The 57,671-nt window shown below is 43.3% G+C and carries 53 protein-coding genes, 2 pseudogenes and 1 riboswitch (1 of these 56 running past the window's edge); of the genes and pseudogenes, 12 read left to right on the top strand and 43 right to left on the bottom strand.

What is annotated here, in order from left to right; translation table 11 throughout:
• From O3644_RS06465 to yycF, 8 genes and pseudogenes are all read right to left on the bottom strand, one after another.
• Nucleotides 1-308, bottom strand: the start of a protein-coding gene (locus tag O3644_RS06465; RefSeq protein WP_015605191.1) for a hypothetical protein. It extends 988 nt beyond the left edge of the window; only the first 308 of its 1,296 coding nucleotides appear in the window; the start codon lies at nucleotides 306-308; its stop codon lies beyond the left edge, outside the window.
• Nucleotides 295-979: pseudogene (locus O3644_RS06460) on the bottom strand (AI-2E family transporter); the annotation flags it as partial. The pseudogene O3644_RS06460 and the gene O3644_RS06465, both read right to left, overlap by 14 nt.
• 366 nt (nucleotides 980-1,345) lie before the next feature.
• The gene (smc, locus tag O3644_RS06455) at nucleotides 1,346-4,882 is read right to left on the bottom strand and encodes a chromosome segregation protein SMC (RefSeq protein ID WP_371595334.1); all 3,537 of its coding nucleotides are present in this window, start codon (nucleotides 4,880-4,882) and stop codon (nucleotides 1,346-1,348) included.
• Nucleotides 4,882-5,571, bottom strand: a complete 690-nt coding sequence (rnc, locus tag O3644_RS06450; protein WP_371595333.1) for a ribonuclease III — start codon at nucleotides 5,569-5,571, stop codon at nucleotides 4,882-4,884. Before rnc ends, smc begins: the two co-directional genes overlap by 1 nt.
• Nucleotides 5,572-5,716: 145 nt before the next feature.
• Nucleotides 5,717-6,076, bottom strand: a complete 360-nt coding sequence (locus O3644_RS06445) for a YbaN family protein (protein WP_247951206.1) — start codon at nucleotides 6,074-6,076, stop codon at nucleotides 5,717-5,719.
• A gap of 312 nt (nucleotides 6,077-6,388) precedes the next feature.
• Entirely contained in the window at nucleotides 6,389-7,189 is an 801-nt protein-coding gene (locus O3644_RS06440) for an MBL fold metallo-hydrolase (RefSeq protein ID WP_371595332.1), read from the bottom strand.
• Entirely contained in the window at nucleotides 7,182-8,546 is a 1,365-nt protein-coding gene (gene vicK / locus O3644_RS06435; RefSeq protein WP_371595331.1) for a cell wall metabolism sensor histidine kinase VicK, read from the bottom strand. The genes O3644_RS06440 and vicK overlap by 8 nt, the downstream gene beginning before the upstream one ends.
• A complete protein-coding gene (gene yycF / locus O3644_RS06430; RefSeq protein WP_005589489.1) occupies nucleotides 8,539-9,240 on the bottom strand; it encodes a response regulator YycF in 702 nt (233 codons plus the stop codon). Before yycF ends, vicK begins: the two co-directional genes overlap by 8 nt.
• 262 nt (nucleotides 9,241-9,502) lie before the next feature.
• On the opposite strand from yycF, the gene O3644_RS06425 reads away from it, so the two are divergent.
• Nucleotides 9,503-10,585, top strand: coding sequence for a M24 family metallopeptidase (locus O3644_RS06425; RefSeq protein WP_371595330.1), 1,083 nt, complete (start codon nucleotides 9,503-9,505; stop codon nucleotides 10,583-10,585).
• A 63-nt stretch (nucleotides 10,586-10,648) separates the two neighbouring features.
• Here the strand turns inward: O3644_RS06425 and O3644_RS06420 are convergent, their stop codons facing one another.
• From O3644_RS06420 to O3644_RS06395, 6 genes are all read right to left on the bottom strand, one after another.
• Entirely contained in the window at nucleotides 10,649-11,146 is a 498-nt protein-coding gene (locus tag O3644_RS06420) for a methylated-DNA--[protein]-cysteine S-methyltransferase (protein WP_048763301.1), read from the bottom strand.
• 35 nt (nucleotides 11,147-11,181) lie between these two features.
• Complete coding sequence (locus O3644_RS06415; RefSeq protein WP_371595329.1) at nucleotides 11,182-12,036, bottom strand: VOC family protein; 855 nt, start codon at nucleotides 12,034-12,036, stop codon at nucleotides 11,182-11,184.
• 228 nt (nucleotides 12,037-12,264) lie between these two features.
• Nucleotides 12,265-12,714 (bottom strand): Rrf2 family transcriptional regulator, encoded by a 450-nt coding sequence (locus O3644_RS06410; protein WP_048763305.1) that lies wholly within the window; start codon nucleotides 12,712-12,714, stop codon nucleotides 12,265-12,267.
• Between the two features lie 55 nt (nucleotides 12,715-12,769).
• Nucleotides 12,770-13,618, bottom strand: coding sequence for a metallophosphoesterase (locus tag O3644_RS06405; RefSeq protein ID WP_048763308.1), 849 nt, complete (start codon nucleotides 13,616-13,618; stop codon nucleotides 12,770-12,772).
• A 94-nt stretch (nucleotides 13,619-13,712) separates the two neighbouring features.
• Nucleotides 13,713-16,436, bottom strand: coding sequence for an FtsX-like permease family protein (locus O3644_RS06400; protein WP_048763310.1), 2,724 nt, complete (start codon nucleotides 16,434-16,436; stop codon nucleotides 13,713-13,715).
• 1 nt (nucleotide 16,437) lies between these two features.
• Nucleotides 16,438-17,139: an ABC transporter ATP-binding protein gene (locus tag O3644_RS06395; protein WP_048763312.1), complete on the bottom strand. Its 702-nt coding sequence runs from the start codon at nucleotides 17,137-17,139 to the stop codon at nucleotides 16,438-16,440.
• Nucleotides 17,140-17,280: 141 nt separating this feature from the next.
• Here O3644_RS06395 and O3644_RS06390 point away from each other — a divergent pair, with 141 nt between their 5' ends.
• A complete protein-coding gene (locus O3644_RS06390) occupies nucleotides 17,281-17,844 on the top strand; it encodes a TetR/AcrR family transcriptional regulator (RefSeq protein WP_048763315.1) in 564 nt (187 codons plus the stop codon).
• Between the two features lie 130 nt (nucleotides 17,845-17,974).
• Here the strand turns inward: O3644_RS06390 and O3644_RS06385 are convergent, their stop codons facing one another.
• Nucleotides 17,975-18,904, bottom strand: a complete 930-nt coding sequence (locus O3644_RS06385; protein WP_048763317.1) for a peptidase U32 family protein — start codon at nucleotides 18,902-18,904, stop codon at nucleotides 17,975-17,977.
• Between the two features lie 129 nt (nucleotides 18,905-19,033).
• Here O3644_RS06385 and O3644_RS06380 point away from each other — a divergent pair, with 129 nt between their 5' ends.
• Nucleotides 19,034-19,324: a DUF3270 family protein gene (locus O3644_RS06380; protein ID WP_048763318.1), complete on the top strand. Its 291-nt coding sequence runs from the start codon at nucleotides 19,034-19,036 to the stop codon at nucleotides 19,322-19,324.
• A 47-nt stretch (nucleotides 19,325-19,371) separates the two neighbouring features.
• Here O3644_RS06380 and O3644_RS06375 read toward each other — a convergent pair whose 3' ends face one another.
• From O3644_RS06375 to O3644_RS06330, 10 genes are all read right to left on the bottom strand, one after another.
• Nucleotides 19,372-20,214, bottom strand: a complete 843-nt coding sequence (locus O3644_RS06375; RefSeq protein WP_371595328.1) for a C39 family peptidase — start codon at nucleotides 20,212-20,214, stop codon at nucleotides 19,372-19,374.
• Between the two features lie 199 nt (nucleotides 20,215-20,413).
• Nucleotides 20,414-20,845, bottom strand: a complete 432-nt coding sequence (locus tag O3644_RS06370; protein WP_005589465.1) for a YtxH domain-containing protein — start codon at nucleotides 20,843-20,845, stop codon at nucleotides 20,414-20,416.
• Between the two features lie 15 nt (nucleotides 20,846-20,860).
• On the bottom strand, nucleotides 20,861-21,256 hold the full coding sequence (locus O3644_RS06365) for a DUF948 domain-containing protein (protein WP_048763322.1): 396 nt from the start codon (nucleotides 21,254-21,256) through the stop codon (nucleotides 20,861-20,863).
• 12 nt (nucleotides 21,257-21,268) lie between these two features.
• Nucleotides 21,269-22,048, bottom strand: a complete 780-nt coding sequence (lgt, locus tag O3644_RS06360; protein WP_048763323.1) for a prolipoprotein diacylglyceryl transferase — start codon at nucleotides 22,046-22,048, stop codon at nucleotides 21,269-21,271.
• Nucleotides 22,041-22,976, bottom strand: a complete 936-nt coding sequence (gene hprK, locus O3644_RS06355) for an HPr(Ser) kinase/phosphatase (RefSeq protein WP_048763325.1) — start codon at nucleotides 22,974-22,976, stop codon at nucleotides 22,041-22,043. The genes lgt and hprK overlap by 8 nt, the downstream gene beginning before the upstream one ends.
• Before the next feature lie 143 nt (nucleotides 22,977-23,119).
• Complete coding sequence (locus O3644_RS06350) at nucleotides 23,120-23,611, bottom strand: NUDIX domain-containing protein (RefSeq protein ID WP_005592248.1); 492 nt, start codon at nucleotides 23,609-23,611, stop codon at nucleotides 23,120-23,122.
• Between the two features lie 47 nt (nucleotides 23,612-23,658).
• The gene (locus O3644_RS06345) at nucleotides 23,659-24,099 is read right to left on the bottom strand and encodes a hypothetical protein (RefSeq protein ID WP_048763327.1); all 441 of its coding nucleotides are present in this window, start codon (nucleotides 24,097-24,099) and stop codon (nucleotides 23,659-23,661) included.
• A gap of 282 nt (nucleotides 24,100-24,381) precedes the next feature.
• A complete protein-coding gene (locus O3644_RS06340) occupies nucleotides 24,382-24,654 on the bottom strand; it encodes a PspC domain-containing protein (RefSeq protein WP_048763377.1) in 273 nt (90 codons plus the stop codon).
• 101 nt (nucleotides 24,655-24,755) lie between these two features.
• Entirely contained in the window at nucleotides 24,756-25,205 is a 450-nt protein-coding gene (locus O3644_RS06335) for a SprT family protein (RefSeq protein WP_048763329.1), read from the bottom strand.
• Nucleotides 25,192-27,324 (bottom strand): Tex family protein, encoded by a 2,133-nt coding sequence (locus O3644_RS06330; RefSeq protein WP_371595327.1) that lies wholly within the window; start codon nucleotides 27,322-27,324, stop codon nucleotides 25,192-25,194. Before O3644_RS06330 ends, O3644_RS06335 begins: the two co-directional genes overlap by 14 nt.
• A gap of 171 nt (nucleotides 27,325-27,495) precedes the next feature.
• Here O3644_RS06330 and O3644_RS06325 point away from each other — a divergent pair, with 171 nt between their 5' ends.
• From O3644_RS06325 to zwf, 5 genes are all read left to right on the top strand, one after another.
• Nucleotides 27,496-27,633, top strand: a complete 138-nt coding sequence (locus O3644_RS06325) for an SPJ_0845 family protein (protein ID WP_015605220.1) — start codon at nucleotides 27,496-27,498, stop codon at nucleotides 27,631-27,633.
• Nucleotides 27,630-28,535: a permease gene (locus O3644_RS06320; protein WP_371595326.1), complete on the top strand. Its 906-nt coding sequence runs from the start codon at nucleotides 27,630-27,632 to the stop codon at nucleotides 28,533-28,535. Before O3644_RS06325 ends, O3644_RS06320 begins: the two co-directional genes overlap by 4 nt.
• Entirely contained in the window at nucleotides 28,532-29,347 is an 816-nt protein-coding gene (locus tag O3644_RS06315; protein WP_048792084.1) for a TIGR03943 family protein, read from the top strand. The genes O3644_RS06320 and O3644_RS06315 overlap by 4 nt, the downstream gene beginning before the upstream one ends.
• Nucleotides 29,348-29,540: 193 nt before the next feature.
• Nucleotides 29,541-30,905 carry an MFS transporter gene (locus tag O3644_RS06310; protein ID WP_371595325.1) on the top strand — a complete coding sequence of 455 codons (1,365 nt, stop codon included), beginning with the start codon at nucleotides 29,541-29,543 and terminating at the stop codon, nucleotides 30,903-30,905.
• 121 nt (nucleotides 30,906-31,026) lie between these two features.
• A complete protein-coding gene (zwf, locus tag O3644_RS06305) occupies nucleotides 31,027-32,490 on the top strand; it encodes a glucose-6-phosphate dehydrogenase (RefSeq protein ID WP_371595324.1) in 1,464 nt (487 codons plus the stop codon).
• A gap of 68 nt (nucleotides 32,491-32,558) precedes the next feature.
• Here zwf and mgtA read toward each other — a convergent pair whose 3' ends face one another.
• The 5 genes from mgtA to O3644_RS06280 form a co-directional block, all read right to left on the bottom strand.
• The gene (gene mgtA / locus O3644_RS06300) at nucleotides 32,559-35,219 is read right to left on the bottom strand and encodes a magnesium-translocating P-type ATPase (protein ID WP_371595323.1); all 2,661 of its coding nucleotides are present in this window, start codon (nucleotides 35,217-35,219) and stop codon (nucleotides 32,559-32,561) included.
• A 157-nt stretch (nucleotides 35,220-35,376) separates the two neighbouring features.
• Nucleotides 35,377-35,988: a glutathione S-transferase family protein gene (locus O3644_RS06295; protein ID WP_371595322.1), complete on the bottom strand. Its 612-nt coding sequence runs from the start codon at nucleotides 35,986-35,988 to the stop codon at nucleotides 35,377-35,379.
• 149 nt (nucleotides 35,989-36,137) lie between these two features.
• A riboswitch (M-box (ykoK) riboswitch) is annotated at nucleotides 36,138-36,293 on the bottom strand.
• A gap of 52 nt (nucleotides 36,294-36,345) precedes the next feature.
• The gene (locus O3644_RS06290; protein ID WP_371595321.1) at nucleotides 36,346-37,512 is read right to left on the bottom strand and encodes a MalY/PatB family protein; all 1,167 of its coding nucleotides are present in this window, start codon (nucleotides 37,510-37,512) and stop codon (nucleotides 36,346-36,348) included.
• A 1-nt stretch (nucleotide 37,513) separates the two neighbouring features.
• A complete protein-coding gene (locus O3644_RS06285; protein ID WP_371595320.1) occupies nucleotides 37,514-38,608 on the bottom strand; it encodes a cystathionine gamma-synthase in 1,095 nt (364 codons plus the stop codon).
• Nucleotides 38,609-38,757: 149 nt separating this feature from the next.
• Nucleotides 38,758-40,386 carry a polysaccharide biosynthesis protein gene (locus tag O3644_RS06280; protein WP_125390342.1) on the bottom strand — a complete coding sequence of 543 codons (1,629 nt, stop codon included), beginning with the start codon at nucleotides 40,384-40,386 and terminating at the stop codon, nucleotides 38,758-38,760.
• Between the two features lie 86 nt (nucleotides 40,387-40,472).
• Here O3644_RS06280 and O3644_RS06275 point away from each other — a divergent pair, with 86 nt between their 5' ends.
• A complete protein-coding gene (locus O3644_RS06275; RefSeq protein ID WP_371595319.1) occupies nucleotides 40,473-41,918 on the top strand; it encodes a UDP-N-acetylmuramoyl-L-alanyl-D-glutamate--L-lysine ligase in 1,446 nt (481 codons plus the stop codon).
• A gap of 27 nt (nucleotides 41,919-41,945) precedes the next feature.
• On the opposite strand, the gene O3644_RS06270 is transcribed toward O3644_RS06275, so the two are convergent.
• The 7 genes from O3644_RS06270 to rplK form a co-directional block, all read right to left on the bottom strand.
• A complete protein-coding gene (locus tag O3644_RS06270; RefSeq protein ID WP_371595317.1) occupies nucleotides 41,946-42,695 on the bottom strand; it encodes a CPBP family intramembrane glutamic endopeptidase in 750 nt (249 codons plus the stop codon).
• 95 nt (nucleotides 42,696-42,790) lie between these two features.
• Nucleotides 42,791-43,444 carry a DUF1803 domain-containing protein gene (locus O3644_RS06265; protein WP_371595316.1) on the bottom strand — a complete coding sequence of 218 codons (654 nt, stop codon included), beginning with the start codon at nucleotides 43,442-43,444 and terminating at the stop codon, nucleotides 42,791-42,793.
• Nucleotides 43,437-43,949, bottom strand: a complete 513-nt coding sequence (locus O3644_RS06260) for a YiiX/YebB-like N1pC/P60 family cysteine hydrolase (RefSeq protein WP_371595315.1) — start codon at nucleotides 43,947-43,949, stop codon at nucleotides 43,437-43,439. The genes O3644_RS06265 and O3644_RS06260 overlap by 8 nt, the downstream gene beginning before the upstream one ends.
• Before the next feature lie 86 nt (nucleotides 43,950-44,035).
• Nucleotides 44,036-44,971, bottom strand: a complete 936-nt coding sequence (locus tag O3644_RS06255) for a manganese-dependent inorganic pyrophosphatase (RefSeq protein WP_048763356.1) — start codon at nucleotides 44,969-44,971, stop codon at nucleotides 44,036-44,038.
• A gap of 310 nt (nucleotides 44,972-45,281) precedes the next feature.
• A complete protein-coding gene (locus O3644_RS06250) occupies nucleotides 45,282-46,730 on the bottom strand; it encodes an APC family permease (RefSeq protein ID WP_048763358.1) in 1,449 nt (482 codons plus the stop codon).
• Between the two features lie 129 nt (nucleotides 46,731-46,859).
• Complete coding sequence (gene rplA / locus O3644_RS06245) at nucleotides 46,860-47,549, bottom strand: 50S ribosomal protein L1 (protein WP_001085675.1); 690 nt, start codon at nucleotides 47,547-47,549, stop codon at nucleotides 46,860-46,862.
• A 97-nt stretch (nucleotides 47,550-47,646) separates the two neighbouring features.
• Entirely contained in the window at nucleotides 47,647-48,072 is a 426-nt protein-coding gene (gene rplK, locus O3644_RS06240; RefSeq protein WP_001085808.1) for a 50S ribosomal protein L11, read from the bottom strand.
• Between the two features lie 149 nt (nucleotides 48,073-48,221).
• Between rplK and O3644_RS06235 the strand changes: the two genes are divergently transcribed.
• On the top strand, nucleotides 48,222-48,569 hold the full coding sequence (locus O3644_RS06235) for a DUF3397 family protein (protein WP_005589256.1): 348 nt from the start codon (nucleotides 48,222-48,224) through the stop codon (nucleotides 48,567-48,569).
• Between the two features lie 106 nt (nucleotides 48,570-48,675).
• Here the strand turns inward: O3644_RS06235 and O3644_RS06230 are convergent, their stop codons facing one another.
• The 3 genes from O3644_RS06230 to O3644_RS06220 form a co-directional block, all read right to left on the bottom strand.
• Nucleotides 48,676-49,062: a VOC family protein gene (locus O3644_RS06230; protein WP_371595314.1), complete on the bottom strand. Its 387-nt coding sequence runs from the start codon at nucleotides 49,060-49,062 to the stop codon at nucleotides 48,676-48,678.
• A gap of 105 nt (nucleotides 49,063-49,167) precedes the next feature.
• Nucleotides 49,168-51,471 (bottom strand): DNA translocase FtsK, encoded by a 2,304-nt coding sequence (locus O3644_RS06225; protein ID WP_048763366.1) that lies wholly within the window; start codon nucleotides 51,469-51,471, stop codon nucleotides 49,168-49,170.
• A gap of 146 nt (nucleotides 51,472-51,617) precedes the next feature.
• Nucleotides 51,618-51,725: a PspC domain-containing protein gene (locus tag O3644_RS06220; RefSeq protein ID WP_371595313.1), complete on the bottom strand. Its 108-nt coding sequence runs from the start codon at nucleotides 51,723-51,725 to the stop codon at nucleotides 51,618-51,620.
• Nucleotides 51,726-52,266: 541 nt separating this feature from the next.
• Here O3644_RS06220 and O3644_RS06215 point away from each other — a divergent pair.
• Together O3644_RS06215 and O3644_RS06210 are read left to right on the top strand one after the other, a co-directional pair.
• Nucleotides 52,267-52,686, top strand: a complete 420-nt coding sequence (locus tag O3644_RS06215) for an NUDIX domain-containing protein (RefSeq protein ID WP_048763368.1) — start codon at nucleotides 52,267-52,269, stop codon at nucleotides 52,684-52,686.
• A gap of 55 nt (nucleotides 52,687-52,741) precedes the next feature.
• Nucleotides 52,742-53,536 (top strand): peptidylprolyl isomerase, encoded by a 795-nt coding sequence (locus tag O3644_RS06210; protein WP_005589251.1) that lies wholly within the window; start codon nucleotides 52,742-52,744, stop codon nucleotides 53,534-53,536.
• Between the two features lie 199 nt (nucleotides 53,537-53,735).
• Here O3644_RS06210 and ldcB read toward each other — a convergent pair whose 3' ends face one another.
• The 3 genes and pseudogenes from ldcB to O3644_RS06195 all read right to left on the bottom strand — a co-directional run bounded on the left by ldcB (nucleotide 53,736) and on the right by O3644_RS06195 (nucleotide 57,401).
• Nucleotides 53,736-54,518, bottom strand: a complete 783-nt coding sequence (gene ldcB / locus O3644_RS06205; protein WP_371595312.1) for an LD-carboxypeptidase LdcB/DacB — start codon at nucleotides 54,516-54,518, stop codon at nucleotides 53,736-53,738.
• Between the two features lie 9 nt (nucleotides 54,519-54,527).
• Entirely contained in the window at nucleotides 54,528-56,252 is a 1,725-nt protein-coding gene (locus O3644_RS06200) for a hypothetical protein (RefSeq protein WP_371595311.1), read from the bottom strand.
• Between the two features lie 18 nt (nucleotides 56,253-56,270).
• Nucleotides 56,271-57,401, bottom strand: a pseudogene (locus O3644_RS06195) (DUF6574 domain-containing protein).
• Between the last annotated feature and the right edge of the window lie 270 nt (nucleotides 57,402-57,671).

The raw sequence follows: 57,671 nt of genomic DNA, 5'->3' as shown, positions 1-57,671 counted from the left end.
TTGAGTCCCATCAAGATGCTTACAATCGCAATCGGCAATGACAGGAAGAATTGATTTCCTGCTAAAAATCCGTAAAGGGAAAATTTCCCTATATTCAGCCATAACGGGTCTTTAGATGCCGCTTTACTAAACCAACGGAATAAGAAATTCCATAGTTCACGGGCCCATAAGAATGTTAAAAACAGACGTAACATCAATTCTGGGAAGCTTGGTCCGAATATAAGGAGCAATATCCCAGCAACAAGGAACGCAATCCCTTCAAAGAGGAGCTTTTTCCCCGTAATCCCTAAGTCGCTAATTTTCTTCATCAATAATACCTCCTACAGCTACCACTGGAGCAGCTTGTTCATGTTTCTCCATCCATTCTTTCACGAGACGGTAAATCACGGCAAAGATTGGTGTGAAGAAAATCATTCCTACTAAACCAAAGAGATTTCCACCGATTAACGTAGTAGCAAGGGTTAGAGCCGTTGGCAACCCTACGGAACTGCCGACAACCCTAGGATAGACGACATTGCCTTCCACTGTTTGAACGACCATAAAGACGACAACCGAAATGAGTGCTTGAATTGGGCTTTCTGTAAAGATGAAGAGCATTACGATTCCGCACGCCATAAACGGCCCGATATTCGGAATGAACGAGAATACTCCGGCCAGCACCCCAACAAGTCCTGCATATGGCAACCCTACAAGAGAGTATGCGGCAAAAATCATAACCCCAACAATTCCCGCCTCGATGATTTGACTCATCAAGAAACGGTCATACGTATCCACGATGACTTCCCCGACATAAGAATGTGCTCAATTTTGTCTTTTAGCAACACCACATTGAGAATGCGAAGCGTTAAACGTGCGAGTATTTCCTTACTTACGAGAATATTAATCATGAAGAAAATCCCCATAATCACAGAGAACACATTTGAGAAGAGCCTATAATATTCGTTGTAAATCCGCCAAGGAATGTAATGACAGACGATATACGCTTTTGTATTATCTATAACCTAGTTTATTTCCATCAACATACCTGTGCCTTCAAATTATTTTTTATTTATTATCCTCATTATACCAAGAATTCTCACAATTTACTATAACTCCTACTTTCTATTGACGAAAGAAATGTTATTATGCAGTTATACTGCCTCAAGATGATTGACTTTCGAAACATGCAATTTAACGTTTAACAAATCAAGGGTGTCTCCATAGAATCAAAGTATTTCTGATACCCATTTCCTTCTATCTATAGACAGTAAAAAGCCTTGAAACAACTTATTCAAAGGCTTTCTTAGTATTCTATTGTATCAATTACCTTATTCCGATTTCTGTTGCTACTAATTTTATACTCATACTATAAACTTTCTAAATCTTTTAACTTGACCGACACAATCTTGGAAACTCCTGACTCCTGCATGGTTACTCCATAGATGGAATCTGCCGCAGACATGGTTCCCTTACGGTGGGTCACAACGATAAACTGGCTTTCTTTGTCAAAGCGATTGAGATAATCCCCAAAGCGCTTGACATTGGCCTCATCCAGAGCTGCCTCAACTTCATCCAAGATAACAAACGGAATGGTCTTGACGCGGATGATGGAGAAGAGAAGGGCTAAGGCTGACAGGGCTTTTTCTCCACCACTCATAAGATTGAGAGATTGGATTTTCTTGCCCGGAGGCTGAACCGAAATCTCTACCCCAGCTGTCAGCAGGTCGCCTTCTGTCAAGATCAGGTCAGCTGAACCGCCGCCAAACATCTGGCTAAAGGTCAGCTTGAAGCTTTCACGAATGGCTTCAAAGGTTGTTTGGAAACGTTCCTTGACTTCGTCATTCATCTCTTCAATGGTTTCCAAGAGAAGATTTTTGGCTGAGAGGACATCGTCCCGCTGACTTTTGAGGAAATTCAGTCGGTTGCTGACTTCTTCAAATTGTTCTACTGCTTCCAGATTGACCGGTCCCAAAGCACGAATAGCCTTTTCTAAGTCTTTGACTTGGGCTTCTGCAGCTGCAAGATTTTCCAAAGAACGCGCTCTTTGATCAGCCTCTTCAAAGCTGATCTGGTAATTATCCGTCAGATTAGTCAGCAGACGACGCAAGGCATCTGAAAATTTCTCTTTTTCAGCCTCTGCCTTGGCCTGACGGCGAATCAGACTTTCGTTTTGCTGACGGGCTTGATCTAAGTTCCCTAGAATATCCTCAGACTGGCCCTCTAAGTCGTCCAGCTCAAATTTGAGTCGGATGAGGCTCTGATCCAAGTCTGTCTTTTTCTCTTGGGCAGTCTTAAGCTGCTCTTCCAAGACGGAAATATCCACCTTCTGGCTGACCGCTTCTTCCTTTTGCTCTATCAAAAGCTGCAAAGTAGCGACTTCCTTGTCCAGAGCAGCCTTCTCCTCTAGCAAACGCGACAAATCATTCTTCTCAAAGCGCTGGCTAGAAGTCAGCTCTGTGCTCTTCAATTTCAGTTCAGACAAATTAGCCGATAGCTGATCGAAACGATCCTGAACAGCGTTTTTATTCGACTTGACCTGCTCAATTTCTGCAGTAATAGCCGTTTTTGCAGCCTCAATAGCTGACAGCTGCTCTTCCATTTTTTTCTTTTCAGCCAGTCCTCCAGTCTCAGACTGACTAGCCAAATCTTGCTCCTGCAATTGTTCCAGCTGGCTGAGTTCTGCAACCCGCTCCGCAATCTGTTCGTAGGCCAGCTTGACTCTTTGCTCCGTCAAGCGGGCTTGCTCACCCTCAGACTTAATAGCTTCCAAGGCTTGCTTGGCCTCTGATAGCTGGGACTGCAAGCTTTCGACTTGCTGCTCCTGAGCTTTCAGCTTCTGGGACTGCTGCTCCATTTCTCCAAGCAGGCTGTCCAGTTCAGGCTTGATAAAGATTGTGTTATTATTGCGATTGGCTCCTCCGGCGTAAGAACCGCCTGTGCGCAGTTCCGTGCCGTCCAGCGTTACAATTCTGACTTGGTAACGAACCTGACGGGCAGCTGCACGCGCATGCTCAATCGTATCGAAGATAGCGGTTGTCCCCAGCAGATTTTGGAAAATATTGTCCAAATCTGGCTCATAAGTAACCAGCTCCGAAGCCAAACCTAAGAAGCCCGGGCTGGCCTCAATTCTGGATTGATTTTGTTCGGGAAGTTGACGGGCCTTAATGGTCGTCAGAGGTAGAAAAGTAGCCCGACCAGATCGATTTTTCTTAAGAAAATCAATAGCTCCGGTCGCTGCTCCCTCATCCTCAACGATAATATGCTGACTGCTTGCCCCCAGCGCAATTTCTAAAGCAGTCTGGTACTGAGAATCAAAGCTCAACTTCTCGCTAACCGCTCCGACAATACCACCTAGACGATCAGCTTCCTGCAGGACACTTTTTACTCCTGCATAAAAATTACTGTGATTTTTAAGGATAGCTTCTAGACTGGCTGCACGGGCTTTTTTATTTTTCAGATCATCCAGCAGGGCAAACAAGCTGGTCTGCTCATTTTGATAAGCAGTCGTCAACTTCTCGACCTGCCCCTGCTGCTCCTGATACTGATCTAGCAAGGCTCTGAGGGCAGCCTGAGCCGCTTCCAATTCCGCCTGTCGAGCCGTTTCCTCTTGCCTACCGACCTTTAAATCAGCCTGTAGTTTGCTAAATTCAGCCTGTTTGCTGGCAGCTTGGCTCCGCTCATTCTCCAGTCGATTTTCTAGCGAGGTCAAGTCGTTGGACAAGTCCGCTTCTTCTTGCATGAGCTTGACGTAACGATCCCGCAGATTTTCAATCAACTGATCTGGGTCATCTGAAAAGTCCGCCAACTCTGCTTCCAACTGGCTCATGGCCTCTTGATTTTCAGTCAACTGGACTGCTAAATCAGCCAGATGAGCTTCCTTGGAGGAAATATCAGCCGTCAACTGCTGACTTTTTTCTCTCAGTCCAGCCAAGCGTTCTTCATTTTCCAAACGGCTGCTAGCCGCCTGACTCGATTCCAACTTGGCTAGGTCTATCTGGCGTTCCAGATCACTGATCAAACGCGTCAACTCCAAAAGACTTGTCTGATCGTCAGACAGTTTTTGATTCACTTCCTGACGTTTGACTTTGATTTCTTGGTTTTCACGTTCCAATTCGTCCCGTTTCGTATAATAGGTCGCCAGCTCCTGCTTGATGCTCTCCAAATCAGCTTCTGCCGCCGTCAAATCACTTTTATTCGCCTTGATTTGAGCCACCAAGACATCCAGATAAAGCTCCTGACGCTCATGATCCAGTTCTAAAAAGCGCTTAGCCGTCTCAGCTTGCTTTTCCAGTGGTTTGACTTGACTATCCAGCTCGTAGATAATGTCTTCCAAGCGATCCAGATTGTCTTGAGTCTGCGCTAGCTTGCTTTCCGTTTCCTTGCGGCGGGTCTTATATTTAAGCACTCCGGCCGCTTCTTCAAAAATAGCCCGACGCTCCTCTGGCTTGCTGTTAAATATTTCCTCGACCTTCCCTTGGGAAATGATAGAGAAAGAATCCCGTCCTAGCCCTGTATCCATGAAAAGGTCATGGACATCGCGCAGACGGACCTTTTTGCCGTCAATCTTGTACTCGCTATCACCACTGCGATAGATATGACGCTCGACACGAATTTCCTTGCCAGCTTGCTTGATAAACTGGTCCTGATTATCCAAAACCACAACGACCGAAGCATAGTTGAGGGGCTTGCGATTCTCCGTCCCTGCAAAGATGACATCAGGCATCTTACCGCCCCGCAGACTCTTAACACTCGACTCACCCAGAGCCCAGCGCAGGCTCTCCGTAATATTGGACTTGCCTGAGCCATTGGGACCAACAACAGCAGTCACCCCTTGGTCAAAAACCACCTTTGTCTTGTCTGCAAATGACTTGAAGCCCTGAATTTCAATTTCCTTTAAAAACATTAGTGACTTTCCTTTTCAAATGCATCCTTGGCAGCTTCCTGCTCAGCCAGTTTCTTAGAACGACCTTGTCCCTGACCCGCTTTTTGACCATTGATCAACACAGCCACAGCAAAGTTCTTAGCATGGGCTGGCCCCGTCTCATCTGTAACCTGATAGACAATCTCCACATCCCCATTAACCTGCAGGAGTTCCTGCAACTTGGTCTTATAGTCAGTCACTTGCTCAAAGTCACCTGCTTCCACCTTGGGAATCATGACTTGATAAATAAAAGCCTTGACAGTCTCCACATCCTTATCCAAAAGAAGGGCACCCAAGAAGGCCTCAAATAAGTCACCCAGAATGGTATCGCGATTGCGACCTCCTGACTTTTCCTCACCGCGACCCAGCTTGATAAACTGATCAAACTGACAGTCCCGTGCAAAGCCAGCCAAACTCTCCTCCCGAACAATCATGGAGCGTAGTTTTGACAAATCTCCTTCTGGTTTTTTGGGGTATTTTTTATATAAATACTCAGAAATAATCAGCTGCAGAACAGCGTCTCCTAAAAATTCCAGGCGTTCATTGTGTGAAATTTTTAAGAGGCGGTGCTCATTGGCATAGCTGGTGTGAGTAAAAGCGGTCTCTAGCAGGCTGCTGTCTTCAAACACCAGTCCAAACTGCTCCAGCAGTGCATCTTTTAATCGTTCCATAATTTCTTTTTCATGCTAGGCCAAGGCAGAGCATGAGTCCAATCCATCCTTTCTAAAATGATGTTCTTTGTGAACTATCTACCATTATACCAAAAAACAAGTGTCAACGCACTTGTTTACTTGTCTTCTTAGCGTAATTCCCGGTCTATTCCTTATCTGGGATGACCTTGAAAAGATAATAGGTAATAAAGATTGTCAGGGCGAACAAGAAGATTTTCACCCAAATTATCGGAGCTAACGCAATAGAAATTCCCATCAAGATATAGATGGACACGATAATCTTTTTCTTGCGCTCTTTGGCAATCGAACCCGTCTCCCGAAAATCTGCGACATAGATTTGATACATTTTGGTGTGATAAAGCCAATTCTCAATCCGCTTGGAGCTACGTGAAAAGCAAGCAATAGACAAAAGTAAAAAAGGAGTCGTAGGAAGAAGGGGCAGAAAAATCCCCAGCACTCCTAGAGCTAAAGATAGGCAGGCAATCACAAAATAAATCAGGCGCATTTGGTTTCCTCACGTACGTTTTCATGGTCATTCTTTGGCTTCCTTTCTAGTATAAAAAACAAGCTAAAAAATATAAAACTAGTTTCCCATAAAAAACAATCCTTGTCAATCCTAAAAAAGAGGCTGGAACAAAAATCCCAGACTCTCAATTGTCTTTGGATTGTCGAGCAAGACGCAGTGGTTGAGTGGGCTCTACTACGCTGATTTCATCAGCTTTTACAGCCCTACTCAACTGTGCGGAGGTGGGACGACGAAATCGAAGTCTAACGAATTACCGATTTCTGTCCCACTCTCTTTCTGAGCGACTGATGATTAGATATTCACCAAAGGCGTCGCTGTATCAGGAGAAGTATCAAAGACCTGGAAATCATGACCCACTGGCAAGTCAGCTTGAGCCAGTTGATTAACCATAGTCATATGAGCCAGCTCCTTGATATTATTTTCCTTGCTCAGATGCCCCAGATAGATGCGCTTGGTGCGATTGCCAAGTGTGCGAATCATGGTTTCCGCACCGTCTTCATTGGATAAGTGCCCCAAGTCAGACAGGATGCGCTGTTTCAGACTCCACGGATAAGCACCACTCCGGAGAATCTCGATATCATGATTGCTCTCAATCAAATAAGCATCTGCATTCTCAATCACTCCGGCCATACGGTCACTGACATAGCCCGTATCCGTCAGCATGACAAAGCTCTTACCATCCTTCATAAAGCGATAAAACTGGGGAGCAGCTGCATCGTGGCTAACCCCAAAACTTTCGACATCCAAATCGCCAAAAGTCTTCATCTTACCCATTTCAAAGATATGCTTCTGACTGGCATCCAGATTGCCCAAGTCCTTTTCCATCGCTCGCCAAGTCGCTTCGTTGGCATAAATATCTAGATTGTATTTACGCGCCAAAACCCCTACACCATGGATGTGATCCTTGTGCTCATGGGTGACTAAAATAGCATCTAAGTCCTCTGGTTTGCGGTCAATTTCGCTTAAAAGGCTCGTAATTTTTTTCCCTGATAGACCAGCATCGACAAGTAGGCGTTTTTGGTTTGTTTCCAGATAAAAGCAATTGCCGCTCGAGCCTGATGCTAGAATACTATATTGAAATCCCTTAGTCATGTTCACTTTCTACATTCTCTTCATTTTCCCAGTCATCTACACGGACAGCATCGTTATCATATGGAAGGACGATAGTAAAGGTAGAGCCCTTTCCGTACTCACTTTTGGCCCAGATAAAGCCATGATGCTGCTTGATAATTTCTTTAGCGATAGCCAGACCCAAGCCCGTTCCTCCCTGAGCTCGACTACGGGCCTTATCCACCCGATAGAAACGATCAAAAATCTTTGGCAGATCCTGCTTGGGAATGCCCAGACCTTCATCTGAAATCGAGAGAATCAACTGAACATCTGTTGTCCTCACAGAAACCGTAATCGTCCCACCATCAGGTGAATACTTGATGGCATTGTTCATGATATTATCAATCACCTGGGTCATCTTATCCGTATCAATCTCTACCCAAATCGGCGTAATTGAATAATCCCTGATAATCTCATATTTTTTAGTCTCATCCTGATTTTTTATCTTATCAAAACGGTTGAGGATATAGGTGATAAAGGCTGTAAAATTGGTCAGCTCAACATCCAGATGACTGGTATTATTATCAATCCGCGATAAGCTAAGCAAGTCCGTCACCATCCGCATCATCCGGTTTGTCTCAGTTAGTGAGACTTTGACAAATTCAGGTGCAACAGGCTCTGACAGAGCGCCATCATCCAATGCTTCCAGATAGGATTTTACACTGGTTAGAGGCGTCCGCAATTCATGGCTAACATTGGAAACGAAAAGCCGACGCTCCCGTTCTTCCTTGTCCTGCTCTGTTGTGTCATGCAGCACTGCTACCAGCCCTGATATAAAACCTGACTCCCGTCTGATCAAGGCAAATCGAACCCGCAGGCTTACATATTCACCATTTTCATCTTGAGAATCAATGGTCAATTCTGGAACCTTGGTAATCAATTCGCGCAGATCGTACTCATCAGCAATATCCAGCAAATCTAAAATACTGGTATTAAGGACATCATCACGTTTGACACCCAATTGCTTGGTTGCCATGTCATTGACGGTAATAATCTGCCCTCGACGGTTGGTCGCAAGCACCCCATCCGTCATATAAGACAAGATACTGGATAGACGCTTGGTCTCTTGCTCCAAATTTTCATGCGTCAGGCGAATCACTTCAGAAAGATCATTGATGGAATTGGTCATATCCGTGATTTCAGGACTGCCCTGCATATCTAAAACTTCTGAATAATCTCCTGCGATCAAGCCCTTGATCTTTTGGTTTAACTGCACCAGCTTTTGAGTATCTCGTCGATTTTCCAGTAGCAAAAGAGCCACGACGATGATAAAGCCGACAACAATCAGTGAAAAGACAAAGTCAGGAGAAAGTACGAATTCTTTTAGCGTTTCAATCATTATTTCTTATGTAATAACCGACACCGCGGCGAGTCAGGATATACTCCGGACGGCTTGGAGTATCTTCGATTTTTTCGCGCAGACGGCGAATAGTCACATCGACTGTCCGCACATCTCCAAAGTAATCATAGCCCCAGACGGTTTCCAGCAAGTGCTCACGCGTCATGACCTGACCAACATGGGTCGCCAAATGATGCAAAAGTTCAAATTCACGATGGGTTAATTCCAATTCTTTCCCGTGTTTTTTCACCACAAAAGCATCTGGAAGAATCTGCAAATCCCCAATAAACAGTTCCTTTGGACTGCTCTCATCCACGTGACTATCTGGGATTAGCTCAGAACGGCGCAACAAGGCCTTGACCCGAGCCAGCAATTCACGATTTGAAAAGGGCTTGGTCACATAGTCATCTGCCCCGATTTCCAGACCGATTACCTTATCGAACTCGCTATCTTTGGCCGAAAGCACAATAATCGGCACATTGCTGGTCTTGCGAATGGTCCGAGCAACATCCAGTCCATCCACTTCTGGCAACATCAAATCCAGAATCAAGATATCCGGCTGCTCTGCTTCAAACATTTCTAGAGCTTCCTTACCATCAAAGGCTGTCAGTACTTCATAGCCTTCCTTAGCCATATTAAACTTTATAATGTCCGAGATTGGCTTCTCGTCATCTACAACTAATATTTTTTTCATTTTTTACCTTCATATCTATACAATTTTTAAGCTTGGACATCTATTATTTTTGTATCTGTCCTACCGCTCCATAAGCACTATTATATCAAATTTTCCTTAAAAAATACTATTTTCGTACACTATATTCCAACATTCTTATAGAAATTTCAATTCAACTCTCTTTCTCCCAAAAATCTCAGTCAAGGATGAGGAATCCTCACTAAAACCCTTGATTTTTTTCACTTTTTCTGCAAAAATAGAGGCATAGAAAGAAGGTTGAACTATGACAAAAATCAATCAAATCATCACTTATCTTGAAAATGAAAAGCAGGATGTGGCTGTAATCTCCGATCCTGTAACCATTCATTACCTGACAGGCTTTTACAGCGATCCACATGAACGCCAAATGTTCCTAATCGTCTACACTGACCATGAGCCACTCCTTTTCGTACCAGCACTAGAGGTTGAGCGTGCTTCCTCTACCGTAGATTTTCATGTTGTGGGCTATGTCGATTCTGAAAACCCTTGGGAAAAGATCAAGGCTTCTCTACCATCTCAAACCTTCAAACAAGTAGCGGTCGAGTTTGACAATCTGATTTTAACCAAGTATCACGGCCTGCGTACTGTTTTTGATGGGGCTGAATTTGTCAATTTGACTCCTTACATTAACCGCTTGCGCCTGATTAAGTCTGCTGATGAAATCCAGAAAATGCTGGTAGCCGGTCAATATGCTGACAAGGCTGTCAATATCGGTTTTAACAATATTTCACTAGAAAATACTGAAACAGACATCATCGCTCAAATCGACTTCGCCATCAAGCGAGAAGGCTACGAAATGAGCTTTGAAACTATGGTGCTGACAGGCAATAACGCAGCCAATCCACACGGCATTCCCGGTGCCAATAAAATCGAAAACAATGCCCTCCTCCTCTTTGACTTGGGCTGCATGGTCAATGGCTACGCCAGCGATATGACACGGACCGTCGCTGTCGGCCAGCCGGACCAGTTCAAAAAAGATATCTACTATCTGACTCTGGAAGCCCAACAAGCTGCTCTTGACTTTATCAAACCAGGCGTCACAGCTCATGAAGTAGACCGCGCTGCCCGTGAGGTCATCGAAAAAGCTGGTTATGGCGAATACTTTAACCACCGCCTTGGCCACGGTATTGGCATGGATGTTCACGAATTTCCATCTATCATGGAGGGCAACGATATGGTCATCGAAGAGGGCATGTGCTTCTCTGTTGAGCCTGGTATTTACATCCCTGGCAAGGTCGGTGTCCGCATCGAGGACTGCGGCTATGTCACTAAGAATGGTTTTGAACTTTTCACCGAGACTAGCAAGGACTTGCTGTATTTTGATTAGAATAACAGAAAAGCACCGAACGGTGCTTTTTTAGTTTATCAATAATTTAAAACAGTTAGCCTCTCAACTTTCCCCCGCCTCTAGTTTCAACAAGAAGGCTTTTTTATCAAGGCCGCCGGCATAACCAGTCAATTTGCCGTCGCTTCCGACAATCCGATGACAGGGAATCAGTAGTGAAATAGGATTATGACCGATGGCGCCACCAACTGCTCTAGCAGAGCCAATTTTTCCATACTCAGCCCGCAATTCCCGCAAAATATCTGAATAGGTAGCCGTCTGACCGTAGGGAATCTTCTGCAGTACTGTCAGAACCTTGCTTCTGAACTCAGTAACTTGGGGTGCCAATGGAATCTCATCTGTCGCAGGATTTTCTCCCTTAAAATAAGCATCCAGCCAAGCAGAGACGCGTCGGCTGACTTCTGTCTCTTCCTCCTGTGCTTGCTCCAAATCATAGCCTGCCCCAAAATATTTCTGATTCTCCAGCCAAAGCCCCAACAAGGCATTTGCGTCTGTCAAGATGAGAATACGGCCAATCGGCGATGTATAATAAGTCTTGTACATATTTTTTCTTTCTTTTAGCTTCTTGATAAGCCTTATTATACCACTCTTGTCTTAACTTTTGCTACAATCCCATCTGGGTCTGTAACTTCCAGCTCCTGAGAGCTAATCCATCGGACTGGCGCCTGCAAGTCCAGAGCATTTTCATAAATAGCTACTAGGTCTTCTTTTCCTTCTACTTGCGCCTCAAAATAGGCTAGTCCCATTTGCTTAGGTTGGCGATGATTCAAGTGAGAACCTCCCCATTCATTAACTGCTAAATGATGATAGTTTCCGGATGCCAGCCAGCTAGCAGAAGGTACAGAAAATTTATCCTCCAAGTCTAGAAGCTTTTGGTAAAAATGACTGGCAGCTCTGCTATTTTTCACAGACAGGTGGACATGGCCCATACGAGTGCCTTCAGCAATACTAAACGGCTGGACTTCCTGACCCAGTTCATAGATTTCTTGAGCCGCAAGCGCTTCCGTCACTCCGATAATGCGGCCATCTTCTCGAATATCCCAATCAGCCTGAGGCTTGTCCCGATAAAGCTCAATGCCATTGCCTTCTGGATCCTCCAGATAAATGGCTTCACTATAACCATGGTCCGCTCCTCCGACCATAGGAACTCTCTTTTCGGATAAATGCTTAAGAATATCCGCCAAAGCTTGACGACTTGGAAGCAAAAGCGCCAGATGGTAAAGACCGTAAGCCGACTTGACGGGCTGTCGGTCACTGGTTGCTAAGAGCCTCACCAGCACTTGTCCGTCCCTACCCAAAGCTACCTGTCCGTCCTGCTCTTCCAAAAGTTCCAGTCCTAAAACGCGCTGATAAAAATCCTTTTGTCTTGCTAAATCGGCCACATAAAGTGCCACCTCTCCTAGATAAATCTTGCTTTCATATTCAAAAGTCATGTTCTTTCTCCTCTCTTAAATTTAAAATTTCAGCAGTGCCCTGCCAAATCTTTTTTTATTTTCCCAAAACAGAAATAGGTTCCTTGATGCGGGTGCCTGCCTTTCCATTTGCTCCGAAGGATTATTCAGACTGTAATTGTTTTTATTACAGCTATTAGTATAGCACATTCTAATGTAATATCAATAATTACATCTCGTAAAATTCTTAACAAAAAAACAACCTGCTCACTAGGAAACAGATTGTTCTTTAATTTCTTTTTCGGTTGCTGCGACGACTTCGTCAAGGCTGGTCTGAGCCAATTCAGCTTCCATGGCTGCTTGAATAGCTGCCAAGCGGTCGTCTAAGACATTGTGAATGTTCTTACCGATAGGACAGTCTGGATTGGGCTTGTCATGAAAGCTAAAGAGCTGGCCGCTCTTGCCAAGACATTCAACCGCACTATAGACGTCCAACAGACTAATATCTTTCAAATCTTTGGCAATCTCTGCTCCGCCAGTCCCACGAGCAACGGTAATCATCCCGGCATTCTTGAGCTGGGACAGGGTCTTGCGAATAATAACTGGATTGACACCGACACTGCCAGCAAGGATATCACTTGTCAGTTTTCGTTTTTTTCCCTCCAAAGCCAGTACAATCAGCATATGAGTAGCAATGGTGAAACGGCTAGAAATCTGCATTTTTTCTCCTCCCTCATCATTTCTCTCACTATTATATCTCAAAAATGGTGTAACTTCAAGAGTTACGACTAGACTTTAAGAAAGCCGCAATCTCATCTGCATAGCCTTCCCGCTCACTGATTTCCCGCAGCAGGTCATGATTGTGAGTATGGTGGATACCATTGACCAAGCTCTCCTCATAAATCTCATAGTAAGGCAAGTGGAGCTCCCGCGCCAATCGCAGTTCCTGCTCTACATCGTAGGCCACCCGCCGTAGGTCGACATCAGCCAGACCCGTCTCATCAATCTCTAAAATGGCATACTGAGCTCGCAAATCCTGACGCAAAGCCGAATCTAGAAAGAATGGCTGACCAATAGAGCCGGGATTGATAATCAACTGCCCCTGAGTCCCGTAGCGGAGAAACTGCTGGTGAATATGACCATAAACAGCGACAGCGCAGTCGTTTCCTTCAAAAAGGCGGTCGAAATTGCTCTGCTCGCCAATATGAATCAGCTCCCGTCCCCAATTCTTATCTGGCAGATGGTGGCTGACCGCAATCTTCAATCCCTCTACTTCTGTCAAGATTTGCAGAGGAAGTTCCTGCATGCGGTCAATCTCTTCAGGACGGATTTCCTCTAGGACAAAATGGCAGAGCCGGGTCAGATAGAGATGGCTGGGACGTGTCAAGTCTAACTTTTGGTGCAAGGCATGCCAGAGGCTGTCTTCCCAATTCCCTCTGACCTGGAGGCTGATGTGCAACTGCTCCATCCTATCTAAGATATTTCTGCGACCGGTTCCTGGCAGGAGCAAGTCTCCCAAAAACCAATAGTCTGTCACTTGCTGGCTTTCCGCATCCGCTAGTACTGCTTCCAAGGCTGTGCTATTCCCATGCACATCGGATAATAAGGCAATTTTTCGTGTCATCGTGTGTCTTTCTCTTTCTTTACAAGGAATATTATATCAAAGTTCAAAAAAACTTCCACCCATCAAGTGAGTGAAAGTTTTAAAATGTTTTTTATCAATCAACGGACTTGAGCGCTTCCAGCATATCCACCCTTCTGAGGCGGTAGTTGACAAAGAAGCCAAGCAAGGTCAGAATAAGAGTCACTGCTGTTAGAGGAAACAGATAGACTGAAGGACTTACTTGAGGGTTTAAGCTGATAATGCTAGGCGCAACCTTCTCAATCAAAAAACGATGCAGGAAGAAACCGCCTAGAAGTCCAACTGCCATCCCAATCACTGAAAGAATAATGGTCTCTCGATAGATATAGAGGGTCACTTCCTTATTATGGAAGCCCAAAACCTTGATGGTGGACAGCTCGCGAATCCGCTCAGCCACATTGATATTGGTCAGGTTGTAGAGAATGACGACAGCTAAAAGAATGGAAATCAGGACCAAAACCAGCATTGTATTGTTAAGAGAATCAGCTAGAACGTTGAACTGCTTCACCATGCTAGCGTTTTGTGAGACACTCTTGACAGACTTGAGGCTCATAAATTCATTGGCCTTGTCCACAATATTTTTGCTAGAAGAGTCCTTGAGTCGCACTAGATAAGCGTTTTTCTCGGGCTTTTTCCCGTAAATCTTCTGGTAGTCAGTTGCCTTCATAAAGGCAAAATGCCCAAAATGATTCTCATTGACTGCTGCGAGCTTGACAGACTTGCCACCCAGCTCTATACTGCCACCGGGGCTAGCTCCAGCTATACGGGCCAATTTATCCGAAACAACTACACCGTCCTTGAGAGTCAGCTTTTGCTGGTTGTCGGGACTTTCCATAGAAATAAAAGGTTCAAAATTTTCTTTGTCTGTAACCATTAAAGTGACTGACTCTGTCTCTTTTTTTCCTTTGTATTTCTCCGTCAAGGTTTCACTGTGGATCTCCTGATAGGCTGCAATCGAGCCATCTGCCAGCATCTTTTTCAGCTTGTCTTGTTCAGCTTGATTCTCCCCAGGATTGGCAGCGACAATCAAATCGTATCGCAGAATCTCCTCAAACTGACGTTTTGGAATACCACCAATAGAAGATTGGAGTCCTAGGCCGGCAAAGAGCAGGGCAACAGAACCCGCCACACCAAAGATGGTCATAAACATCCGCTGCTTATAGCGAAAGATGTTGCGTGCTGTGACCTTCTGAGTAAAGCTAAGACGTCGCCAGATAAAGGACAGTCTTTCCAAGAAAATCTTGGAGCCCTTGACTGGTGGCTTTGGCAAAAGCAAGTGAGCTGCTTCCTCTGTCAGCTCCCGTCTTGCCACCAAATAGGCAGGAAGAACACTGGATAGAAGGGAAAGCCCAAGGGCCAGTAAACTATAGGAAACATAAAAATATGCATGAGGGGCAGAAAGTACCATTCCTCTAGTAATAATAGAAGAAATCACCCCCGACAAGAAATAATGTCCCAGCAGAATCCCTATGAAAGTACCTAGACTCCCCGCCACCAAACCGTAAAGAGCAAACTTGCGAATGATATCGCGGCTATGATAGCCTAGAGCTTTGAAGACGCCTGCATTCGTTCGCTCCTCATCGACAAAGCGAGTCATGGTGGTAAAGGTCACCATAGCTGCCACCAGATAGAGCACCACCGGGAAGATATTGCCAATCGACGCAATACTATTCATGGAGTTTGTATACATATGATAGCCATTACCACCTGGCAGAGACTTGCGGTCATAGCTATGATAGGCCGGCTCTTTCAAACGACTCAGGTCTGCCTTAGCGTCAGCTAGCTTGTCCTTGCTAGCTGATAAGTCTTCCTCTGCCTTTGCTAGCTCTGCTTTTTTCTGATTGAGCTGGGACTCAGCTTCCTGAATCTGCTGCTGGCTCTGGCTGAGCTGTGCAGGAGGGAGGATAGAAGCGGATTGAGCTGCCGCTAGCTGGTTTTTTTGCTGGTCCAGCTGACTCTGAGCTTGCTCTAATTGTTTTTTCCCTTGGGCCAGTTGACTCTCAGCCTGAGCAATCTTATCTTGCCCCTTCTGAATGGTGCTTTTGGCATCTGCCTTTAATCGCTTAAAGCGAGCCGCTCCGTTATCTTCCAGGCTCTTGTCCAAAGCAGTCTGGTGCTGCTCCAAATGCTCCTGATAACTTTCAGAGAAGGGAGCCAGCTTTTCTAAATCATGATAGCGCAGGCGGGCAATACTGTAAACATCTGTATCAAAGGTCTTGGGGCTGACTACAGCATAGGCTGATAAAGCACCGCTTCCACTAGTCGCATTGCCTAGATTTCTATCAGACCAGAGCTCTGCTGAGTTGACAAATCCCACGACCTTATAGGTCTTGTTTTTCAGAACTGACCGATTGCCTGCTTTCTCGGTCAGATGGATCTCCTGACCAAGTTTATATTTTTTAGTCCAAAAGCTAGCTAGGGCAATTTCTTGCTCATTCTTAGGAAGACGGCCAGAGGTCACTTGAAAGTTTGAAATATCCTTGGTATCTGAGAATACTCGGAGGGCCTCCTCGTCCACGGTGACATCTGTCAGATAGCCAAACTCGACATCAGCTCCCTTGATAGCTTCCAGCTCTTTCTGATCCTCCGCATCCAAACCATAGTCCGCCATAACAGCCAAGTCCATGGTTCGCTGCTCTTTCAAGTAATCTGTTGCTGCTCTGCGCATATTGGGTGGAGCGACCTTGAGTCCCACGAGAGCTAAAGAGCCCAGCATCATGAGGATTAAAATAGATAGGAAACGGCCTTTGGAGCTAGTGAAGGAGCGCAGAATATCTTTCCAATAAATCTTTCTCTTCATCTCAATACTCCAATGTACTTATATCCTGTGGCTCTTCATTGACTGTAACACTCTTGACCCTCGCGTCGTGCATGCGGATAACCCGGTCAGCAATGGGAGCCAAGGCAGCATTGTGGGTCACGATAATCACCGTCGCCCCTTGATTGCGGGACATATCCTGTAAGATTTGCAGCACTTGCTTGCCAGTATTGTAGTCCAGAGCTCCTGTCGGCTCATCGCAGAGTAAAATCTTGGGATTTTTTGCCACAGCCCGAGCGATAGACACTCGCTGCTGCTCCCCACCTGACAACTGCGCTGGAAAATTATTGAGGCGATTTTCCATACCAACTGCAGTTAGAACGGCCACTGGATCTTGGGCATCCTTGACAATCTCCGAAGCTAATTCCACATTTTCCTTTGCCGTCAGATTAGGCACCAAATTGTAAAACTGAAAGACGAAGCCCACATCATTGCGACGATAGTCCGTCAGCTGGTGGGAATTGTAGTCAGCAATATTCTGACCGTCTATCAGAATGTCTCCCTCATCATTGGTATCCATCCCTCCGAGGATATTGAGCACTGTTGACTTACCGGCACCAGAAGCACCCAGGATAATGACCAGTTCCCCCTTTTCAATCTCAAAAGAAATATCATTGTTAGCGACAATTTCTGTGTCACCTACCTGATAACGTTTAAAGCTATGTTTCATTTCAATATAAGCCATATCGCTTCTCTCCTTTTCAAACCCCATCTTCTTAAATAGACAAGGTGTTGATTCTAAATCACAGATATTATATAATGAGCTTAGACAAAAAGCAATAATCAAAAATCAACAAAGTGTTGATTTAAGTAAAAAGGAAGAAAAATGGTCCAGAAACGAAAAACTAGCACCAAGGAAGACATCAAAGAAGCCTTGATTCAGCTACTATCTGAGGAAAGGTTTGATAATATCTCCATCAGCAAACTCTGCAAGCGGGCTGGGATTAACCGCGGCACCTTCTACCTCCACTACCAAGATAAGTATCAGATGATTGATAGCCTCAAAAGCGACATCATTTCTCAACTTTATAGTTATAGTCTTTTTGAAGAAGAAGGCGAATATTCCAAACAGTTCATGATAGCCAAATTTCATATACTGCGTGCTAATGAACGTCTGATCAATGCCCTGACTAGAAGCCATTATATTGACTTTCGCGGAGCTATTCGGGAATTCATAACCAGTATCATTCTGAGCGACAAGCAAAAAGCTGCTACCCAGCGTTTTTTAGAGGAGAGCTTTCACATCCCTCAGAAATACGCCTTGGAAATCTTCCTATCCAGTGTCGAGGGGATTATTTCTCTTTGGATAGCCGGCGGAGCTCAGGAAGAGCCTGAAGAAATTACGCAAATGATCTTAACTACCTACAATTATGATTATTGGAAATCATAACCAGCACTCCACTTTTATAGATGAGAACTCAAAAAGGCACAGAGTAATCTGTGCCTTTTCTTAAAGCATTTCTGGTGAGCAAATAGTTTTTTGGTGATGCCCACTTAGATAAAGGCAACAAAATCCTGTCCTATTTCACCATGTCTGGATCGTAATCATAAAATCCTGTATCGAGGAAACGATTCTTCGGATGTAATTTGTGAAGTAGCTCATCTAGCAAGAAAGCTTGGTCATGGCTAAATTCACCTTTTTCAATCAGATCTCTTGCCTGAACAAAGAGCTTAGCAATCTCAACAAAATTCTGACCAGGAGTATAGAGACCTTCCAATTTCCAATGAGTAAATCCATGGTCAACCAATTCTGTCAACTTGGTCATCAAATCCAAGTCATTATTGGCGAAAATGTGAGTCCCATGCTTGTCCTCAAAGATCGAATAATGGCTCTGAGGATCGCTCGGTTCCGCAAGAAAGAGATCCCTCTCTCTTGATTTCGCATCATCGATGTGTGTAAAGTTATAATAATTTTGCAAAAGCGGACGTTTAGAGTGGTGGATAACGCTTGCGCCATAAACTAGGACTTCTGCTGGAATTTCAAGGATTTCCGGCATTTTAAAGAGTTCTGCCGATGGAATTTCCCGCGCCAAAACAGCTTCCGACACCCCAGCATTCTTGCCCCAAAAATTAATCTGGCGACTGCTCGTTACCATAGTCGAAGCATCATAAATCGTTTTCAACTTATAACTATCCCGCTGCAAGACGTAGAATACACCTGCATCCCCAACGGTGATATAGTCCACTTCAATCTCCTGAAGAAAATCCAAATAAGGCTTGATCTGGTCCATCATGTCCTGATGCATCAAAGCATTAACGGCAACGGTCATTTCTTTTCCTGCCTGATGAACTATTTGTGAAATACGATTTAATTCGTCATAAGTGAAGTTATGTGGTAAACGAAGACCGTAGTTTTCCTCACCGACATAAATACGATCTACTCCTGCTTCCAATAAGGCTTGAACTTGTTCTATACTTTCAGCTGTTGCTGTAATAATTATCTTTTTCATATCATTATTATACCAAAAAAATAGGATTTATGATTTCTTAATTCGATTTTATTCGTTTTGTAACTATCTTGTAATATATCTAATCATAGAAACATGATAGAATGATAAGGTACTACTAGGAGAGAGACAATGGCTGTAAGAGATTTTAAACAGTTTGAATCAGTGCCCCTGCATGATTCGACAGAACAAACTAAGGAAATATCCTATCAAGAATACCTGCCTCAAGCAGAATCGGCATCACAATTACGTGAGCTATTTTTCTTTATAAATATCGCTTTATTCTGTATTTTGACAGTCTTTTTTAGCTTTATTTTTTTGTCTGCAAAAATGAGCACCTTTCTATCTTTCTCACTTGCTATTGTCCTAAGTCTTATGATTATTCAAGGATATCGCACTGTTCGGAGAAAGAGACACCGTTAATTCACGAATTAAATCAAACGAGATCAAAAGATCTCGTTTTTCTTTTTTTACCAAGCGTAATTCGGTTCCTGACAAGCACACATAGCTGCCAATAATTCTTCTGGAGTCACCTTTTTCAGCCCTCTATAGACTGGATCCTGAACGGTATAGGATGGATCAATGTAATAAACTGCAAGGACATCACTGCCGTCTGCTGATAATTCATAGCCCGTCCCCACGACATTGTGTTCACCCTTGTGCCCTGGGTAGATGGAGGCATTATCAATCGTATAGTAGAGCGGATAGCCATCATCAATATTCTTGCGCAGGCGCTCCTTAAAAAGCCGCATATCTTCAGAATTCGAGGCACTACTAGTCACTGTCGCAAGATGGTAGCCCGCTTGGCCTGCCGGCACTTCCGCATAACCAAATAAATATTGATTTAAGACACGGATAGCATTGACATTATGGGTGCCAAAAGTCTCATCGGTTCCCATCGCTCGTGCCAATTCTTCCTGACTAGCCTGGACGCCCCTGTAAGCTAGAATCATACTGACAGAGGTCGGTGCGCAAGTATTCCAAGCTCTCTGAACCTGCATAGGAACTTCCAGACGTTTTCTGATTGGAGAAGGCGCTTCTTTACTAGAAGGCTGTGTCTCCTCTTCTCTGACCTTTTCAGTTGTCTGACTGGAGCTTTCAGACTCCGCCAAAGCGGAACTCTGACTAGGGCTGGTTTGATTAGTACTGGCTTGACTACTACTAGCTGCTTTCGAGCTAGCTTGACTCGCGCTCGAAGCTTTAGACGAAGGGTCAGAGCTTTTAGACCGAGGGGATTCTGAAGCTTTCTGCCGAGAACAAGCTAGTAAGCAGCAGCCCAGACCTAGCAAGGCAAGTATTTTTAAATTTTTCATACCAACACCCCCTTTTACATATATAATAGCGCTTTCGCTGCGAAGTGTCAAGACTCAGAGGATAGAACTAAAGAGTAATAAGTGTCACTTCCTAGCCCCCTATGAATACTCATCAGCTACTGCAGGAAATGTCTACTTCATATAAAAATGAGGCTAGGACTCTTTTGTCCCAGCCTCAACTTGTATATCTAGTTTGAACTTACTTATCTTCTAAATCAATGATGATTTCTTCGGAAGGGGCTTTTTCTCCTTCTTCTACCACGATATCAGAAATTTCTTCTTCAAGAATTTCCTCTTCTTTTTCAAACTTTTCTTTGATTTCTTGGAATTTATCCTGTGAATAGTCTACTACTGACTTGGTCGTATCCTTGACAGACTCCAATACCGTTTCTGCTGTAATTTCGCCATTTTCAACCTTTTCCTTGGTTTGGTTGATGGCCTTGACAGCTTGATCTGAAAAATCCTTTACTGATTGGACAACTGCTTCGTGAGTCTTGTCTGGATCTTCACGATAGTCGACAACAAAGTCTTGAACTTTTTCAGTAATTTCTTTACCTTTTTTGCTAGTTAGAAAGTACGCTGCAGCTGCACCAGACACAGCGCCTAATAAAAGTGATGAAATTTTTCCCATAGTAAACCTACTTTCTTATTTTTTGAATAATTTTGTAAACAAACGAAGGGCCGTTAGACCTGCTGTTGTCTTGGCTGTCGTGCTTCCTGCTGCGACTGCTTTTTTTCCTAAAACACGCGCCTGATTGTTTAAATCAGAGACTGATTCGGATAGGTCTGCCACCGCATTGAAAAGCGGATCAATCGTTGCTACTTTGTGGTTGATATCATCTGTCAACACATTGACTTTGGCAATCAAATCATTGGTTTGATGCAGGGTGACATTGACATCAGAAGTCAACACTTTGATCGTATTTTCGGTCTCATCCAGCATTTTTGCAGCCTTATCACCGAGAGTTTTGACAGTGAGGGTCATGTAGATTAGAAAGACAATCAAAGCGACAGCAACTAAAGTATAAGCAATTTCAAGCATAATATTCTCCTCTCATTCTTGATAATAGGGGGCTTGTTTTTTTCTTTGGTAAATCATAATGCCAATGCCGAGTAAAATCAGTGCTGCAGACAGCCACTGAGATACACGCACACCCAAGAACATGAGACTGTCAGTCCGCATCCCCTCGATAATCATCCGGCCAAAGCCGTACCAAATCAGGTAAAAGGCTGCCAATTCTCCCTGACGGAAGAATTTAGACCGGCGGCGTAAAATCAGCAGTAGGGCAAAACCAAGTAAATTCCAAAGGGATTCGTACAAAAAGGTTGGCTGGCGATAAGCACCATCTATGTACATATTGTTGCGGATGAAGGACGGCAGATAATTAAGATTTTTGACCACCGCTCCATAGGCTTCTTGGTTAAAGAAATTGCCCCAACGGCCGATGCTCTGAGCGATCAAGACACTAGGCGCTGCAATATCCAAGAAATCAACAGGATTGATCAGCCTTCTCTGAGAAAAGAAATAGAGGACAAGGGCTCCAGTGATCAAACCACCGTAAATGGCTAAACCACCATTCCAAATCTGAAAAATCTCAATCAGAGAATGCTTGCCATAATAAGACCATTCAAAAATCACATAGTAGAGTCGCGCTCCAAGGATAGCCAAGGGAAAGGCAATCAGAATGAAATCAAGAATATCATCTGGAATCATCTTTTTGCGTGGCGCTTCCTTCATGGCCAAGTAAACGGCTAAAATCAAGCCGCTGACAATGCAAATCGCATACCAACGAATACTAAAGGGACCAACTGTAAAAGCTACTGGATCAAGCATCTTTCACCTCATTCTGGCTAATCAAATTAGTCAGTCGTTCTTCAAAAATCTTGGTGGCATCAAAGCCCATTTCCTTAGCTCGATAGTTCATGGCTGCAGCCTCAATCACCACAGAGATGTTGCGTCCTGTCTTAACGGGGATGCGAATACGAGGAATTCTGACACCAGAAACTTCCAATTCTTCTGCATTATTACCCAGACGGTCAAAGGTCTTATTGGTATCATAATTTTCCAGATAGACGGCAATCTGTACCTGTGAAGAATCCTTAACTGCACTAGCTCCGTAAAGACTCATCACATCGATAATGCCGACACCACGAATTTCTAAGAGATGGCGAAGAATCTCAGCAGGCTCTCCCCAAAGGGTCATTTCATCCTTGGCAAAGATATCAACCCGGTCATCCGCCACTAAACGATGGCCACGCTTGACTAACTCAAGACCAGTTTCACTTTTACCGATACCACTGTCTCCTTGAATCAGCACTCCCATCCCGTAGATGTCCATCAATACGCCATGAACACTGGTTCTGACCGCCAAACGAGAATCAAGGAAACTAGAAATTTCCCCTGATAGACGGCTGGTTGATGTGCGGCTGGTGAGAATCGCGATTTGCTTTTCCTCCGCTGCTCGCTGCATTTCTTCAGGAATCTCCAAATTGCGCGCCACAATGACAACTGGCGTTTCTGGTTGAAACATTTTCAGAAGGACTTGATGACGGTTGTGGGATGTCATCTTCATCAGATAAGACCACTCCTTCATCCCAATCAGCTGAATCCGTTCTGGCGTGTAGTAGTCAAAATAGCCGGTCATTTCAAGGCCCGGCCGCGAAATATCCGATGTCGAAATCTCCTTTTCTAAGAGGTCATCACTGCCGTAAACGATGCGTAAACGGACTTTTTCAATTAAATCTTTGACCTTTACAGACATTCCCTGCTCCCTTCAAATTTATCTTTCTCTATTATAGCAAATTTTTACCCTAAAAGAGTTTTTAAGATTGGAAATTAAGCAGGATTTTTCCCTAGATGCTTGTGAAAACATCTTCCAACCAGCAAAAAGGCCAGTCAAAACAACTAGCCAATCCATCTTTGGAGAATTCTTTTCTGATTTTGAAAACAAGGATGGCTCTCGATAAAGGCTGGTATTTCTCTTAGAGTCAGCCAGATATGAGCATCAGTTTCGCCTACCTGATAGCAAACCTGGCTCTTGTCCCCAGACACCACCGCTTCATAGAAATCAAAGTGGCACTGGTCTTCGACAGAGCACACCTGCTCCAACAGTCTGATACTGTCGGGAACTAGGCCTGTTTCTTCTTCCAATTCACGCAGGGCGGCTGTCTGACTATCCTCTCCTGCTAATACACTACCTCCCGCTCCAAACTCATAGTAGCCAGGATAGAGATTTTTATGAGCTGATCGTCGCATACAGAGAAAATCACCATCCTGATGGCGAACCAAGACATTGACACAAAGATGAAACTGCCCTTCAGGAATCTTTTCTCCTCGAACTAGGAGATGCGGGAGCAGATTTCGATTCAAGTCATAGGCATTCCAAACTTCTGTCATACTTCCTCCTTGGATAAAAAAGTCATTTTCAAGTAGAATTGCAAGATTTAATCTACTTTACCTTCATAAATAGCTTTCTTCTTACAGTTATAGAAATTAATTAAATGAGCCAGCAAATAGACACTTGTATTTGAAACTATCATCCCAAAAATATAAAATAAATTATCAGAAAAGAAGGATATGGTCAAAGGCAAAGAGAAACCTCTACAAAATCCGAGAAAAATGATAGATATAATTGGCTGAAATAAAATAGATACAAGACCGACCAAAAACTCTGAGCTTTGCTCTGGAGATAAGACCTTAAGGAAAAAGAAGAAATTCCATAGACCAAGGGGAAAAACTGCTGTACCAATGATCATAACAATCAAACTCTCATAGCCTCCTACTAATATAGCAGCCGTAAAAACAAGGAACATATGTAGGATCAAACTAATAATTAAATAAAGGAAAAATTTCAAAATATATAACGGTAAAGAAAATTGTTTCATTTAAATCTCTTTCTAATCTTTGAAACGACCAGTTGAATCAGCCTTTCCCACTTTTGGGGTTGTCTATCACTAGGCAAATCACAAGCTTTTGTAACATAAGCTATATAAAAGAAGATAACTACGAATATAGTTTTTCAAAATAATAATAATCAGGGATAGGAACACTTAAAGCAGCAATTTGAATGTTGGTAGCCTAATGGAAAGTGTTTCTTATAATTGTTATCTTTCCTCTACATCTAGCAAAAATTCGGGAATACTCCCCCGAATTTCTCTATTTTATAATTACCAAAACCAGCCGTCATTGTCATTGATTGGCTCGGCATCTTTTATTTTACGAGGGCCTGTTCCATACATTTCTGCTTCCACATCTTCCTTGTAAGGAATCACCACAGCCAGCAAAATATAAATCAAAATGCCTAAGCCAAAATTGAAAACTGTAAAAATGATGAATAAAAAGCGTAACAAACCAAGATCAAAGTTGAATTTATCGGCCAGTCCCGATAAAACCCCTGAAATCACTCGGTTTCTTCTTAATTTATAAAATTTAGTTTTCATGGTGACGACCTCAACTCTCATTCTTTCCTTCATTTTATCATAGAGGGAGAACAAAAAAATCAGCCCCAAGGCTGATTCTACCTCTATCCGTTTTTCATCGCTCAGCCTCTGTTAGGCTCCTCTTTTAGGAATGCCAGTTGGCCTCTACAGCGTCCGCAACGGTATTTTTGAAGATTGACCCTGCGTCTGCGACGGATAAGTGCTCCGCAACGCAGGCATTCATAGATGAGAAAGGCTTGCGAGTTGGACAATGGAGGAGCGTAGCGCAGGCCATCCACCTGCTTGAGTAATTCTTTAAAATCCCTATCTCCATGGCGGTAACCCTTGCGCTGATAATAGAGATGATAGTGGACCAGCTCATGGCGGACAATTTTTCGAAATGTCTCCAGCCCAAAAGTTTCATAGATTTTTGGGTTAAAATCCAGATGGCCATCTTTGGGAAAGAAGCGTCCCCCTGTCGTTCGGAGACGCTTGTTCCAATAGGCTTGGTGGCGAAATTCCCAGCCAAAATCTTCTAGCGACACCTGCTTGACGTAGTTAGTTAGATTCATTTGGCGCTATCAGAGAGAGGTTGACCTTCTCCCGCTCCACATCCAGTTTATCCACCCAGACAGTGACCAGGTCACCAACCGAAAGGACTTGACTAGGATGCTTGATATAGTCTGTGCTCAGCTTGGAGATATGGATAAGACCATCTTCGTGGATACCGATATCCACAAAGGCTCCGAAATCGACGACATTGCGGACGACCCCCTCCAGTTTTTGACCGATGCGCAGGTCCTTGATATCCAAGACATCCTGCCGCAAAACTGGCGCGTCAAAGGAATCACGCAAATCTCGGCCAGGCTTGAGCAGATCGGCAATAATATCTTTGAGGGTTTCTTCTCCCAAGCCCAGCTCCGCCGCCAAACTAGCAACCTGAACAGTCTTTAATTTGGCTTGGGCCGCTTCATCCAAACTGCTGATTTCCAGACGCTTAAAGAGCTCCTCCACCGCCTTATAAGACTCTGGGTGAACGCTTGTATTGTCTAGCAAGTTATTACTTTCGGGAATACGCAGGAAGCCGGCTGCCTGTTCAAAAGCCTTTGCGCCCAGACGTGGCACTTTCTTGATGGCCTCGCGAGACCGAATCAAACCTTCCGTTTCCCGGTACTTGACAATATTTTCTGAGATAGTTTTATTAAGACCAGCTACATGGGCCAGCAGGGCAGGACTGGCGGTGTTGATATTGACTCCGACTTGGTTAACCACGGTATCAACGACAAAGTCCAGACTCTCAGACAGCTTTTTCTGGCTGACATCATGCTGGTACTGACCAACCCCGATAGACTTAGGATCAATCTTAACCAGCTCAGCTAAAGGATCTTGCAGACGGCGGGCAATGGAAATAGCTGAGCGCTTTTCAACCGTCAAATCTGGAAACTCATGACGAGCCAGTTCACTAGCAGAGTAGACAGATGCTCCGCTCTCATTGACGATAACATAGCTGACATTTGGATGAGATTTCAAGACTTCAGCTACAAAGGCTTCGCTTTCTCGGCTGGCCGTTCCGTTTCCGATGGCAATGATTTCCACGCCAAACCGCTCAATCAGCTCTGACAACTCTTTCTTAGAAGCTTCAATCTGAGCTGGCTTTGCTGGTGGAACTGGATAGATGACATGAGTCGTCAGCATCTTGCCTGTCGCATCCACAACAGCCAGCTTGGCTCCTGTCCGAAAGGCTGGGTCAAAGCCCAGTACTACGCGACCTTTGAGAGGAGCAATCAGGAGAAGATGGCGGAGATTATCTGAGAAGAGCTGAATCGCACCATCCTCAGCAGCCTCAGTCAGCTCGGTCCGGATACGACGCTCCATGGCTGGAATGATTTTCTTTTTGACTGCTTGCTGGACAGCTTCGATAATATAAGCATTTTTCACCTTGAAACGAACTTCAAAAAAGCGCAGAATTTTCTCAAGATTGTGCTCAAAACCAACCTTGAGAACATCTAGCTTCTCACCACGGTTAAGGGCCAGTGTTCGGTAGCCCTGCATAGTCGCTACTTTTTCGGAAAAATCATAATAAATCTGGAAGACCTGCTTTTCATCCAAGTCGCCGTCTTTGAGACTGGATACGATAGAAGAATTGGTCTGCATCTCATGGTAGGTCCAAGCCCGCAGCTTGGTGTCTTCGGAAATCGCTTCAGTCAGAATATCCACTGCTCCAGCTAGAGCAGCTTCCGCTGTCGGAAAAGCTTCACTAGTCAGTTTCTCAGCCTCTTCCTTCAGATTAGCCGCATCCTGTAGGATTAAGCGGGCCAAAGGAAAGAGACCTGCTTCACGCGCAATGGTAGCCTTGGTACGGCGCTTCTCCTTGTAAGGCAGATAAAGTTCTTCCACATCAGCCAGCTTTTCAGCAGCCTCAATCTCAGAGCGCAGCGCATCCGTTAGTTTGCCCTGCTCCTCAATCTTAGCTAAGACAGTCGCTTTACGCTCAGCCAAGGCAGTCATGCTCTTATCTAAGTCAATGATTGCCTTAATCTCGACCTCATCCAGATTTCCCGTCATTTCCTTACGGTAACGAGCAATAAAAGGAATCGTATTTCCTTCAGCGGTCAGTTCTAAGACCTGTGATACTTGTTTTTCTTTAAGGCCCAATTTCTGGGCAATTTTTTCAATATTTAAATTTTCCATAACGCTTCTATTATATCATAATATCAAGCTTAAAAATCTATAAAGACTAGTTTAAGCAATCTTTTTCTTGCTTGTATAAGTCTGCTGTCTCTGATCCATCATGGCTGAAAATATCATTTTTTTTCGTTTGGTAGTATAATAGAATTATTATTTTAGAAATGAGGTGGCCCTATGGCTGTGAAATTTACCAAAACAGACGATTTAGACAAGATGTTCGAGGAGTTTGCGACCCTGCCAAAGCTTGAAAAAGTAGAATTTCCAGATGGCAAAAAGAAAAAAGAAGCTGAAGACAAGGCTAAAAAAGCATGAGCTTCTTTTCAAATCTTCCTTCCAGCGTTTTACAGGCTGGAGCTATTTTTCTCTCCATTATCATCGAGGCCCTGCCTTTTGTCTTGATTGGAAGTATTATTTCCGGCTTTATCGAGGTGTATGTCACGCCAGACAGGGTTTATCACTTCCTGCCCAAGAACAAGTGGGCTCGGATTTTCTTTGGAAGCTTGATCGGCATAGTCTTCCCTTCTTGCGAGTGCGGAATTGTTCCCATAATTAACCGCTTCTTGGAAAAGAAAGTGCCCAGCTACACTGCTGTTCCTTTTCTAGTGACAGCACCTGTTATCAATCCTATCGTGCTTTTTGCGACTTACTCAGCCTTTGGTAATTCCTTCCGAATGGCTCTGCTTCGTGCTTTAGGTTCTATAGTCGTGGCTATTCTTTTAGGAATTTTTCTGGGCTTCTTTGCAGACAGCAATATTCAGAAAGAAAATCGCAAGGCTGTTCATGAGCATGACTTTTCACATCTCAGCAAGGGACAAAAGCTTTTTCAGGTCTTTGTTCAGGCCATTGATGAATTTTTCGATACAGGCCGCTATCTGGTCTTTGGCTGTCTCTTCGCCAGCCTAGTCCAGGTCTATGTGCCAACCAGAATCTTGACCTCCATCAGCTCAACACCAGCTGTTGCTATTCTCCTGCTCATGCTGCTGTCCTTCCTGCTCTCACTTTGCAGTGAAGCTGATGCTTTCATCGGAAGCTCCTTGATCGCTAGCTTCGGCTTAGCGCCAGTCTTAGCTTTCTTGGTTATCGGGCCTATGCTAGATGTCAAGAATCTGCTGATGATGAAAAACTACTTTAAGACACGCTTTATCTGGCAATTTATCAGTCTGGTTACTGTTGTCGTCTTTCTTTACTCTTGGCTTGTGGGGGTAGTGCTATGATTCGATTTCTAATCTTAGTCGGCTACTTTGAGATTACCATGTATCTGCAGCTAACGGGCAAGCTCAACCAATATATCAATCTCCACTATTCCTATCTGGCCTATTTATCTATGATTCTGTCCTTTATCTTGGCAGTTGTGCAGCTCATCATCTGGATGAAGAAGATGGAGGTCCACAGTCATTTGACCTCTCGCTGGGCTAAGTTAGGCAGCGTGCTGCTCCTTGTCATTCCGCTTTTTGTGGGAATTTTCTTTCCAACTGTCACCTTGGATTCGACAACAGTTTCGGCTAAAGGATTTCATTTCCCGCTGGCTGAAGGAACTTCTGCAGCCGTCCAGCAGGACGAAGGCACAACCAGCCAATACCTGAAGCCTGATACCAGCACCTACTTTACCAAAGGGGCTTACGAAAAAGAAATGCGGGCAGCCGCCAAGAAATATGTCAAGCAAGATACCATTCAGGTCACCACTGAGAACTACATGGAGGTCATGGAGGTCATCTATGACTATCCCGACGAGTTTGTGGGTAAGACGCTGGAGTTCACCGGGTTTGTCTTCAATGACCCCAGCGACCATAAGAGTCAATTTCTCTTTCGCTTCGGTATTATCCATTGTATCGCTGACTCAGGTGTTTATGGCCTCTTGACAACTGGAAATACCCAGCGTTTCGAGAATAATACCTGGATTCATGCCAAGGGAAAACTTGCCATGCACTACCATAAAAGTCTGGGACAAAGCCTGCCAACTCTAGAAGTTGAAAGCTTTGATAAGGTAGAAAAACCGGACAATCCTTACGTTTATCGAGTCTTTTAAATCCAAACACCTATGAAAGGCAATTTTCATGGGTGTTTCTTTTATATACCATTCTCTACCCTTTACTCAGTTGCTCTGACCGACTTTTCTAAATTAGAAGAGACTTGATGAAGCTCGCTCTCTAATTTTTTCTCTCTTATCTTGGAAAATCATGCTACAATAATACTATCTCATTTGAAAAGGAGTTGTTTTTATGAATCAAGAAAAAGTAAGGAAACGAGATTTGCTTTCTATTCTGGCTGTGGCTTTAGTCGCCTTTGCTGGAATTCTTTCAGAGACTAGTATGAATGTGACCTTTCCCCACCTGAGCAAAGTATTTGGTCTGAGCCTAGGAGTTCTACAATGGATTACGACTGGCTATCTGCTGGCCGTCGCCATCACCATAACTTTAGGCGCAACTCTAGCCCACAATTGGACGGAGCGCCGCATCCTCTTTACCTCACTTTCCATCTTTACCCTTGGTAATCTGATTGCCATGATTGCCCCAGACTTTACTTTCCTTATGCTGGGACGGATCCTTCAGGGGGGAGCGACTGGGATTGCCATTCCACTTATGTTTAATCTCATCGTGGAGCGAATTCCTCGGCAGAAAATCGGCTTTTATATGGGGCTGAGCGGCCTAGTCATCAGCATAGCACCAGCCATTGGCCCGACCTACGGAGGCTTCATGATTGGCTCCTTCGACTGGCACATGATCTACAGCTTTATCATGCCAGTTCCCATTCTCTCTTTTTTACTGGCTTATGTTAACTTGGAAAATTCGGCAGGAAAAAGCAAGCGCCCCTTTGATGTGCTGGGCTTTCTCTCGCTCGCAACGGCTCTTTCCTTTTCTCTGATGACCATTTCCAGTTTGGAAGGTGGGGATAGTGTCAATTGGCTCTATCTAGCTATTTTCCTCCTTTCCTTTGCCGTTTTCATCTGGCGGAGTTTGACTGTTCAAGATCCGTTTCTGGACATCCGTATCTTGAAAGAACCAACGATTTTCTTTGGAATTCTGCCCTTTTTAATCTTCCAATTCTCCAACCTTTCCAGCAATTTTCTCATTCCCAACTTTCTCGTACTGGTCAAGAATGTCTCTACTGCTCAAGCTGGATTTTCTCTACTTCCCGGAACCATGATCGGAGCTTTTATGTCGCCTTTTCTAGGAAAATTGTACGATAGCAAAGGTCCAAAGCTGTCTCTGCTTGGCGGCAATAGCCTAGTCTTTCTGGTCATGATTGTCTTTAGCTTCTTTACAAGCTGGCTCAATCTGCCTTTAATCTTAGGATTTTATATCCTCTTTACTCTAGGGCGCAATATGGCCTTCAACAATACTATGGCTTTATCCGCTTCTCAAGTCAGTAGAGATAAAACGGCGGATGTGACTGCCCTCTTTCAACTAGCGCAAACCTTTGCTGGTGCCTTGGGAACGGCAATTGCAGCCGTCCTGCTCAACCAAGCACCCGATACGACAAGCGGCGTCCACAATGTCTTTAGCCTACTTCTCCTTCTCGCAATAGGAAACTTTATTTTCTACTATTTTCTGTTTCGAGCGATTCATCAGAAGAAAGAAGCCTAAATTTCTATCCCGACTTCCCCTCGGGATATTTTCTTTGGTCAAATCCAGATTTTTCAAATACAATTTTTCTGAAAATTGTGATAAAATAGAGACAATCACATTTAGATAGGTAATAAGTATCATGTCTTCAAAAGTTATTATTACAATTTTCGGTGCCAGCGGAGACTTGGCTCAAAGAAAACTTTATCCCTCCCTCTTTCGACTTTATAAATCTGGCAATCTTTCGCAACATTTTGCCGTTATCGGAACTGCCCGCAGACCTTGGAGTAAGGAATATTTCGAGTCTGTCGTTGTCGAGTCTATCTCAGACCTAGCCGACAGTGCAGAGCAGGCTCAAGAGTTCGCCAGCCACTTTTATTATCAAAGCCATGATGTGCAAGATACCGAGCATTATATCGAATTGCGCAAGCTGCAAAACAAGCTTAACGAGCAATATCAGGCAGAAAATAATAAACTCTTCTTCCTTTCTATGGCGCCACAATTTTTCGGGACCATTGCTAAGCATCTCAAATCTGAGCAGATCGTTGATGGAAAAGGATTTGAACGCCTGATTGTCGAAAAACCTTTTGGGACAGATTTGGCAACTGCCAGCAAGCTCAATGAAGATCTACTGGCAACCTTTGACGAAGAACAGATTTTCCGTATCGACCACTATCTGGGCAAGGAAATGATTCAAAAGATTTTTGCCATCCGCTTTGCTAATCTGCTGTTTGAAAATGTCTGGAACCGCCAATACATTGATAATGTTCAGATTACCTTTGCTGAAAAGTTGGGAGTTGAAGAACGCGGTGGATACTATGATCAATCCGGTGCCCTCCGTGATATGGTGCAAAACCATACCTTGCAGCTCCTCTCCTTATTAGCCATGGATAAGCCAAAAAGCTTTACCAAAGACGATATCCGAGCAGAAAAGGCCAAGGTATTTGAGCGCCTCGTTCAGCCAAGCGAGGAAGATTTGAAACGTTTCTTCATTCGTGGCCAGTACAAGTCTGGCAAAATCAACGGTCGAAAATATATTTCTTACCGTAGCGAACCAAATGTCAATCCTGAGTCTACTACTGAGACCTTTGCCTCTGGTGCTTTCTTCATTGATAGCGACCGCTTCCGTGACGTTCCTTTCTTCTTCCGAACAGGGAAGCGCCTCACCAAAAAAGGCACCCATGTCAATATCGTCTTCAAGCAAATGGACTCCATCTTTGGTGAGCCTCTCAAACCAAATGTCCTAACCATCTTTATCCAGCCAACCGAGGGGATTTCACTCAGCCTCAATGGCAAGGAAGTTGGGGAACTCTTTAATCTAGCTCCTATCTCATTGGATTATCGGACAGATGCCACAGCTTCAGGAGCTTCTCCAGATCCTTATGAAAAACTAATTTTTGATGTCCTTAATAACGACTCAACTAATTTCAGTCATTGGGATGAAGTAAAAGCCAGCTGGGAGCTCATCGATCGCATCGAAGAACTCTGGAGTCAAAATCAAGTGCCACTCCATGAATATCCTGTCGGATCTATGGGACCAGAAGCCTCCTTCGAGTTACTCGCCCAATTTGGAGCAAACTGGCAATGGCAACCTGATAAAGAATAATACATGCAAAAAAGATTGGAAAATTTTCCAATCTTTTTTTAACTTTTAAAACTCTGCTAGCCCTTCTATTATAGCCATTCCTTGTAACGCTTGATATAAAGGCCTTTCACAAGGGTTACGCTAACCATATAAAGCACGATAATCAAGAAAAGGCAAAGGAAATAGGTGACATTCAGCGGAGCTGTCTTCAGAACTGACGCAAAGAGGCTATATGGCAAGGAAGTAACAAAGAGCGCAGCCGCCATGGTCGTCACAATGACAGACAAAGCGGGACGACTTTGCACAAAAGGCAGTTTAGGCGAGCGTAGCATGTAGATGACCATGGTTTGGGTCCACATAGACTCAATAAACCAGCCTGTTTGGAAAAGAGTGATAAAGGTCACTGCCTGTTCAGTACCAGCTTGATAGCTGCCACCTGTGATCATAGGCACGATGATAAAGTAAAGCACCATATAGGTCAAAACATCAAAAACAGATGAGATGGGCCCGATCCAAGCCATAAAACGGGTAATGGAGCTAGCTGACCAAATATGAGGCTTCTTGAGAAATTCACTATCTACATTATCAAATGGCAGAGCGATACAAGACAGGTCATAAACTAGATTGAGGACAATCAAATGAACTGGTGCCATAGGCAGAAAAGGTAAAAAGATGCTGGCGAAGAGAAGAGAAAAGATATTCCCAAAGTTGGAACTGACCGTCATCTTGATATACTTGGTCATGTTGGCATAGACCTTGCGACCTTCTACCAGCCCTTTCTCCAGAACCATGAGATCCTTGTCCAGCAAAATGACATCTGCCGTTTCCTTGGCAATGTCGACAGCCGTATCAACAGAAATACCAACATCTGCTACTTTCATAGAAGGCGCATCATTGATACCATCACCCATGTAGCCAACCTTGTGGCCATTGGCCTTGAGCTGGAGGATGATCCGAGCCTTTTGGTCTGGTGAGAGCTTGGCAAAGACTGTCGTGTTCTCCACTGCCTGACTCAATTCCTCATCAGACATGGCATCTACCTCTACACCCAGCAAGATATTGTCTACATCTAGCCCAACCTTTTCACAGACTGCTTGGGTTACCTTATCATTATCGCCCGTCAAAATCTTAGTGGCAACACCGTATTCAGCCAAAGTTTCAATAGCTGGAGCTGCGGATGACTTAGGTGGATCTAGAAAGGCCAGATAGCCCGTCAAAATCATATCGGACTCATCCTTTACTTCATACTCATAATCTTCTTCTAAGTCTGACTTGTAGCTAACACCAAGTACGCGCAGCCCTTGCTCATTAAGTTGAGCCACTTCCGCAAGGATTTCCTGACGGATCTCCTCAGTCAGTTCTGTAATATGATTTTTGTATTCTACATAGCTAGAGATGGCCAGCATTTCCTCCAAGGCCCCCTTGGTCACCATGCTGATAACATCCTCATCATCCTTGACGATGACGCTCATGCGACGACGCTCAAAGTCAAAGGGCAGTTCATCAATTTTCTTAAAGGTTTGGTCTAAGTTACGAACAATCTCATGCTTTTCGGCTTCTTTCTCCGTCCGGTTGATAATGGCCCGATCCATGAGGTTTTTGAGACCAGTTTGATAGTAGGAATTGAGAAAGGCCCGACGGAGCACTGCCAAGTCCAAATCACCATGAATATCCAGCGGATATTCTAAAACAATCTCGTCCTGGGTCAGTGTGCCCGTCTTATCTGTACAGAGGATATCAATAGCTCCTAGGTCCTGAATAGCGTTCAGCTTCTTAATCACAACCTTTTCCTGAGCCATAATAATAGAACCTTTAGCCAAGCTCGCTGTGATAATCATGGGCAGCATTTCTGGAGTCAGGCCAACCCCAACGCTGAGGGCAAAGACACCTGCTTCCAACCAGTCGCCGTCTGTCAGACCGTTGATAAAGAATACGACTGGCACCATGACCAGCATCAGACGAATCAAGAGCCAGGAAATACTATTCATCTCGCGCTCAAAAGAGGTCGGTTCATCGTAGGTATTAAGCGTCTGCTCAATGGCTCCCATCATGGTCTCATCACCAACCACCAGCACCAGAGCCGTAGCTCTTCCGGAAATAACGTTGGTTCCCATAAAGGCCAATGATTCTGTCTCTAAAAGGCTATCGAAATTTTGACCATCTGCCTTGGTCAAACAGATCTTTTCTACTGCATCACTTTCCCCTGTCAGGCCGGACTGCTGAACAAAGAAATCACGCGAGTCCAGCAACAGTACATCTGCAGGAATCATGTCTCCAGCACTAAGTTTGATGATATCTCCTACAACAAGCTCATCAATGGGCAGTTCCTGCTCTGCTCCTTCACGGATAACCGTAGCCGTATTGACAATCAATCGAGACAGATTGCTAGCAGCGCGGTCGCTCCGCAATTCCTGAATAAAACGAATGCCGCCGGAAATCAGCACCAGAACGACAATAATAATGGAAGTCGTCGGATCTTCCTCACCGGGCTTGGCCAGCCAGACATTTGTCACTAAGGACACCAGGGCAATAACCAATAGGATGACTGTAAAGGGGTTAATGATAGACTCGTAAATCTTCTTGAAAATAGAGTCTTCCTGACCCTTTGTGATGACATTTTCACCATAGAGGTCACGATTTTCTTCGACCTGCTCTTCTGTCAGGCCGCGAAAGGAACTCTTGTAAAATGCCAGAGTTTCTTTTACAGAAAGCTGCAATGCAGCAACTAATCTTTCTTTTACTGTTTTCATTGGTTTCTCCTTTATGTATGATTGATAATTTTCATACACAGGGACCAATCACTTTATAAGGACGGAACGACACAAATCAGCGATTGGCTGTGTATGTGCGGTTCCGGATGATCGTCAATTTGCATCGTACTTCTCCTTTCTTATTTTATAAATGTAGTTAATAATCCCAAGATGCCTGCAAAATATCAAAAGTGGCATTCATCCTCTGGGTCCAATATTGCAAGTCGGGAAAATTTTCTTTCAAAGAAAATCCAATAACTTCTTCACGTAAATTCCACCAATCTACAAGAGCAACTACTTGGATTGTTGCAATATTTAAAGAAAGTCCTTGCTCAGTAGCCAACTTCTCTAATAAGGCCAAACTCCGTACATTTCTCTCTTCAATTTGCTGATGTCTGTCTTTCCACCAATGGTCTTTTTCATGAAAAATTTTTTCCGCAACCATCGGCATTGTGTTTTCCAAAATCCCTTCAGCAACGGACAGTATGTTTAAAACGTGCCACTTCTCCATTCCATTAGGAAAAAGCGGTGTTCCCTGACCTAGCTCGTCTAAATATTGAGAAATTAAATCGCTACCATATAACCATTCTCCATTGGAAGCTTGAAAAGCAGGAATTCTACCCAAAGGATTATCTTGATTATGCGGTGAATTTTTGTCGAAAGCCACCTGAACTTTCTGAATATCCACTTGCTCCTCTAAATGATGGTGTAAAATTGTAGCATAGACTTTACGCGCAAAAGGACTGGTACTAGAATACCATAATTTCATTACTATTCCTCCTTCTTTTTCTTAAGAGGCAGACAATCAACTATTTACTCTCTTGAAATATTTTTAGCAAAAAAGAAGACCCTGCCAATTTCTCAGCAGGGTTGTTTGCATGACAGGTTATTCGCTTCATTGTTTTAAACACAGATAAAACAAGCATTCACCGTTCAAGCTTTAACTCCATAAGGCGATGAAATGAGCTTAGTCTTGACCTTTGCGATCAGGACTGTTGACCAACGAGTAGTGTCTCCACTGCTTTGCGGTAGTCATCCGTATCCTTATGGTAGCCTCACCTACCGATTGACACTATTACTATACTCCTCTTTAGAAAGATTGTCAATAAAGAGAGCTATTTTTATTTTATTTTGGTAAAACTTCCGCAATCCGTCGACAAATCTCTTTGATCATAGTCTTCGGTGCAGCTGTATTGAGACGAGCATGTCCTTTGCCTTCTTGGCCAAAATCACTTCCCCGATTCAGGACAACCTTAGCCTCTTCTCGAAGCAAGTGAAAAAGATGGTCATCTGTCAGCCCATAATCTGAAAAATCCAGCCAAACCAGATAAGTCCCTTGAGGTTTCATGACCCGCAGACGTGGTGCTTCCTTAGCAAAATAATCGACTACAAAATCAATATTTTCCTCTAAGACAGCCTTGAGCTCTGTCAACCAAGCTTTGCCATGACGATAGGCAGCTTCCGTCGCTAAAAATCCAAGACCCGAAATTTCATGCTGGTTATTGGCCAGTTGGCGCTTTTGAAACTTTTGTCGCAAGCTAGGATTCTCAATCACTGCATAGGAATTTTTTGTCCCAGCAATATTAAAGGTCTTAGTCGCACTGGCTAGAATCAGGCTAAAGTCCTTAAAATCAGGTGAAACAGTATTGAAAGACTGGTGTTTATGTCCAAATAGCGTCAAGTCTTGGTGAATCTCATCTGAAACTACGAGAACGCCGTACTTTTGGCAGAGACGACCAATCTTCTCTAAAACGTCCTCTTCCCAAACTCGACCGCCAGGATTATGCGGATTGCAAAGCACGTAAATCTTGACTTCATTGTCTACGATGTCCTGCTCCAACTGTTCAAAGTCAATCTGAAAAAGACCGTCCTGCTCTATCAAAGAATTAGTAATCAACCGACGATTATTGAGCTTGACACTGCGGGCAAAAGGAGGGTATACAGGAGTGTTGATTAGAACAGCATCGCCTTCATCGGTAAAGGCTTGGATAGCCGTCGAAATAGCAGGAACAACTCCCTCGATAAAGACCAAGGCTTCCTTGTCAAATGTGTAGCCATGCTCATCACGCTCCCAAGCTAGAACAGCATTGATCAACTCCTCACTAGCATAGGTATAACCATAGACTAACTGATCAGCGTAATCATACACAGTTTGCTTGATTTCAGGCAGGACTTCAAAATCCATATCCGCAATCCAGGCAGGCAGGACTTGACTGTCTTTCTCCGCCTCTTTCCATTTATAAGTATGCTGGCCAATACGATTGGGTGCTGTTTCAAAGTTATAACTTCCCATATTAGTCCTCCAAGGCCGCGCGCAAATCGTCTACTAAATCTCGACTGTCCTCAATGCCAATCGACAGGCGCAGCAAATCATCGGTCAAGCCATAAGAATGACGCACTTCAACAGGAATGTCTGCATGAGTCTGGGTTGTCGGATAGGTAATCAAACTCTCTACTCCACCTAAACTTTCTGCAAAGGTAAAGACTTTCAAGCTATTTAAAAGATGAGGAATCTTACTTTCATCCACAACTTTAAAGGAAATCATGCCGCCCTTACCTGGATAGAGAACTTCTTTTACCGCAGGAGATGACTTCAGAAATGCAACTACTTCTTGCGCATTCTGAGTAGAGCGCTCCATGCGGAGAGCCAAGGTCTTGAGCCCGCGCAAAAGCATGTAGCTGTCAAAAGGAGACAGGACTGGCCCAGTTGTATTGAGATTATAGAAAAGCTTGTCATAAATAGCAGCGTCATTGGTCATGATGGCCCCAGCCAAGACATCATTGTGCCCGCCCAGATACTTGGTCGCTGAGTGCAGAACAAGATCTGCTCCATCTTCCAGCGGTCTTTGGTAAATCGGACTGTAGAAGGTATTGTCCACAATGACAGCTGCTCCTCGCTCATGAGCCGCTTGGGAAATGCGGGCAATGTCAAACTCTACCATAAGAGGATTGGTCGGTGTCTCGATATAGACAATATCTATATCCTCTGTCAGACTATTCAGAAGTTCTTCTTCTGTATTGGCATAGGTAAAGACAAAGCGCCCTTCTGCTTCAGCCTGAGCAAACCAACGGAAAGAGCCACCATAAAGATCCCGAACAGCCAAAACCTTACTGCCGACTGGAAAGGCACTAAAGGCTAGGACAATAGCCGACATACCAGAGCTAGTCGCTAGGGCATAGTCTGCACTTTCGATAGCAGCTAGAGTCGCTTCCAAGCTAGCCCGTGTAGGATTTTTGGTTCGAGTATAGTCATATCCTGTGGACCGGCCAAACTCTGGATGCTGGTAGGTCGTTGAAAAATGCAAGGGGGTTGTTAAGGCACCCGTTGTTGTGTCTGTTTTTACTCCCGCTTGGGCCAACAAGGTATTTAATTTCCGTTCTCTCTCCATTTAACCGTTCCTCTTTTTAAAATATTCTACCTTTCTATTGTAACATCTTAAGAAAGTCTTGAGCTTTTTTCTTTTCAAGAGCTAGCTATAGTCTGAAACTATAGAGTAATAATTCATAAAAAAAGAGTCGCTGAACGACTCTTCGTTTCTTATTTCATTCTTAATCGTTGGCGTAAACTATCTGCCTTTTGTCCGATAAAACGGTCTATGAGCCGAACCTTGAGAGACAGTACGATATAGACGAGCATTCCGACTCCTCCAACGGCAGCGACATAGATAAAGCTGTACATCCGATTAGTTGGCTGGAAGATAAAGCTTAGTAGATACTCGACAAGCAGAACCAAGATCACCATGGCAATTGTGAGAATCATACTCAACAGCAGGCGCTTCAATAGATTCTTAGGATTCAGACCAACAACCTTGCGGATTTCTCTAAACATGAAGAAGATCGGCAGTAAAAGACCGACGGTCGTTGAAATCAAGGGACCATAAGCATGGAAGAGATTGATCATCGGCACTTGCAAACTGAGCTTGACAAGAACTCCATAAAAGAAGTAGAGAATGGCTTTCTTGTTTTGGAACAGAGCTTGAATCATCGGAGCGAGAACTGTATAGGTGCTGAGAATGATCGTCTGCAACATAGCACAGATGAAAAGCCCCAGTGCTAGACTATCTGGCTTACCATAGAAAACGGTATAGAGCGGACTAGCCACCAGAACTGCTCCCACTGTTGACGGAAAGATAAAGAAGAGCAACATGCTAAGATTATCTTGCACTAGGCGAGCAGCCGAGCGAAAGTCACCCTTGACATAATTCTCGGTCAAGAGAGGAATCCCGACACCACCGATAGAAGTTGCCACTGCAATTAAAATCATGGTGATTTTATTTGGATTAGCTGAGAAATAGGCGAATTGCACTAGGAGCTCTGATTTCGTATAATCGCTAATCTGGGTCATAATGTTGATAAAGGTCGCCTGGTCAATAATCTGGAATAGCTGAATAGCTGAGCCTGTAATGATGAAGGGAATGGCTTCTCGTATGGTATCCCAGAGGAGAGAACGGCCACTAATTCCCGCGGACTTTTTAGGCTTTCTCAGGATAGAGCGTAGCATACCCGTTTTTGCTAGATAGAAAAGTAAGACGAGCATACTTGCCAGCATCCCGACAAAAGCAGCAAAGGTAGACTGGGTCACGGCTTCAACATAGTCACCTGAACCGATTTTCATAATGAAATAAGCCGTCAGTAGCATCCAGATAACCCGAATCACCTGCTCCGAAATCTGGCTGATCGCATACGGTTTAAGATTATTAAATCCTTGGAAGAAGCCCCGAATGACACTCATAGACGGAAAAATGAGCACGGCCCAAGACAAACTCTGCATGACTGGAATCAAGTCAGCCCCGCCACCAGACATTGAGGCAAAAACCGGTGCCATCAAGTACATGATGACTGCAAAGATCAGCCCCAATCCCAGCATGAACTTGAGGAACTCTCGGATGAGAGCAAAGCTGTGTTCCTCCTTGTCAATGGTATTATACTTGGCAACCTGCTTGGCCACAGCCACCGGCACTCCCGCTGTGGAAACCAAAAGGAACCAAGCATAGATATTGTAGCCCATTGTAAAAAGACCATTGGCCTCTGCTCCGTGCTGGCCCATCCAGATATACCAAGGGATGATATAAACAGCCCCAAGAAGGCGGCTGATAAAATTACTAGCAGTCAGCCAGGCAGTCCCTCTTAGCATTTTCTGCTGCTGGCTTGTTGTTTCTTGGCTCATAGAAAACCTCTTCTATTTGTTCTTCTTTTATTATAAACTTTTCCTTGCCTCTTGTAAAACATAGCCTTTCGGTTTACAATAGAGATATGATAAAAATTGAAACAATACTAGATATTTTAAAAAAAGACCAAAATTTTCGTGAAATCATCGCTGATGGAGACTACTACTTCAACTATCAGGGCTTGACCTTTGACAAGATTAGCTATGATAGTCGTCAAGCTGACAGCAGAACCCTCTTTTTTGTCAAGGGCGAGCACTTCAAGCGGGAATTTTTAGAAAAGGCTGTAGCAGCTGGGCTAGGTTTTTACCTAAGTGAAACTGACTTCGAAGTCGGAATTCCGGTGCTCTTGGTCAATGATATTAAACAAGCCATGAGTCTCATTGCTATGGAATTTTACGGTCACCCAGAGCAAAAACTCAAACTTTTGGCCTTCACTGGTACCAAGGGCAAGACCACATCGGCTTATTTCGCTTTTAATATTTTAAAACAAAGCCACAAACCAGCCCTGCTTTCTACTATGAATACCACTCTGGACGGTGAAACTTTCTTTAAATCAACCCTGACCACTCCTGAAAGTTTAGACCTCTTTGAGATGATGGCCCAGGCTGTAGCCAATGGTCGTACCCATCTCATCATGGAAGTCTCCAGCCAAGCCTATCTTAAAAAGCGGGTCTATGGCCTGACCTTTGATGTAGGTGTCTTCCTCAATATCAGCCCTGACCATATCGGCCCGATTGAGCATCCAACTTTTGAAGACTACTTCTACCACAAGAGACTCTTGATGGACAATAGCCGAGCTGTTGTTGTCAATAGCGGCATGGATCATTTTCAAGTTTTAGCTGAGCAAGTGGCCAACTACGACCACGACTTCTATGGACCTGACTCCGCCAATAGTATTCAAGAATCGCAAGCTTTCTCCTTTGAAGCGCAAGGAAAGTTGGCTGGTGCCTACGATATCCAGTTGATTGGTCGCTTCAATCAGGAAAATGGCATTGCTGCTGGTCTAGCCTGCCTACGACTTGGAGCTTCATTGGAAGATATTCAAGCTGGTATTGCCCAGACACGAGTTCCGGGACGCATGGAGGTCTTGACCCAGTCAAACGGTGCCAAGGTCTTCGTGGACTATGCTCACAATGGCGACAGTTTGGCTAAGTTGCTATCCGTCGTTCAAGAACATCAAAAAGGACAGACTGTACTTGTACTAGGAGCTACTGGCAATAAGGGAGAAAGTCGACGCAAGGACTTTGGTCTCTTACTCAACCAGCATCCTGAAATCAAAGTCATTTTAACCGCAGATGATCCAAATCGTGAAGATCCGATTGCTATCGCAAAAGAAATTGCTGGCTACATCTCCTTTGAGGTGGAGATGATCGCTGATCGCGAAGAAGCTATCAAAAAAGCCCTCAGCCTGACTAGTGCTGAAGGTGATGCCGTCATCCTGGCTGGCAAGGGAGCAGATGCCTACCAAATCATCAATGACCAAAAGGTTCCCTATCCTAGTGATTATGCACTGGCAGAAAAATATATATAAAAAAGGACTCCTGAAAGTCCTTTTTTATTATCCATTCCACATCACTAAAACGTAGAGCAAGCTGCTACCCACCATATCCGCAAAGGCATGTGCCAAAAAGAAAGGCAGCAAGTTTTTAACCTTGTATTTGTAAAAGAAATAATAGAACAGACCGAAGACTACGCCAATCAGAAAAGCAGAGACTAGCCCCTGATAGGTATGGACAGAAAAGCGAACCAGCGTTGAAAAGCCTAAAACCCACCATTTGCTCTCTTCTTTCACCGATGTGAGCAAGCCTAAGAAAAAGAATTCCTCATAAACACCATTGAATAGAGAATAAAGAATAACGACAGGTCCCAATGCAGCTAGTTTTCGAAAAACTTCGACAAAGGTCCAGTCGATATGCTGCAAGATTTCTAAGTCAAAATAATTATAGGAACCGACTAAAGCTGCTATCACATCAGAAGTCAGACCGACAACCACAAAAATCAAGGGTGCCCACAGAATAGACCAAGACAAGCGTAGTTTCAGTTGTTTAAAATCATAATGGCGGATGCCTAGATAGATAAGTGCCAACACTAGCAGAAAAACTTGCAATTTCAAATTGCTCAGCAAGGCAAAATTTTCATCCTCTGGTCTGGGCACGATTGCTTGTCCTACAGAGCTGGACATCGTAAGCCAATTTACTGTTGAGGAATAAATAAATTGACCAAACATAATAGCGGCTAAAATCAGCATATCGAACCATCTAAGGTTCTCCAGTGGTTGCTCGGGATAGATTTTTTTTAACATTGTCATTCTAATTCCTTTCCCAAATTCTATATACTACTATAGCACAGAATATGGCAAAATGACAGGTGGGGCTGTCTAATTTTTCTTTATTCGAATAATTATCAGTCCAATTGGAAGACTAGGCGTTCCTTGTCAAAGCTAGCCTCCAACTCATACTTGCCAGCCTCATTCTGACGAATGTAACCTAGAATCACCAGACTATCGACAAAAATGTCTCGACGCTTCTGCAGGAGCTCATCCTTACGGACATACTTGAGGAGGAAAGTCGTCATATACTTGAGGGCATACTCTGGATTCACATCTCCCAAGATAGCATAAAGGGGCTTCTGCTCCTCAGACAGCGGATACTGTCGCTGCATTTTATAAAAATAATTGGACAAGGTCAGTTTATCTCTCTGAAAATCGGTCTTTTCCAGCAGAATAGCCGCATTAGTCTGATTAGCAAGCTGAGTCTCAAAGCGCAAATTCAACAATTCCTGATAGATCGGACTATCATCTCGAATAAAGATTTCCTGATCCAAAGATAGATTTTCTAGATTCTCCAAAAGCGGGACTTTCTGATAATAGCGCTTATTCTCCCGCCGAATATAGCCCGCCTTGATACATTCCTCCATGAAGCGATCTAGATTGGAAAAGCCCGCAAATTCACGTTTGATTTCTCTTAAAATCACATCATCCTGCTGATCCAGATAATTGATTAGTTTTTCAAATAAGGGCTGTCGTGTCAGCCGAGTCGGATTGAGAATTTTAATCATGGAGCTCTCCTTTATAGATAAGCTTGGCTGATTGAGCCAACTGACTGGGATTGGTTCCAGGATGTCCTACAGGCACTGCTAAGCCCAATTCCTCATAGTAAGTCTGCCAAAAATTAGAAATCAGGTTTTTATCATCTCCAAACTGCATGGGAATGGTCTCAAAAATTGGCATAATCTGAGCAATATATTCCGAGCAGTAAAATCCCTCGCTCTCAGCACAAAAACTAACATTATAAGGCTTTCCAAGATGGGATTTGGCTTCTTTAAAGACGCTGGGCGCATCTATCTCAGGATAAGCAAAGACATGATAGATGTCCTCTTCTTTCAAAAACTGGCTCAAGGGTTGATGCGTCACTCCCTTGTCCTGCGTCGCATGGTAAATCTCACCATCAAAAAAGATACCCACATGGCTATAGGCGCCTGTCGCTGTCCGAATCGCTGCTGCCATCTCGGATTGACCGACTGTGAACAGCAGGTCACCATTTTGTAAATCTTGAATCTTCATTTCTCTCGTCTATCAAAAAAGGAGTCGAAACTCCTTTACATGTGCGGAAAACCAGTGTTTCCTATTTTGAGCTGCCACTCAGGAAATTACCCATTAAAGCTTTCAGTCAACTGAGGCACCACTTGTTTCTTACGTGAAACGGCACCAGCCAAGAAGGCATGGTTATTTTCAAGTTTGAAGTTAAAGGCTGCTTCTACCTTGTCCATGTTTGCGCCAATTGCAAGGATTTCTGAGTTTGAGTTTACGATATCTGTAATCATCAAAACAAAGTCAGAATAACCATTTGCTGCAATAGCCGCTTGCATTGCTGCCTCGATTTCTGCTTGGCGTTCCAAGACTTCAGCAATATCAACAGTGTTGACTTGCGCTACACGGACATTGTTTCCGTTCAATTCAAAAGTCTTAGCATCAATGTCAATCAATTCTTCTGCAGATTTGCTAGCCAAGTTTGTACCAGCCTTCAGCATAGCGAGACCGTATTCTTCCAAGTTCACACCTGCTAACTCAGCCAACTCAGGAGCAATATCCTTATCACTTGGGTGTGTCGTTGGAGATTTCAAGAGAAGTGTATCTGAAATCAAACCAGATAACATCAAACCAGCAAGCTCTTTAGGAACTGCCACACCGTGTTCTTTAAACATACGGTAAACGATAGAAGATGCTGATCCAACTGGCTCCAAACGCATGTAGAGTGGGCTTGCAGTTTCAAAATTAGCTACACGGTGGTGATCCACAACGCCATAAACTTCCACTTCAGCAATATCTGAAACAGATTGTTGGAATTCATTGTGGTCAGTCAAGATGACTTGCTCTGCACCTTCTGCTTTAGCTGATGTGATTACGCGGGGGGCTTCTACACCAAAATAGTTCAAGACAAAGGCTGTTTCTTCATTTGGAGTTCCAAGAGCTACTGCTTCTGTATCCAAACCATAAGCTGTCTTTGCAAGATAAGCAAAGGCTACAGATGACCCGATGGCATCTGAGTCTGGATTTTGGTGACCAAATACTAGAATCTTAGACATGATAATACCTCTTTGTTTTTAATAATATTTATTCCACTTATTTTACCACAATTATGGGTATTTCACAAAAGGAGAAGGATATTTTCTTGAGAAAAATTGTAGCTTTGCAATAGAGGTCTGAGCTGAACCTTCAAAATAATCATCCAACCTTAACCGTCGATACAAGTATCATCTCTGGTGAAAGTCCCCCAGAAGAAACGCTTGCTTTATCATTTTTATTTCCTGTGAAAGGATTTTTTCCTAAAAAAAGCCCTATCATAAGATAGGGCTGAAAAATTTATCAATTTAGCGATAGAGGCGTTTGTCACCACTATTTAAGTGACTGTCTCTTCTCCCGTTTAGCCAAGAGAGGTAAGATGACACCTAAACTAATCAAGACAATCGGTGTCAAGATATTTGTCATCAGAGAGAAGCGCCAACCAGCTGGATCAACTGCATAGTCTACTTTCGGAACCATACCTAAAATACAAGCAAAAGCTGTGAAAAGGAAGCACCAAGCTCCGATGATAAAGCCAAATTTTGGATTTTTCGTAAGTTTGTATTCCGCATCCTTGTATTTTCTCCAAGCTTTATTGAGCAACATATAAGCCACGAATACCCAAAGATAACGCATCGGCATAACAATAGAGTTAAGATTGGTCATCCATTTAACCAGACCGTCAATTTCCTTGATTCCAAAGATTGGTAGGACAATCAAGAAGCTTACCAAAATCCCTGTCAGGATATAACCGTTAATCAGTACACCTTTTGATGTCCGCTTGCGTAGCCAGCTTGGAACAAATTCTTCGTCTGCATTATTGAGCAAGATTTGTAGAGGCGCGTCAATAGAGAAAGCCAAGGCCGCAATCTGTCCAACCATATTGGTCAGGGCATAGATGACTACTAGTACATTGCCTACACCCCAGTAGTTACCCAGCATTTGGAAGGCTTGATAAGCACCGTTACGCATCAAATCTCCAGGAATATTACTACCGTCAAAGAGCATACCCATAGCCAGAGATCCTAGGATAGCAGAGGCACCAACCATGATAGCCATGATGATCATCCCTTTTGGAAATTCCTTGGCTGGATTGCGAGTTTGGTTAACGTAAGGCGAAATTTTCTCAGCCCCACCTACCGCAAAGACCAAAAGTGAGATAGTCGTAAAGTATGAAAAATCAAAATTAGGAATGTAAGTGCTGAGCTTGTCCATATTAGCCGTTGCAAACTGCATGTCCGGCTTGATAAAAGGCGCGCCAACCGCCAAGAGTACAAAGAGGAAGGACATAATCAGCATGGCACTTCCAGCTAGACCACCAATGACCTTGAGTGTGGATAGACCCTTAGTAGACAAGTAGAGAAAGGCACCGAAAATCAGCAAACTAAGAATAACAATCCAGTGAATATCAAGACTGCTCAAAAAATCGCCATTTCCTTGGATAGCCCATCCTAAAGGAATCAAAACTCCCTGTGGCTTTTGTGCCAAGTAGGGAATATGCACCACCCAGTAAGTCCAAGCCGCAAAATAAGCCAAGCGCTTGGTAGAGGTCTTCTCCACCCAGTCGCTGACACCACCTCCGCTCTCCTTGAAGGTCGAGCCTAGCTGCCCCACGATGAGGGCATAGGGAATAAAGTAAATGGCCAGGATAAGAATCCAAGAAACAACGACCGAAATCCCTTGTTGGGAATAGTTGTTGACCACATTTCCCAGACCCCAAACCATATTAAAGGCAATTAGGGACACCATCAGCCAAGTCAGCTGGTTCTGATCTTTTTTCATCATTCATCTCCTTTGAATATAAAATAAATAGCTCCATAAAATTATACCATGTTTTTACATTTTTTGTAACCGTCTTCAGCATATTTTGTCCAAAAAAAGAGCTACCCGTAGGTAGCTCAAATTCAATTCTTAAAGTGAGTTCACGTCAACCTTGATACCAACACCTTGAGTAGTTGTGATTGTCAAGTTTGTTACGTAAGTTCCTTTAGCTGTAGCTGGTTTTGCTTTTTGGATTGTTTCGTTGAATGCTTTGAAGTTTTCAACCAATTTTTCAGCTTCAAATGATACTTTACCGATGATTGCTTGAACGTTACCTGCACGGTCAGCACGGTAAGTGATCTTACCACCTTTAGACTCTTCAACTGCTTTAGCAACATCCATCGTTACAGTACCAGTTTTAGGGTTTGGCATCAAGTTACGTGGTCCAAGGACACGTCCAAGACGTCCAACAAGAGCCATCATGTCAGGTGTAGCGATAACTACATCAAAGTCCAACCAACCGTCGTTAATTTTCGCAACAAGGTCATCTTCACCAACAAAGTCTGCACCTGCAGCTTTTGCTTCTTCAGCTTTAGCACCACGTGCGAAAACAAGAACGCGTGAAGTTTTACCAGTACCGTTTGGCAATACCATTGCGCCACGGATTTGTTGGTCAGCTTTTTTAACGTCGATATTCAGGTTATAAGCAACTTCTACAGTTGCGTCAAATTTTGCAAAGTTAGTTTCTTTTGCAAGTGCTACAGCTTCTTCTACACTGTATGCTTTTGTGCTGTCGATTTTCTCAAGAGCAGCACGAAGTTGTTTGCTTTTTTTAGCCATTTTCTATTCTCCTTGTAAGTGGTTCAATCGATTTTCATCTCCCACGTCACTCCTCGAAATGATGAAGTCTTGCGGGTTATATTGGGGGTGTTATTGATTAGTCAACAACAGTGAATCCCATAGAACGAGCAGTACCTTCGATCATACGCATTGCAGACTCAATGTTTGCTGCGTTCAAATCTGGCATCTTAGTTTCTGCAATTTCTTGTACTTGTGCACGAGTAACTGTAGCAACTTTCGTTTTGTTAGGTGTACCTGATCCTTTTTCAACACCTGCAGCTTTTTTCAAAAGAACAGCAGCTGGTGGTGTCTTTGTAACGAAAGTAAATGATTTGTCTTCGTATACTGAGATAACAACTGGAATGATCATACCAGCTTGGTCAGCTGTACGAGCGTTGAACTCTTTTGTGAATCCCATGATGTTGATACCAGCTTGACCAAGAGCAGGTCCAACCGGTGGAGCTGGAGTAGCTTTACCAGCAGGGATTTGCAATTTTACAAGTTTTTCGACTTTTTTAGCCATTTTTAAATCCTCCTTTGTGGTTTTGGCGGTAATTAGAGATTTTTACCTCCCACAAGTATGCTTTTTGCATACTTTTCTATTATACACTAATCTTTTCAAAATGCAAGAAAAATTCTTATATTTTCTCATTTTTATGGTAAAATAGTTACATGGTATTATTAAAAATTGCTTCTGTATTATTTATCTTTTTAACACTTATCTTATCGATTATCGCGGTGAAGGTCTTCAGGCTAAGAAAATTTGGCTTGAATTTTGCAGATTTGGCTTTCCCTTTTTTTGCTATAGAGTTGTATATCATTTCAGACAAGGCCTTCTATCACAGTCTTTTACCCCACCTATTATTAGTATTGTCTGGCCTAGCTATCGCCATCACAGCTTATTTTCTTAGGAAAAAACGGACTTTCTACTATCCCAAGTTCTTTAAATTCTTCTGGCGGGCTGGTTTTATCTTGACCTTCTTTATGTATCTAGCCATGGTCATCGCTCTCTTTTTATAAATGTAAAACACAACCCATCGGTCTGTACTGACCGATGGGCTTTTCATACGCGCATCTTATGAGTCATTCTTCTGTTGAGAAACAAAGCCCTCCGATTCTCCTAGTTTTATTCATGAATCTCTAAAGGCAGACCATCCGGATCAAAGAAGAAAGCCATCTTACGGCCGTCAAAGTCATCATAGCGCAGCTCGGTATGGGGAATCTCCAATCGGTCAAATTCCTCTAGCATTTCTTCGACATCTGTCACTCGGAAAGCCAGATGACGCAATCCAGTATGCTCTGGAGCAGGCAGGGCTGGCCGCTTGGGAGCTTCTTCCTTGATGAAAATTTCCAGCGTCAGATTTCCTTTGCGGACATTAAAGAGAATGTCCTGCTTGTCGGGTCGATGGTGCTCATCCAGCATGTCAAAGCCCAGCTTTTCCACATAAAAATCCTTAGTCTTGTCATAATCATGACCAATAATCGCAATATGGTGAATGCTATCTAGTTTCATAGCTTTTTTCCTTTCATTCTTCAGTAGAGAAAATCTGCCGGCTAACAGCTGGCAGATTTGTATTACAAGATATTATTCTTGTTAACCAACTGCTCAGGAAAATGTTTAATTCGTCTGTAAAACTTTTCTTGGCTTGGTTCCTTCGGCTGGTCCAATAACGCCTGCCGCTTCCAGTTCTTCCATGAGACGAGTAGCCCGGTTAAAACCGACCGAGAGTCGCCGCTGGATCATCGAAGCGCTGGCTTTCTGAGTCTCGATAACCAAGGCCTTGGCTTCTTCAAAGAGCGGATCACCTTCATCGTCGCCACCGCCAGACTCCATATCACTTTCAGATATTTCACCAGGATCAAAGCTATCGTCATAGTCAGCTTCAGCTTGATTCTTGACAAAGGCTACGATGCGCTCCACATCTTCATCCGAGATAAAGGAGCCCTGCAGACGAACTGGGTGGTTTTCATCAATCGGCTTAAAGAGCATGTCTCCTCGACCCAAGAGCTTTTCCGCCCCATTCTCATCCAGAATGGTCCGACTGTCTGTCCCGCTGGACACAGCAAAGGCAATCCGAGAGGGTACATTGGCCTTAATCAGACCGGAGATAACATCCACAGATGGCCGCTGGGTAGCCAGAATCATGTGGATCCCAGCCGCACGCGCTTTTTGTCCCAGACGTATAATAGCGTCTTCCACTTCCTTGCTGGCCACCATCATGAGGTCAGCCAGCTCGTCCACGATGACGACGATTAAAGGCAGGGGAACCTGCTTGTACTCCGATTGGGCATTGTACTCAGCGACCTTAGCATTATAACCAGCAATATTACGAGCACCGACCTTGGAAAAGAGTTCATAGCGGTTTTCCATCTCATCCACGACCTTCTGCAATGCACGACTAGCCTTGCGAGGGTTGGTCACAACGGGGATAAGCAAGTGGGGAATGTCATTATAAACAGATAGCTCCACCATCTTAGGATCCACCATCATAAACTTGACTTCATCCGGTCTGGCCTTCATGAGAATGCTGGCGATAATGCCGTTGACAGCCACAGATTTACCAGATCCAGTAGAGCCCGCCACCAAGAGATGAGGCATCTTAGCTAAGTCAAAGGAGCGGACAGAGCCGTTGACAGCCTTCCCAAGTGGGATTTCTAGGAGCTTGCTGGCATCTGTCTTCGACTGTTCCCAAAGTTCTCGGAAAGTCACGGTCGCAATTTCAGAGTTAGGTACCTCAATCCCGACTAGGGATTTCCCAGGAATTGGTGCCTCAATCCGTACATCCTTGGCAGCTAGGGCAAGAGCCAAGTCATCAGCCAGATTGGAAATCCGATTGACCCGAACACCAACAGCTGGCTTGACCTCGTACTTAGTGACGGAAGGTCCGATTTCAGCTCGCTCGACAGTAACCTTAATCCCAAAGCTAGCAAAGGTTTCTTCCAAAATTTTGATATTCTCTCGGACAATCCGCTTTTCTTTGGACTGATTCTTAGGCTTGTCAGGCGCAAAGAGATTGATAGTCGGTAGTTTATAGTCTAGATTTTCTTTAGCTGTAAAATCCACTTCTACATCTATATCTGCCTCTGCTTCTTCTATTTCCTCTTCGCGGTCAAAGTTCAGGGGCTCATGAGGATCATACTCTCCCGATTCAGCATAGTCCGCCTCATCAAAGTCCATAGGCGAGTAAGACAAGTCCTCACCATCTAAAATCTCCCCCGTTTCAGGATCCACTTCAGTTTCTGCCTGCTCTACCTCAATAGCTTGCATAGCTGCCTGTGCAGCTTTCTCCTCCTGCTCAAGAAAACGAAGCTGACGTTTTTCTTCCTCTTTTTCTCTCCAGTTTTGGAAAGCCACGCTGAATTTCTCAGCAAGATCATAAAGCGACCATGGACTCATGAGCAGAGCCCCCAGCAAAATCAGGAGCAGGCCAATGAAATAGGAGCCTATATTTGAAAAGAGAAAAGAAATCGGAGCATAAAGAGCCGCCCCAATCAGCCCACCGCCAGCAAATGAGGACACTTTAAAGGCCAACAAATCTGTCAAGACTCGCGTAAGCGTTGTAGATAAAACCTGTCCTTTCAAATGCAAAACATGAACAAAATAGGCTTGAAAAATTAAGCTGAGTCCTAAGAAAAAGCTGATGAAGCCTGAAATCTTCCCCTCATGTTTGTGCAGCCACTTAAAGAAAAAGAGATAAAACAAGGCAGCTAGAATCGCCACATAAGCCAGACTCCCTACCAGAACCCGAATTAAGTTATAAATGGTAACTCCAAAAGCCCCCAGCTTCAAAGCAGCAAACAACAAAGCGATAGCCAAAACAAAGGTGACTATCATCCGTCGAATCGCTTTTTGTCTTTCTAATTCCGCTTTTGTCGGCCGTCTCGTAGTCCGACTGTTTTTTGTATTTTTCTTATTTGCCATAACTTTCATTATACCATATTTTAAGATCTTCTAAAGAGAAAACTAGCTGCCTTTTGCAACTAGTTTCTGCCTTATTCTTCTGGCAAAATTACCCAGAAAATGAGGTAGGGAAGAAGTCCAATACCATAAGCAAAAAAGGAAACTCCCTAGATAACACGGATAATAACCGGATCTATATTAAAATACTGAGCCAAGCCGGAGCAAACTCCCGCAATGATTTTATCATCAGCACTTTTTGTTAAACGTCTTGCCATAATTAAACTCCCTTCAAATCAACGATAAATTTTTATCAAACGAAACCAATGATTTTTATCTTATTTTACCATAATTTTTCCTCAAATAATTGTTGGAATTTCACTATCGCCCTCAAAATCTTCAACTTTTTCTTAATTCGGGAAAGGTTTCTGGATACGCCCTAGTATAAAAGGCGAGAACGGTCCAACCAAGAGGAAGTTGAGGGGGACCGCCATTACAAAGTTTGTTCCCCAAGCTCCCAAATAGCTTTCCACTGACAAGGATACGCCCTAATATTTTGTCAACGCTTATGATGAACGAAGGACCAGTTCTTTGACCAATGTTTCTACTAAAAAAGCTGTTATAAAAGCAGATGAACAATATAGCTTCCTTAAAATTTATAGGCACAAGTGCTCCATTTCTGATGTATAACGTTCATCTTAACATATATATTTTTCCAGTAAGCAGAAATTTCAAGAAAAAGTTTCTATAGCTCAGATTGGTAATCTCTAGCTATTTTTGCTAGACTATTTAGAAGAAAACAGCGGAAAGGAGAATAGTATGCGAGCAGGTGTGATTGTCTACAATCCTTTCTTGGACAAGATTTTGCTCATTCATCGCTGGAAGAATGGGCAAGAGTATTTGGTAATTCCCGGTGGGACTATCGAACTTGGAGAAGGGCCTTTAGAAGCTGCCTTACGGGAAATGAAAGAAGAAGTCAATCTTAGCTTTTCTGCTGACCAGCTGCACACAGCTTTTTCCTTTAACAATCAGGGAAAAGAGGAGTATTATTTCTACACCAGTCTAAGTACGTCTGAGACTCCCCTCATGCAAGGCGAAGAGCTCGAGCGCAGTAGTCTCCAAAACATTTACCAGCCCGAATGGGTCAGCTTGCAAGAACTTTACAACCACAATCTGCGCCCAGAAAGCCTCAAATCCCTGCTCTTGGAATTTCTGACGCAGGAAAGTTTGAAAAACTAAAGCACTTATAGTAAAATAGCAATAGTTCATAAACTTATTCATAGAAAGGTTATTTATGAAAAAAATCATTCTTTTTAGTCTTTTATCTGCACTTGCTCTGACAGGCTGCTCCACTAAAGAAGATTCTACCACCAAGTCCTCCAGTGCTCCTAAGCAGTCTTCTGCTACCGATACCAGCTCTGAGGCAGCTGAAGCTCAAAAACTCCGTGAACAATACAAGGATGCCATGACCAATGAAAATGCCAACTTCCCACAACTATCTACAGAAGTTGCCGAAGATGAGGCTGAAGTCAAGATTATCACAACACAAGGAGACATTCGCCTCAAGCTGTTTCCTAAATACGCTCCTTTAGCTGTCGAAAATTTTCTAACACATGCAAAGGAAGGCTATTATAACGGTGTAATTTTCCATCGCGTTATCAATGATTTCATGATTCAGACCGGCGATCCTAAAGGAGATGGCACGGGTGGCGAATCTATTTGGAAAGGCAAGAATGAGTCTATTGACTCAGGAAATGGCTTCAAGAATGAATATTCTCCTTACCTCTACAACTTGCGCGGTGCACTAGCCATGGCCAATGCTGGAAAAGACACCAACGGCAGTCAATTTTTCATCAACCAAAGCAAGAAAGACTTATCCAAACAATTACCGACCGACACCTTCCCAGCTAAAATTATTGAAGCTTACAAAAATGGTGGAAATCCAAGTCTTGACGGCGGCTATACCGTCTTTGGTCAAGTCATTGAAGGCATGGATGTGGTAGACAAAATCGCTGCCACAGAAACTGGCGATAAAGATAAACCCAAAACAGACATTAAAATCGAAAAGATTGAAATTATAAAAGAATAGGAAAAAGTCAACTCGAGCTCTGCTCATCTTGTGAGTTATGCCTTAGCATCAACAAAAGAAAAAACCAGTCCCCAAAAAACGAGGACTGGTTTTACTATGCATTTTTCTAATCATCCAGCAGCTCAACTCCACTTTTAAAGTGAGATATGTAGCTTCTAACTTTTGAGAATAAGGTAGACGCTGAGTCTGCAATTAGATTTTACTGGGCATAATTACCACCTGTAAAATGATAATACTCTTCCAGTGTGAGACCAGATTCGGAAATTTCCTTGGCTTCTTTTCCTACATAGCGTAGATGCCAACTTTCAGGCACATAGCCAGTAGAATCCTCCTTGCCAACAGGATAGCGTACTACAAAACCATATTTATAGGCATTGTCCAAGAGCCACTGACTAGCTCCCGCTTCTTCAACCAGATTGCCGCTACTATCAATCAAATCAAATGCTAAACCAGTTTGGTGCTCGCTGTAGCCTGGTCTTGCCGAATAACGATCAGCCGCAGCTTGTCCATCTCGATTCACATAACTTTGATAAAGGCCGACCTGAGTTTGATAGCTACGAAAACCGCTATATTGGTTGCTGATAGGATAACCTTTGGACTGCATATCTGCGATTAACTTAAGTAGTTCTGCTTTAGCAGTCGGATTCTCACCTGGATTGTAGTCAGCTGATAATGGATAGTGTTTATTGGCGATGACTATTTCGTCATATTTCCCTTGAACGCTATAGTAGCTTCCGTTGTAAGAAACATTTTTATCAACAGTTACGTCCTGTTTCTGCTCCTTCTTAGACTCCGTGTCATCCGATTCACTCCTTGTATCTTGGCTAGATGCCTGGTCTTTTTCAGTCTCTTTCTTTTCAACAGATACCTTTGAGCTACTAGTCTGCTTGTTTGTACTACTTTCAGTCTTGTCTTTGGCTGCTGAACAAGCACTTAAAACCAAGACTGACATTGCTAGAAAAATAAGTTTATTATATTTCATTGTATTCCACTAACTTTCTGAAACTTTAATATTGTAGATTGCAAAGGAATTTCCGGTCGGCTTCAAATAGTAAGTTTTATTTTTTCGATTGACACTATTTGGAGTACTATCAATATAGTGAACTGTATAGTCCTCATAAGTCGTCACAATATAGGAGCCGTTCTCCTCTCTCACTTCACGGATATCCAAAGCTCCTGGATCGTAATAATCAATTTTCGCCTTCTTGACACCACCACCTGTAGTCCACTCAACCATATCTTTGTATGCTGGACTAGAAGTGTCATAATATTGAGCATAATAATTAGAACGATTAGAGACCGATCTGAAAACAGCCGTGCGATATTCACTAAGGAAATTGGTGATTTTTGCCTTGTTAGCTTCTACCTTTTTAGCTTCTTCGTCCTTTTCTTTGATCTTATCTGTCACTTCTTTAGGTAAAGATAAAGCAACATCAAGCGTGTCTCCTTTGACAACAATACTTTCCTTGTTGGTTACAAAAGTGTTATCAGCAACAACAAACTTAGCATAAACTTCCAGTTCTTGATGTGGTACAACTTGAATATCTGTTTCCAAGCTACTACCAATTTCCTTGCCATTTACAACAATTTTAAGGTCTGTTGCATTTGAAGCTTCTGCTGGCATAGTAACCTTCAATCGTTTCTTTTCAGACTTAAGATCCAATTTAATTTCATTATTCTTAGCAGTGGCTAAATCAAGCTGGATCTTACTCTCAATCTCTCCAACTTCCGTCTTCCCTTTCAGGGTAAATTCCTGCTTGATAAAATGATATTTGCCAATATTCGTCTCAGCATTCTTACTCAAAGGAAGGCTTTTCTTATCTCCTGCTTTGATGCTCGCATTATCTAAGTTCGTATTAACCTTCACCTCTACTGGATAGGCCACTATTTGATATTCCTGAAAAATCCCAAATTTCTTGCTTTTTTCAGTTACACCTAAAAGTTTATTCTGATTGTCATCAATATAGGCTGATTTTCCCTTTGACTTAGCAATGTTGTCCAGCTCGGTCTCAATATTGATTTCTTGACTCTCTAAGTGCTCGACCAAAGCCCTCGCATCTGCACGTGTCCACTTATCTGAGTTAGAAGAGAGCAGGTTTGCGATTCCATCATAATCCTTTTTAGTAACCGCTTTTGCAAAATCATCCGTAACAACTTTCACACCTGTCACTGAGGTTAAATAAAGAAAGGCTGCCACCAAAAAAGAAAGTAGAATAAGAGGAAAAGCAATCAGCATGACTTTCTTCTTCGACATTCTTTTTTCTGCTTTTTTTATTGCTTTCTGTGGTAATTCCGAATCCAATAATTCAGAGCGAATAGGCAAATTAGCAAAACCTTGATTTCGTGCTTCTAAAAATTCCTCTTTAGTCGGCTTTCTACCAATATTCGTCTCGAAAGCTTGCAGCCAATTTTCCCGTTGCTCTTGGTATTGATCCGATTCTGAAATCTCTTTCTTTTCTTCTTTAGGAGAAGCCTCAACAAATTCTTCTTTGAGAAACTCTAGGGCAGGATCCTCTTGCCCCAAATTTTCTTCCTGAGTCACCGAGCTTTGCTTCTCTTCAGCTGGACCATCGTTACTTTGTACTGCTGGAGCCGCAATAGAAATAATCTTTCTGGGATCAAAATCAGAACGTTTTCCTTCTAAAAACTCATCTGCGGTTGGCTTTCTACCAATCACTTGCTCAAAAAGCTCAACCCACTTTTCTTTCGTTACCATAAATAACCTCCAAGAACCTTACATCATCATAAGACTCATCAGCAATGAGAAAGCGATGAAAGTAAAGATAAATGTAATCACACCATTGACAATAATTGCTAGTAAATATTTATAAAAAGGATCCATTGACGTGCTGGATTTTGAATAAATCAAAGCAAAGGTTGCTCCGACCCCAATTAACACTAAGCCAATCCATGCTAGGAAGAGGGAAACAGACATAATCCCAAGTAAGCTAAATAAAGCAGAAAGAGCCACAAAAGGTAAGACAATCGCATAGAGTCTGCCATACCAGTCAAATGCCTTATTAAAGCTAAAGCTTCCATCCTTATAAACCATTCGTTTTACAGCAAAGCCTCCTAAAATAATGGAGAAAAGAACGAGGGCTGCCGCTATCAGTGAGACTAAGAAAAGTCTAAAGTCAAAAGTCGGACCACTATAAAAGCCAAAACTCACCGAATGAATAAGATTATAAAAATTATAATTCACCACAATAGCCGCAAAGAAAACAGTCAATCCTAGAGAAAGATAGCCATTTAATTTGCTACTTTCAACTTCTGAAGTTGGCGACTTCCAAGCAGAAACAAGCCAAGCCCAGAAACCTTTCATTGTTTTAGAAAATTCACTTGGTTGCGCCGGCTGTTGCTGACTGTAGTAGGCCTGTGGTCCTTGCTGGAAATTCTGCGCATTGAACTGGCCTTGCGGATTGTTTTGATAAGCTTGCTGATTGAAGCCTTGCGGACCAGAAGATTGAGGCTGACCAACGAACTGGTTAGGTTGCCCACCATTTGGCTGTTGATAAGGATATCCCTGTTGAGCAAATGATTATGTTTGATTAGCAAAATGATTTTGGTTAGGCTGTTGCTGAGGAAGCTCTTGATATTGCTGCCCAGTTGGCTGAGTGAACAATGCTTGCCCATTCTGTTCCTGAAAACTATTTTGCGGCTGAGCATAAAATTCACCGTTTGAAGCTCCTCCTTGTACTGGAACAGAGTCTGATATGATTGAGCCAGTTTCACTTCCAACTTGATGTGCACTTACCACCTCAGGTTCCACAAACTCACCAGCCAGCAAAGCTTGAGCAATTTCTGCATCCGTTGCTGAACGACCATTCACAGCTTCAAAATATTCGAGCCAATCTTGCTTTAACATATAAAAATCTCCCTTCAATAAATGATTATCCTCATATTAGTATACAAAAAATCAAGTAAAAATTCAATCAAGGCAATAGGCACGCATAAATAGCAAAAAATATGAAGTAAGGCAAATACTTTAATCAAAAAGTAAAAAGACCACATCCTATATGGATACTATCTAATTTACGAAAACTTATAAATTATAGAGACATTATAGAAAAGCAAAAAATCAGAACCCATAAAATATAAAAACAACAGCATATAGCTGTTGTCTTTTATGAATTAG

This window comes from Streptococcus sp. 27098_8_113 (assembly GCF_041432545.1).
Classification (GTDB): domain Bacteria; phylum Bacillota; class Bacilli; order Lactobacillales; family Streptococcaceae; genus Streptococcus.
The sequence above is the reverse complement of the archived record's forward strand: the minus strand, read 5'-3'. Positions and strand labels throughout refer to the sequence as shown.

Excerpts from the sequence above, each read along its gene's own strand:
- O3644_RS06310 (WP_371595325.1), top strand. The coding sequence starts at position 29,541 with ATGAATCAAGAAAAAGTAAGGAAACGAGATTTGCTTTCTATTCTGGCT.
- O3644_RS06440 (WP_371595332.1), bottom strand. The coding sequence starts at position 7,189 with ATGACTAAGGGATTTCAATATAGTATTCTAGCATCAGGCTCGAGCGGC.
- O3644_RS06420 (WP_048763301.1), bottom strand. The coding sequence starts at position 11,146 with ATGTACAAGACTTATTATACATCGCCGATTGGCCGTATTCTCATCTTG.
- O3644_RS06295 (WP_371595322.1), bottom strand. The coding sequence starts at position 35,988 with ATGAAATTATGGTATTCTAGTACCAGTCCTTTTGCGCGTAAAGTCTAT.
- O3644_RS06210 (WP_005589251.1), top strand. The coding sequence starts at position 52,742 with ATGAAAAAAATCATTCTTTTTAGTCTTTTATCTGCACTTGCTCTGACA.
- O3644_RS06235 (WP_005589256.1), top strand. The coding sequence starts at position 48,222 with ATGGTATTATTAAAAATTGCTTCTGTATTATTTATCTTTTTAACACTT.
- ldcB (WP_371595312.1), bottom strand. The coding sequence starts at position 54,518 with ATGAAATATAATAAACTTATTTTTCTAGCAATGTCAGTCTTGGTTTTA.
- O3644_RS06270 (WP_371595317.1), bottom strand. The coding sequence starts at position 42,695 with ATGACAATGTTAAAAAAAATCTATCCCGAGCAACCACTGGAGAACCTT.
- O3644_RS06400 (WP_048763310.1), bottom strand. The coding sequence starts at position 16,436 with ATGAAGAGAAAGATTTATTGGAAAGATATTCTGCGCTCCTTCACTAGC.
- O3644_RS06250 (WP_048763358.1), bottom strand. The coding sequence starts at position 46,730 with ATGAAAAAAGATCAGAACCAGCTGACTTGGCTGATGGTGTCCCTAATT.
- O3644_RS06375 (WP_371595328.1), bottom strand. The coding sequence starts at position 20,214 with ATGAAAAATTTAAAAATACTTGCCTTGCTAGGTCTGGGCTGCTGCTTA.
- lgt (WP_048763323.1), bottom strand. The coding sequence starts at position 22,048 with ATGCTTGATCCAGTAGCTTTTACAGTTGGTCCCTTTAGTATTCGTTGG.
- O3644_RS06390 (WP_048763315.1), top strand. The coding sequence starts at position 17,281 with ATGGTCCAGAAACGAAAAACTAGCACCAAGGAAGACATCAAAGAAGCC.
- O3644_RS06220 (WP_371595313.1), bottom strand. The coding sequence starts at position 51,725 with ATGGCAAGACGTTTAACAAAAAGTGCTGATGATAAAATCATTGCGGGA.
- O3644_RS06260 (WP_371595315.1), bottom strand. The coding sequence starts at position 43,949 with ATGAAGATTCAAGATTTACAAAATGGTGACCTGCTGTTCACAGTCGGT.
- O3644_RS06265 (WP_371595316.1), bottom strand. The coding sequence starts at position 43,444 with ATGATTAAAATTCTCAATCCGACTCGGCTGACACGACAGCCCTTATTT.
- O3644_RS06215 (WP_048763368.1), top strand. The coding sequence starts at position 52,267 with ATGCGAGCAGGTGTGATTGTCTACAATCCTTTCTTGGACAAGATTTTG.
- O3644_RS06385 (WP_048763317.1), bottom strand. The coding sequence starts at position 18,904 with ATGAAAAAGATAATTATTACAGCAACAGCTGAAAGTATAGAACAAGTT.
- O3644_RS06345 (WP_048763327.1), bottom strand. The coding sequence starts at position 24,099 with ATGAAACAATTTTCTTTACCGTTATATATTTTGAAATTTTTCCTTTAT.
- O3644_RS06230 (WP_371595314.1), bottom strand. The coding sequence starts at position 49,062 with ATGAAACTAGATAGCATTCACCATATTGCGATTATTGGTCATGATTAT.
- rplA (WP_001085675.1), bottom strand. The coding sequence starts at position 47,549 with ATGGCTAAAAAAAGCAAACAACTTCGTGCTGCTCTTGAGAAAATCGAC.
- O3644_RS06325 (WP_015605220.1), top strand. The coding sequence starts at position 27,496 with ATGGCTGTGAAATTTACCAAAACAGACGATTTAGACAAGATGTTCGAG.
- O3644_RS06320 (WP_371595326.1), top strand. The coding sequence starts at position 27,630 with ATGAGCTTCTTTTCAAATCTTCCTTCCAGCGTTTTACAGGCTGGAGCT.
- O3644_RS06405 (WP_048763308.1), bottom strand. The coding sequence starts at position 13,618 with ATGACACGAAAAATTGCCTTATTATCCGATGTGCATGGGAATAGCACA.
- vicK (WP_371595331.1), bottom strand. The coding sequence starts at position 8,546 with ATGATTGAAACGCTAAAAGAATTCGTACTTTCTCCTGACTTTGTCTTT.
- O3644_RS06340 (WP_048763377.1), bottom strand. The coding sequence starts at position 24,654 with ATGAAAACTAAATTTTATAAATTAAGAAGAAACCGAGTGATTTCAGGG.
- mgtA (WP_371595323.1), bottom strand. The coding sequence starts at position 35,219 with ATGAAAACAGTAAAAGAAAGATTAGTTGCTGCATTGCAGCTTTCTGTA.
- O3644_RS06200 (WP_371595311.1), bottom strand. The coding sequence starts at position 56,252 with ATGGTAACGAAAGAAAAGTGGGTTGAGCTTTTTGAGCAAGTGATTGGT.
- rplK (WP_001085808.1), bottom strand. The coding sequence starts at position 48,072 with ATGGCTAAAAAAGTCGAAAAACTTGTAAAATTGCAAATCCCTGCTGGT.
- O3644_RS06255 (WP_048763356.1), bottom strand. The coding sequence starts at position 44,971 with ATGTCTAAGATTCTAGTATTTGGTCACCAAAATCCAGACTCAGATGCC.
- O3644_RS06330 (WP_371595327.1), bottom strand. The coding sequence starts at position 27,324 with ATGGAAAATTTAAATATTGAAAAAATTGCCCAGAAATTGGGCCTTAAA.
- O3644_RS06290 (WP_371595321.1), bottom strand. The coding sequence starts at position 37,512 with ATGGGAAGTTATAACTTTGAAACAGCACCCAATCGTATTGGCCAGCAT.
- yycF (WP_005589489.1), bottom strand. The coding sequence starts at position 9,240 with ATGAAAAAAATATTAGTTGTAGATGACGAGAAGCCAATCTCGGACATT.
- O3644_RS06445 (WP_247951206.1), bottom strand. The coding sequence starts at position 6,076 with ATGCGCCTGATTTATTTTGTGATTGCCTGCCTATCTTTAGCTCTAGGA.
- O3644_RS06335 (WP_048763329.1), bottom strand. The coding sequence starts at position 25,205 with ATGAATCTAACTAACTACGTCAAGCAGGTGTCGCTAGAAGATTTTGGC.
- zwf (WP_371595324.1), top strand. The coding sequence starts at position 31,027 with ATGTCTTCAAAAGTTATTATTACAATTTTCGGTGCCAGCGGAGACTTG.
- O3644_RS06280 (WP_125390342.1), bottom strand. The coding sequence starts at position 40,386 with ATGAGCCAAGAAACAACAAGCCAGCAGCAGAAAATGCTAAGAGGGACT.
- O3644_RS06350 (WP_005592248.1), bottom strand. The coding sequence starts at position 23,611 with ATGACAGAAGTTTGGAATGCCTATGACTTGAATCGAAATCTGCTCCCG.
- O3644_RS06370 (WP_005589465.1), bottom strand. The coding sequence starts at position 20,845 with ATGGGAAAAATTTCATCACTTTTATTAGGCGCTGTGTCTGGTGCAGCT.
- O3644_RS06315 (WP_048792084.1), top strand. The coding sequence starts at position 28,532 with ATGATTCGATTTCTAATCTTAGTCGGCTACTTTGAGATTACCATGTAT.
- rnc (WP_371595333.1), bottom strand. The coding sequence starts at position 5,571 with ATGGAACGATTAAAAGATGCACTGCTGGAGCAGTTTGGACTGGTGTTT.
- O3644_RS06380 (WP_048763318.1), top strand. The coding sequence starts at position 19,034 with ATGGCTGTAAGAGATTTTAAACAGTTTGAATCAGTGCCCCTGCATGAT.
- O3644_RS06395 (WP_048763312.1), bottom strand. The coding sequence starts at position 17,139 with ATGGCTTATATTGAAATGAAACATAGCTTTAAACGTTATCAGGTAGGT.
- O3644_RS06365 (WP_048763322.1), bottom strand. The coding sequence starts at position 21,256 with ATGCTTGAAATTGCTTATACTTTAGTTGCTGTCGCTTTGATTGTCTTT.
- hprK (WP_048763325.1), bottom strand. The coding sequence starts at position 22,976 with ATGTCTGTAAAGGTCAAAGATTTAATTGAAAAAGTCCGTTTACGCATC.
- O3644_RS06410 (WP_048763305.1), bottom strand. The coding sequence starts at position 12,714 with ATGCAGATTTCTAGCCGTTTCACCATTGCTACTCATATGCTGATTGTA.
- O3644_RS06425 (WP_371595330.1), top strand. The coding sequence starts at position 9,503 with ATGACAAAAATCAATCAAATCATCACTTATCTTGAAAATGAAAAGCAG.
- O3644_RS06415 (WP_371595329.1), bottom strand. The coding sequence starts at position 12,036 with ATGACTTTTGAATATGAAAGCAAGATTTATCTAGGAGAGGTGGCACTT.
- O3644_RS06225 (WP_048763366.1), bottom strand. The coding sequence starts at position 51,471 with ATGGCAAATAAGAAAAATACAAAAAACAGTCGGACTACGAGACGGCCG.
- O3644_RS06285 (WP_371595320.1), bottom strand. The coding sequence starts at position 38,608 with ATGGAGAGAGAACGGAAATTAAATACCTTGTTGGCCCAAGCGGGAGTA.
- smc (WP_371595334.1), bottom strand. The coding sequence starts at position 4,882 with ATGTTTTTAAAGGAAATTGAAATTCAGGGCTTCAAGTCATTTGCAGAC.
- O3644_RS06275 (WP_371595319.1), top strand. The coding sequence starts at position 40,473 with ATGATAAAAATTGAAACAATACTAGATATTTTAAAAAAAGACCAAAAT.